55 protein-coding genes and 1 pseudogene (1 of these 56 running past the window's edge) are annotated in these 55,541 nt (G+C 67.3%); 29 read left to right on the top strand and 27 right to left on the bottom strand.

Annotated features, from left to right (window positions below):
• Positions 1–341, bottom strand: partial view of a DNA adenine methylase gene (locus tag GORHZ_RS04165; protein ID WP_245551341.1) — the start only. 742 nt of this gene lie to the left of the window's left edge; the window shows 341 of its 1,083 coding nt (coding positions 1–341); its start codon is at positions 339–341; the stop codon falls past the left edge of the window.
• 80 nt (positions 342–421) lie between these two features.
• On the opposite strand from GORHZ_RS04165, the gene GORHZ_RS04160 reads away from it, so the two are divergent.
• On the top strand, positions 422–847 hold the full coding sequence (locus GORHZ_RS04160; RefSeq protein WP_040530113.1) for an HIT family protein: 426 nt from the start codon (positions 422–424) through the stop codon (positions 845–847).
• A gap of 96 nt (positions 848–943) precedes the next feature.
• Positions 944–1,330 carry a DUF2834 domain-containing protein gene (locus GORHZ_RS04155; RefSeq protein ID WP_006330628.1) on the top strand — a complete coding sequence of 129 codons (387 nt, stop codon included), beginning with the start codon at positions 944–946 and terminating at the stop codon, positions 1,328–1,330.
• Here the strand turns inward: GORHZ_RS04155 and GORHZ_RS04150 are convergent.
• Positions 1,311–3,434 (bottom strand): RecQ family ATP-dependent DNA helicase, encoded by a 2,124-nt coding sequence (locus GORHZ_RS04150; protein WP_006330619.1) that lies wholly within the window; start codon positions 3,432–3,434, stop codon positions 1,311–1,313. The two genes, GORHZ_RS04155 and GORHZ_RS04150, sit on opposite strands and share 20 nt — an antisense overlap.
• 147 nt (positions 3,435–3,581) lie before the next feature.
• Here GORHZ_RS04150 and GORHZ_RS04145 point away from each other — a divergent pair, with 147 nt between their 5' ends.
• The 3 genes from GORHZ_RS04145 (at position 3,582) to GORHZ_RS04135 (ending at position 8,256) form a co-directional block, all read left to right on the top strand.
• Positions 3,582–4,865, top strand: coding sequence for a bifunctional glycosyltransferase family 2/GtrA family protein (locus GORHZ_RS04145; RefSeq protein WP_040530110.1), 1,284 nt, complete (start codon positions 3,582–3,584; stop codon positions 4,863–4,865).
• Positions 4,862–6,952 (top strand): glycosyltransferase family 39 protein, encoded by a 2,091-nt coding sequence (locus tag GORHZ_RS04140; protein WP_006330617.1) that lies wholly within the window; start codon positions 4,862–4,864, stop codon positions 6,950–6,952. Before GORHZ_RS04145 ends, GORHZ_RS04140 begins: the two co-directional genes overlap by 4 nt.
• Positions 6,953–7,041: 89 nt before the next feature.
• Positions 7,042–8,256 (top strand): low temperature requirement protein A, encoded by a 1,215-nt coding sequence (locus tag GORHZ_RS04135; RefSeq protein WP_051998753.1) that lies wholly within the window; start codon positions 7,042–7,044, stop codon positions 8,254–8,256.
• Positions 8,257–8,269: 13 nt separating this feature from the next.
• Here the strand turns inward: GORHZ_RS04135 and GORHZ_RS04130 are convergent, their stop codons facing one another.
• On the bottom strand, positions 8,270–9,169 hold the full coding sequence (locus tag GORHZ_RS04130; RefSeq protein WP_006330615.1) for a hypothetical protein: 900 nt from the start codon (positions 9,167–9,169) through the stop codon (positions 8,270–8,272).
• A 142-nt stretch (positions 9,170–9,311) separates the two neighbouring features.
• Here GORHZ_RS04130 and purD point away from each other — a divergent pair, with 142 nt between their 5' ends.
• Positions 9,312–10,565, top strand: coding sequence for a phosphoribosylamine--glycine ligase (purD, locus tag GORHZ_RS04125; RefSeq protein WP_174347134.1), 1,254 nt, complete (start codon positions 9,312–9,314; stop codon positions 10,563–10,565).
• Between the two features lie 12 nt (positions 10,566–10,577).
• Here the strand turns inward: purD and GORHZ_RS04120 are convergent, their stop codons facing one another.
• From GORHZ_RS04120 to GORHZ_RS04095, 7 genes are all read right to left on the bottom strand, one after another.
• The gene (locus GORHZ_RS04120; protein WP_040530106.1) at positions 10,578–11,552 is read right to left on the bottom strand and encodes an alpha/beta hydrolase; all 975 of its coding nucleotides are present in this window, start codon (positions 11,550–11,552) and stop codon (positions 10,578–10,580) included.
• Between the two features lie 84 nt (positions 11,553–11,636).
• Positions 11,637–11,792, bottom strand: coding sequence for a DUF8730 family Cys-rich protein (locus GORHZ_RS32375; protein ID WP_494516556.1), 156 nt, complete (start codon positions 11,790–11,792; stop codon positions 11,637–11,639).
• A gap of 1 nt (position 11,793) precedes the next feature.
• Positions 11,794–12,405 (bottom strand): mycothiol-dependent nitroreductase Rv2466c family protein, encoded by a 612-nt coding sequence (locus GORHZ_RS04115; RefSeq protein ID WP_006330612.1) that lies wholly within the window; start codon positions 12,403–12,405, stop codon positions 11,794–11,796.
• A 14-nt stretch (positions 12,406–12,419) separates the two neighbouring features.
• A complete protein-coding gene (locus tag GORHZ_RS04110) occupies positions 12,420–12,830 on the bottom strand; it encodes a DUF302 domain-containing protein (protein ID WP_006330611.1) in 411 nt (136 codons plus the stop codon).
• A 33-nt stretch (positions 12,831–12,863) separates the two neighbouring features.
• Positions 12,864–13,133 (bottom strand): metal-sensitive transcriptional regulator, encoded by a 270-nt coding sequence (locus GORHZ_RS04105; RefSeq protein ID WP_006330610.1) that lies wholly within the window; start codon positions 13,131–13,133, stop codon positions 12,864–12,866.
• A 68-nt stretch (positions 13,134–13,201) separates the two neighbouring features.
• Entirely contained in the window at positions 13,202–15,355 is a 2,154-nt protein-coding gene (locus GORHZ_RS04100) for an MMPL family transporter (protein WP_006330609.1), read from the bottom strand.
• 111 nt (positions 15,356–15,466) lie between these two features.
• Positions 15,467–16,036, bottom strand: coding sequence for a TetR/AcrR family transcriptional regulator (locus GORHZ_RS04095; RefSeq protein WP_006330607.1), 570 nt, complete (start codon positions 16,034–16,036; stop codon positions 15,467–15,469).
• Between the two features lie 123 nt (positions 16,037–16,159).
• On the opposite strand from GORHZ_RS04095, the gene GORHZ_RS04090 reads away from it, so the two are divergent.
• The gene (locus GORHZ_RS04090) at positions 16,160–17,065 is read left to right on the top strand and encodes an SDR family oxidoreductase (protein ID WP_006330605.1); all 906 of its coding nucleotides are present in this window, start codon (positions 16,160–16,162) and stop codon (positions 17,063–17,065) included.
• 23 nt (positions 17,066–17,088) lie between these two features.
• Here the strand turns inward: GORHZ_RS04090 and GORHZ_RS04085 are convergent, their stop codons facing one another.
• The gene (locus tag GORHZ_RS04085; protein WP_006330604.1) at positions 17,089–17,559 is read right to left on the bottom strand and encodes a nucleoside deaminase; all 471 of its coding nucleotides are present in this window, start codon (positions 17,557–17,559) and stop codon (positions 17,089–17,091) included.
• A gap of 140 nt (positions 17,560–17,699) precedes the next feature.
• On the opposite strand from GORHZ_RS04085, the gene GORHZ_RS04080 reads away from it, so the two are divergent.
• The 3 genes from GORHZ_RS04080 to purB all read left to right on the top strand — a co-directional run bounded on the left by GORHZ_RS04080 (position 17,700) and on the right by purB (position 20,242).
• Positions 17,700–18,296 (top strand): TetR/AcrR family transcriptional regulator, encoded by a 597-nt coding sequence (locus tag GORHZ_RS04080; RefSeq protein WP_006330603.1) that lies wholly within the window; start codon positions 17,700–17,702, stop codon positions 18,294–18,296.
• A 35-nt stretch (positions 18,297–18,331) separates the two neighbouring features.
• The gene (locus GORHZ_RS04075; protein ID WP_245551343.1) at positions 18,332–18,751 is read left to right on the top strand and encodes a hypothetical protein; all 420 of its coding nucleotides are present in this window, start codon (positions 18,332–18,334) and stop codon (positions 18,749–18,751) included.
• 63 nt (positions 18,752–18,814) lie between these two features.
• A complete protein-coding gene (gene purB, locus GORHZ_RS04070; RefSeq protein ID WP_006330601.1) occupies positions 18,815–20,242 on the top strand; it encodes an adenylosuccinate lyase in 1,428 nt (475 codons plus the stop codon).
• Between the two features lie 89 nt (positions 20,243–20,331).
• On the opposite strand, the gene GORHZ_RS04065 is transcribed toward purB, so the two are convergent.
• Positions 20,332–20,622 (bottom strand): Rdx family protein, encoded by a 291-nt coding sequence (locus GORHZ_RS04065; RefSeq protein WP_006330600.1) that lies wholly within the window; start codon positions 20,620–20,622, stop codon positions 20,332–20,334.
• A 35-nt stretch (positions 20,623–20,657) separates the two neighbouring features.
• Here GORHZ_RS04065 and GORHZ_RS04060 point away from each other — a divergent pair, with 35 nt between their 5' ends.
• Both GORHZ_RS04060 and GORHZ_RS04055 read left to right on the top strand, forming a co-directional pair.
• Complete coding sequence (locus tag GORHZ_RS04060; protein WP_006330599.1) at positions 20,658–21,548, top strand: phosphoribosylaminoimidazolesuccinocarboxamide synthase; 891 nt, start codon at positions 20,658–20,660, stop codon at positions 21,546–21,548.
• A 6-nt stretch (positions 21,549–21,554) separates the two neighbouring features.
• Complete coding sequence (locus tag GORHZ_RS04055) at positions 21,555–23,699, top strand: S9 family peptidase (protein ID WP_006330591.1); 2,145 nt, start codon at positions 21,555–21,557, stop codon at positions 23,697–23,699.
• 316 nt (positions 23,700–24,015) lie between these two features.
• Here the strand turns inward: GORHZ_RS04055 and GORHZ_RS04050 are convergent, their stop codons facing one another.
• A complete protein-coding gene (locus GORHZ_RS04050; protein WP_040530103.1) occupies positions 24,016–25,569 on the bottom strand; it encodes a DHA2 family efflux MFS transporter permease subunit in 1,554 nt (517 codons plus the stop codon).
• Positions 25,566–26,126, bottom strand: coding sequence for a MarR family winged helix-turn-helix transcriptional regulator (locus tag GORHZ_RS04045; RefSeq protein WP_006330589.1), 561 nt, complete (start codon positions 26,124–26,126; stop codon positions 25,566–25,568). Before GORHZ_RS04045 ends, GORHZ_RS04050 begins: the two co-directional genes overlap by 4 nt.
• A gap of 142 nt (positions 26,127–26,268) precedes the next feature.
• On the opposite strand from GORHZ_RS04045, the gene GORHZ_RS04040 reads away from it, so the two are divergent.
• The 5 genes from GORHZ_RS04040 to GORHZ_RS04020 all read left to right on the top strand — a co-directional run bounded on the left by GORHZ_RS04040 (position 26,269) and on the right by GORHZ_RS04020 (position 30,004).
• Positions 26,269–26,751, top strand: a complete 483-nt coding sequence (locus tag GORHZ_RS04040) for a glutathione peroxidase (protein ID WP_006330588.1) — start codon at positions 26,269–26,271, stop codon at positions 26,749–26,751.
• Between the two features lie 363 nt (positions 26,752–27,114).
• Positions 27,115–27,354 carry a phosphoribosylformylglycinamidine synthase subunit PurS gene (purS, locus tag GORHZ_RS04035; RefSeq protein WP_006330587.1) on the top strand — a complete coding sequence of 80 codons (240 nt, stop codon included), beginning with the start codon at positions 27,115–27,117 and terminating at the stop codon, positions 27,352–27,354.
• A 9-nt stretch (positions 27,355–27,363) separates the two neighbouring features.
• Complete coding sequence (gene purQ, locus GORHZ_RS04030; protein ID WP_006330586.1) at positions 27,364–28,044, top strand: phosphoribosylformylglycinamidine synthase subunit PurQ; 681 nt, start codon at positions 27,364–27,366, stop codon at positions 28,042–28,044.
• Positions 28,044–28,733, top strand: coding sequence for a hypothetical protein (locus GORHZ_RS04025; protein WP_006330585.1), 690 nt, complete (start codon positions 28,044–28,046; stop codon positions 28,731–28,733). The genes purQ and GORHZ_RS04025 overlap by 1 nt, the downstream gene beginning before the upstream one ends.
• 11 nt (positions 28,734–28,744) lie before the next feature.
• Entirely contained in the window at positions 28,745–30,004 is a 1,260-nt protein-coding gene (locus tag GORHZ_RS04020) for a M18 family aminopeptidase (protein WP_040530165.1), read from the top strand.
• Positions 30,005–30,029: 25 nt separating this feature from the next.
• Here the strand turns inward: GORHZ_RS04020 and GORHZ_RS04015 are convergent, their stop codons facing one another.
• From GORHZ_RS04015 to GORHZ_RS04005, 3 genes are all read right to left on the bottom strand, one after another.
• Positions 30,030–31,343 (bottom strand): hypothetical protein, encoded by a 1,314-nt coding sequence (locus GORHZ_RS04015; protein ID WP_006330583.1) that lies wholly within the window; start codon positions 31,341–31,343, stop codon positions 30,030–30,032.
• Between the two features lie 102 nt (positions 31,344–31,445).
• Positions 31,446–31,766 (bottom strand): YlcI/YnfO family protein, encoded by a 321-nt coding sequence (locus tag GORHZ_RS04010; protein ID WP_006330572.1) that lies wholly within the window; start codon positions 31,764–31,766, stop codon positions 31,446–31,448.
• A 185-nt stretch (positions 31,767–31,951) separates the two neighbouring features.
• On the bottom strand, positions 31,952–32,893 hold the full coding sequence (locus GORHZ_RS04005; protein WP_006330570.1) for a helix-turn-helix transcriptional regulator: 942 nt from the start codon (positions 32,891–32,893) through the stop codon (positions 31,952–31,954).
• Positions 32,894–32,984: 91 nt separating this feature from the next.
• Here GORHZ_RS04005 and GORHZ_RS04000 point away from each other — a divergent pair, with 91 nt between their 5' ends.
• On the top strand, positions 32,985–33,860 hold the full coding sequence (locus tag GORHZ_RS04000; RefSeq protein ID WP_006330568.1) for a Rossmann-fold NAD(P)-binding domain-containing protein: 876 nt from the start codon (positions 32,985–32,987) through the stop codon (positions 33,858–33,860).
• A complete protein-coding gene (locus GORHZ_RS03995) occupies positions 33,857–34,336 on the top strand; it encodes an anthrone oxygenase family protein (RefSeq protein ID WP_006330566.1) in 480 nt (159 codons plus the stop codon). The genes GORHZ_RS04000 and GORHZ_RS03995 overlap by 4 nt, the downstream gene beginning before the upstream one ends.
• 15 nt (positions 34,337–34,351) lie before the next feature.
• On the opposite strand, the gene GORHZ_RS03990 is transcribed toward GORHZ_RS03995, so the two are convergent.
• The gene (locus GORHZ_RS03990) at positions 34,352–35,215 is read right to left on the bottom strand and encodes an NmrA family NAD(P)-binding protein (RefSeq protein WP_006330565.1); all 864 of its coding nucleotides are present in this window, start codon (positions 35,213–35,215) and stop codon (positions 34,352–34,354) included.
• Positions 35,216–35,344: 129 nt separating this feature from the next.
• Between GORHZ_RS03990 and GORHZ_RS03985 the strand changes: the two genes are divergently transcribed.
• On the top strand, positions 35,345–35,791 hold the full coding sequence (locus tag GORHZ_RS03985; RefSeq protein ID WP_006330563.1) for a winged helix-turn-helix transcriptional regulator: 447 nt from the start codon (positions 35,345–35,347) through the stop codon (positions 35,789–35,791).
• Here the strand turns inward: GORHZ_RS03985 and GORHZ_RS03980 are convergent.
• Both GORHZ_RS03980 and GORHZ_RS03975 read right to left on the bottom strand, forming a co-directional pair.
• The gene (locus GORHZ_RS03980; protein WP_006330561.1) at positions 35,788–37,119 is read right to left on the bottom strand and encodes a VOC family protein; all 1,332 of its coding nucleotides are present in this window, start codon (positions 37,117–37,119) and stop codon (positions 35,788–35,790) included. The genes GORHZ_RS03985 and GORHZ_RS03980 overlap by 4 nt on opposite strands.
• Positions 37,116–37,667 carry an RNA polymerase sigma factor gene (locus GORHZ_RS03975; RefSeq protein ID WP_006330559.1) on the bottom strand — a complete coding sequence of 184 codons (552 nt, stop codon included), beginning with the start codon at positions 37,665–37,667 and terminating at the stop codon, positions 37,116–37,118. The genes GORHZ_RS03980 and GORHZ_RS03975 overlap by 4 nt, the downstream gene beginning before the upstream one ends.
• 111 nt (positions 37,668–37,778) lie before the next feature.
• Here GORHZ_RS03975 and GORHZ_RS03970 point away from each other — a divergent pair, with 111 nt between their 5' ends.
• The 3 genes from GORHZ_RS03970 (at position 37,779) to GORHZ_RS03960 (ending at position 42,344) form a co-directional block, all read left to right on the top strand.
• A complete protein-coding gene (locus tag GORHZ_RS03970; RefSeq protein ID WP_040530098.1) occupies positions 37,779–38,540 on the top strand; it encodes a VOC family protein in 762 nt (253 codons plus the stop codon).
• Between the two features lie 231 nt (positions 38,541–38,771).
• Complete coding sequence (locus tag GORHZ_RS03965) at positions 38,772–41,318, top strand: ATP-dependent Clp protease ATP-binding subunit (RefSeq protein WP_006330555.1); 2,547 nt, start codon at positions 38,772–38,774, stop codon at positions 41,316–41,318.
• A gap of 180 nt (positions 41,319–41,498) precedes the next feature.
• The gene (locus tag GORHZ_RS03960; RefSeq protein WP_006330553.1) at positions 41,499–42,344 is read left to right on the top strand and encodes an enoyl-CoA hydratase-related protein; all 846 of its coding nucleotides are present in this window, start codon (positions 41,499–41,501) and stop codon (positions 42,342–42,344) included.
• A 21-nt stretch (positions 42,345–42,365) separates the two neighbouring features.
• On the opposite strand, the gene GORHZ_RS03955 is transcribed toward GORHZ_RS03960, so the two are convergent.
• Together GORHZ_RS03955 and GORHZ_RS03950 are read right to left on the bottom strand one after the other, a co-directional pair.
• A complete protein-coding gene (locus GORHZ_RS03955; protein WP_006330552.1) occupies positions 42,366–43,028 on the bottom strand; it encodes a DUF305 domain-containing protein in 663 nt (220 codons plus the stop codon).
• Positions 43,025–44,522 (bottom strand): annotated as a pseudogene (locus GORHZ_RS03950) (LVIVD repeat-containing protein). The gene GORHZ_RS03955 and the pseudogene GORHZ_RS03950 overlap by 4 nt, the downstream one beginning before the upstream one ends.
• Before the next feature lie 284 nt (positions 44,523–44,806).
• Between GORHZ_RS03950 and GORHZ_RS03945 the strand changes: the two are divergent.
• On the top strand, positions 44,807–45,715 hold the full coding sequence (locus GORHZ_RS03945) for an SGNH/GDSL hydrolase family protein (protein WP_006330550.1): 909 nt from the start codon (positions 44,807–44,809) through the stop codon (positions 45,713–45,715).
• Between the two features lie 88 nt (positions 45,716–45,803).
• Here the strand turns inward: GORHZ_RS03945 and GORHZ_RS03940 are convergent, their stop codons facing one another.
• From GORHZ_RS03940 to GORHZ_RS03930, 3 genes are all read right to left on the bottom strand, one after another.
• Positions 45,804–47,276, bottom strand: coding sequence for an acyltransferase (locus tag GORHZ_RS03940; RefSeq protein WP_006330549.1), 1,473 nt, complete (start codon positions 47,274–47,276; stop codon positions 45,804–45,806).
• Between the two features lie 79 nt (positions 47,277–47,355).
• A complete protein-coding gene (locus GORHZ_RS03935) occupies positions 47,356–48,645 on the bottom strand; it encodes an MFS transporter (RefSeq protein WP_006330548.1) in 1,290 nt (429 codons plus the stop codon).
• A 43-nt stretch (positions 48,646–48,688) separates the two neighbouring features.
• A complete protein-coding gene (locus GORHZ_RS03930; protein ID WP_006330547.1) occupies positions 48,689–49,279 on the bottom strand; it encodes a TIGR03086 family metal-binding protein in 591 nt (196 codons plus the stop codon).
• 88 nt (positions 49,280–49,367) lie between these two features.
• On the opposite strand from GORHZ_RS03930, the gene GORHZ_RS03925 reads away from it, so the two are divergent.
• The gene (locus tag GORHZ_RS03925) at positions 49,368–50,315 is read left to right on the top strand and encodes a helix-turn-helix transcriptional regulator (protein WP_006330546.1); all 948 of its coding nucleotides are present in this window, start codon (positions 49,368–49,370) and stop codon (positions 50,313–50,315) included.
• Here the strand turns inward: GORHZ_RS03925 and GORHZ_RS03920 are convergent.
• On the bottom strand, positions 50,260–51,282 hold the full coding sequence (locus tag GORHZ_RS03920) for a LacI family DNA-binding transcriptional regulator (protein ID WP_006330545.1): 1,023 nt from the start codon (positions 51,280–51,282) through the stop codon (positions 50,260–50,262). The genes GORHZ_RS03925 and GORHZ_RS03920 overlap by 56 nt on opposite strands.
• A gap of 162 nt (positions 51,283–51,444) precedes the next feature.
• Between GORHZ_RS03920 and GORHZ_RS03915 the strand changes: the two genes are divergently transcribed.
• From GORHZ_RS03915 to GORHZ_RS03905, 3 genes are read left to right on the top strand one after another with little or no spacing between them, the layout of a single operon-like run.
• Positions 51,445–52,626 carry a Gfo/Idh/MocA family protein gene (locus GORHZ_RS03915; RefSeq protein WP_006330543.1) on the top strand — a complete coding sequence of 394 codons (1,182 nt, stop codon included), beginning with the start codon at positions 51,445–51,447 and terminating at the stop codon, positions 52,624–52,626.
• A 36-nt stretch (positions 52,627–52,662) separates the two neighbouring features.
• The gene (locus tag GORHZ_RS03910; RefSeq protein WP_006330541.1) at positions 52,663–53,661 is read left to right on the top strand and encodes a sugar phosphate isomerase/epimerase family protein; all 999 of its coding nucleotides are present in this window, start codon (positions 52,663–52,665) and stop codon (positions 53,659–53,661) included.
• 27 nt (positions 53,662–53,688) lie between these two features.
• Positions 53,689–54,564: a sugar phosphate isomerase/epimerase family protein gene (locus tag GORHZ_RS03905; RefSeq protein WP_006330534.1), complete on the top strand. Its 876-nt coding sequence runs from the start codon at positions 53,689–53,691 to the stop codon at positions 54,562–54,564.
• Positions 54,565–54,604: 40 nt separating this feature from the next.
• Here the strand turns inward: GORHZ_RS03905 and GORHZ_RS03900 are convergent, their stop codons facing one another.
• Positions 54,605–55,045 carry a DUF1330 domain-containing protein gene (locus tag GORHZ_RS03900; RefSeq protein WP_006330532.1) on the bottom strand — a complete coding sequence of 147 codons (441 nt, stop codon included), beginning with the start codon at positions 55,043–55,045 and terminating at the stop codon, positions 54,605–54,607.
• An 18-nt stretch (positions 55,046–55,063) separates the two neighbouring features.
• On the opposite strand from GORHZ_RS03900, the gene GORHZ_RS03895 reads away from it, so the two are divergent.
• Complete coding sequence (locus GORHZ_RS03895; protein ID WP_006330530.1) at positions 55,064–55,534, top strand: MaoC/PaaZ C-terminal domain-containing protein; 471 nt, start codon at positions 55,064–55,066, stop codon at positions 55,532–55,534.
• The last annotated feature ends 7 nt before the right edge of the window (positions 55,535–55,541 follow it).

Here is a 55,541-nt window from a genome sequence, read left to right as displayed (position 1 = left end):
ATGAAATCGCGGTCATCGGCCGGCGGTCCGCAGATCTCGTCGACGAGTTCGGGTTCGAGCCGGATGCTCGAATTGGCGACGGTGGCCCGGGTGATGATGTGCGGGAAGGTCAGGAAGTCGTTGCTCAATACCCGGAACCCCTGCGCCTTGAGCAGGTAGGACACCACACCCGACCCGGAGAACGCGTCGACAGCGGTCCCACCTCCGATCTCGGCGAAGGTGCGCTCGAGATGCGGGAGTAGCCGGTACTTCGAACCCATGTAGCGCAGCCGGGGGAACCGCTGGGCGGTGGCGACGACATCCGTCGAACCCACGGTGCGGGTGAACTCCGATCGACTCACAGGGAAAAGGATGTCATGGCGCCCCGACAGCCCGGCGACAACACGTCGGGTGCCGACCCCGATACCCCTAGACTGTGCCCATGGCATCGGTCTTCACCATGATCATCAACGGAGAACTGCCCGGACGGTTCGTGTGGCGCGACGGTCAGGCGGTCGCGTTCCTCACCATCAACCCCGTGACCCCCGGTCACGTACTCGTGGTGCCCCGCAAGGAGGTCGACCACTGGGAGCAGATGGATACCGCGTCGTTCACCCACCTCACCGACGTTGCCCAGAAGGTGGGCCGCGCGGTCAAGGAGGCGTTCGGTGCACCGCGGATGGGCATGCTGATCGCCGGTCTCGAGGTGCCACACGTGCACATCCACGTGTTCCCGGCGCTTTCCCTGGAGACCTTCGACCTCGCACTCGCCGACAAGAATCCCGATCCCGCCGACCTCGACGCCGCCGCCGACAAGATCCGGCAGGCGCTGATCGACACCGGCTACCGCGAATACGTCGCCGACTGATCCACCGACTGCCCGGCACCCCAGACCGATCGGCAACGCCGACCATCGACACCAGATGAATTGGATGAATTGGCGTGCACACCGAGGAGGAGCGCGGTGACCACTCCAGAGTCCGCGAACCCTTGGCGGCGGCGCGCACTCATCGTCGTCTTCCTGGCGGCGTTCGTGAACCAGAACGCCATCGCGGTGCCCTACATCCGACGCAACGGCTGGCGATCCGTGGGCGACTTCTTCGGCGGCGACATCGTCAAGACGACACCGGGCCGATTCGCGATGGTCGACCTCACCTACGTCGTCGTCGGCTTCCACGTCTGGGCGTTCGCGGAGGCGAGACGACTCGGCATCCTGCGCTGGTGGGCGGCGTCGGTGGTGCTCACCTTCAGTGTCGGGATCGCCACCGCCATACCGTTCTTCCTGCTGGTCCGGGACAGGTTCGGGGCCGAGATCGACCGAGATGGTGGACCTACACCGTCCGGTGGATGAGTAGCGGCATGACCGCGGTCGCCCCGGCCTCCCGCAGCGAAGCGGCGGCCAGCGTGATCGGCCAGCCGGAACCGTTCTCGTCGACGACGAGCAGCACCGACTGTCCGGTCACGTCGGGGACCTCGCCGAGGTGATCGCGCCAGTAGAGCGCCTCGGTGGCACCCGTCGCGTCCCGGCCCGGGCCGTCGCCCATCTTCACCGGGAACGTCAGTCCCGGACGGCGGCCCACCGTGCACAGATGTTCGGTGACCTCGTCCGCCAGCACCGTCCCGGTCAGTCGCAGCGATACGATCACGTCCGGCCGCAGCCCCGCATCGCGTACCCATGCCGACAGGGTCGCGACCGCGGCGTCGCCGAGGTCGGTCAGCGCCTGGTGATCGCCGCGCCGCGCGTCGGCGAGCAGGTCGGTCCACTCCGGCGCGTCGGCGTGCGCGAGGACCCGGCCCGGTTCGGCGGCGAGGCCGGCGGGGATTCGGCCGCGGGTGCCGAATGCGCCGCCGGGCCACATCTTTCGCGGCTCGAGCAGCAGCGCCGAGCGGCGTAGCGAACCGGTGATCGTGCGGACGGTCGCCGACGACACGTCCGCCGACAGTGGTTCGGTGAGCCGGCCCCGACACACCGAACACCGGCCGCAGGCAGCCGCGGCCGGGTCGTCGAGCGACGATGTGAGCAGCTGCATCAGGCACTCCCGGCCGGCGACGTAGGAGCGCATGATGTCGGCCTCCCGACGACGGACCGCCAGCACACCGTCGTAGTGTTCCGCGTCGTAGGACCATGGTTTCCCGGTCGCCTCCCAGCCGTCGGGGCCCCGATCGGTCACCCCGTCCACCGCGAGCTGCTTGAGCATCAGCTCGACCCGTCCCCGCCGGTACCCGGTCGATGACTCCAACTGCGGCACCGACATCGGGCCGTCGGCGTCGCCGAGCGTGTCGAGCAGCCTCCGCATCCGGTCCGGGTCGGGGATGGTCGCGGTGGCGAAGTGTTCCCAGATGGCGTCGTCGGTGGCCGAGGCGAGCAGCATCACCACCGCGTCGTCGAGGGCGCGGCCGGCGCGACCCACCTGCTGGTAGTAGGAGACCGGCGAGGGCGGGGAGCCGACGTGTACGACGAACCCGAGATCGGGTTTGTCATACCCCATGCCGAGCGCGGAGGTGGCGACCAGTGCCTTGACCTCGTTGCGCAGCAACGCATTCTCGAGCCGGTGGCGGTCCTCACCGTCGAGCTGCCCGGTGTAGGCGGCGACCGCGCACTCGTCGCCGTGCACCGCTCGGATCGCATCCACGAGGCGGTCGGCGTCGGCGACGGTGAGTACGTAGATGATCCCCGACCCGGGCAGACTCGGCAGGTACTGCGCCACCCAGGCATACCGCTCGATCGGCGACAACCCATCGATCACGTTGAGATGCAAGGACTTCCGCGCGAGCGGACCGCGCAGCACGAGGGTGTGCGCACCGAGCTGCGCGGCGACGTCGTCGGTGACCCGGGCGTTCGCGGTGGCCGTCGTGGCGAGCACCGGAGTGTCCGGGTTCAGCCGCTGCAGCACGTCGGAGACCCGTCGATAGTCGGGCCGGAAGTCGTGACCCCAATCGGAGATCGAATGTGCCTCGTCGATGACCAACAGGCCCAGCTGCCCGGCCAGCGCGTCGAGCACGCGGCGACCGAACCCCGGGTTGGCGAGCCGTTCCGGGGAGACCAGCAACACGTCGAGGTCACCGGCCCGCAGCTGTGATTCGATCGCCGACCACTCGTCGACGTTCGACGAGTTGAGGGTGGCCGCCTGCAGCCCGGCGCGCTGCGCCGCGCCCACCTGGTCGCGCATCAGCGACAGTAGCGGCGACACGATCAGCGTGGGACCGCCCTGCCCCGAGGGCTGCGCGGTGGCTGCTGTGCCGGCGCGGATGATCGCGGTGGCCGCCCAGTAGACCGCCGATTTGCCCCAGCCGGTCGCCTGCACCACCAGGACGCGGGCGGCCGGTGCCAGCAGCGCTGACACCGCGGTGAGCTGGTCGTCTCGTAGACGCGCGCCGGCACCGGCGAGACTTTCGATCACGCGCGTGGCGGCGTCGTGCTGCGGTGCGGACAGCTGGGCGGGCGATGACGACATGGCTCCGAATCTATCGGCCCGCTCCGACACCGTTCCCCGGGTGCCCACCGGACCCTGCGACATCCCCGCCACGCTGGGCAAACGCTCACAGGAAGCTGACAGCTTCGACGCAGAGTGGGCGTAGCTTGGCCGTCGATAGTCGTAGACATGACAGCGCAAGCACTCCCGACGACCGGCTCGACGGCGGTGATCGTGGCCGACAGTTCGGTGTCGGCTCCGGTCCTCGACATCGTCGTTCCGGTGTACAACGAAGAGATCGACGTGGCGGGTTCGGTGCGCCGCCTGCACGAGCACCTGCGGGCGTGTGTCCCGTATCCGTCGCGGATCACCGTGGCCGACAACGCGAGCACCGACGCCACCCTGGCGATCGCCGCCGGCCTCGTCGACGAGATCGACGGTCTGCGGGTGGTGCATCTCGACCAGAAGGGGCGGGGACGTGCGCTGAACGCGGTCTGGCGGGCCAGCGACGCCGAGATCGTCGCCTATTGCGACGTCGACCTCTCGACCGATCTCAACGCGTTGATGCCGTTGATCGCGCCGCTGATCTCCGGGCACTCCGACATCGCGATCGGCACCCGTCTGGCGCGGTCGTCGCGGGTGGTGCGCGGACCCAAGCGCGAGTTCATCTCCCGCTCCTACAACCTGATCCTCAAGACGACGATGCGCGCAAAGTTCTCCGACGCGCAGTGCGGGTTCAAGGCGATGCGCACCGACATCGCGCGGCAGGTGCTGCCGTATGTGGAGGACACTGGCTGGTTCTTCGACACCGAGCTGCTGGTGTTGGCCGAGCGGATCGGGTTGCGCATCGCCGAGGTGCCGGTCGACTGGGTCGACGACCCGAACAGTACCGTCGACATCGTCGCGACCGCGACCGCCGATCTGAAGGGCTGCGCCCGCGTCGGGTACGCGTTGGCGACCGGACGGCTGCCCATCGCCGAGCTGCGCTCGACCATCGGCCGCGACCGGGCACCGGGGCCGCAGCTCGACGGTGTGCCCCACGGGCTGATCGGTCAGTTGGCGCGGTTCGCCGTGGTGGGCGTGGCCTCCACCATCGCCTACGCGGTGCTCTACCTGATGCTGCACGCGGTGCTGGGTGCGCAGGTGTCGAACTTCGTGGCGCTGGCGATCACCGCGGTGCTCAACACCGCCGCCAACCGACGGTTCAGCTTCGGCATCTCCGGTCGCGAGGGTGCGGTACGCCATCAGCTGTTCGGCCTCGGCGTGTTCGTCTTCGGCTGGGCGGTCACCGCCGGTTCGCTGGTGCTGCTGCACTCTGTCGCCCCCGATGCCACCAAACACGTCGAACTCGCCGTTCTCGTCGTCGCCAACCTGGTCGCCACCATGACCCGCTTCATCGGACTGCGCTGGGTGTTCCGCGGGCACCTGCACCGCACGCCCGCGCAGCCGACGATCGAAGGGGCCGCCGAATGAGTACGGTCATCGACCGACCCGGTACCGCCGCCGTTCCGCCCGACGCACCCGCGTCCGGGCGGAACGCCCGTGTGTGGCACCCGGTCTCGCTCGCTGCTCTGTTGGTCGGCACCGGCATCCTGTACCTGGTCAACCTGTCGGCCAACGGCTGGGCCAACTCCTTCTACTCCGCGGCGATCCAGGCCGGCTCGCAGTCGTGGAAGGCGTGGTTCTTCGGGTCGTCGGATATGGCCAACTCCATCACCGTCGACAAACCCCCGATGTCTCTGTGGATTCCGGCGCTCTCGGTGCGGGTGTTCGGTCTCAACTCGTGGGCCATCCTGGTGCCGCAGGCACTCATGGGTGTCGCGGCGGTCGCGCTGCTCTACCTGATCACCAAGAAATACTTCGGGCACTGGGCCGGCATCCTCGCGGGGGCGACCCTGGCGGTCACCCCGGTCGCCGCGCTGATGTTCCGGTTCAACAACCCCGACGCGCTGCTGGTCCTGCTGATGGTCGCCGCCGTCTGGGCGACGCTCAAGGCCATCGAGGACGGTCGCCTGCGCTGGATGATCCTGACCGGCGTGTTCGTCGGTTTCGGTTTCCTCACCAAGCAGCTGCAGGTGATGCTCGTTGTGCCGCCGCTGGCGATCACCTACCTCGCCTTCGGGCAGCACACCTGGGTCAAGCGGATCGGTCATCTGTTCGCCGCGCTGGGGGCGCTCATCGTCAGCGCCGGCTGGTGGATTCTGGCGGTCGAGCTGTGGCCGGCATCGTCGCGCCCGTGGATCGGCGGGTCGCAGAACAACTCGATCCTCGAACTCACCCTCGGCTACAACGGTTTCGGTCGCCTCAACGGCAACGAAACGGGCAGTGTGGTGCCCGGAGGTGCGCGCGGTTACGGCGCGCCCGGCGGATACCTCGGCGCCGACGGCGGGTTCGGCGGTGGTCCCGGTGGCCGTCCGGGTGGCGGTGGCGGTATGTGGGGCCAGACCGGCCTGCTGCGCATGTTCGAGCCGGCCCAGGGCGGGCAGATCGCCTGGCTGATCCCGACCGCGCTCATCGTCGGGATCGCCGCGCTGGTCATCATCGGGAAGGCCCCGCGCACCGATCTGCGCCGCCCCTACCTGGCGGTCTGGGGCCTGTGGCTGCTGGTCACCATGGGTGTGTTCAGCTTCATGGCCGGCATCTTCCACAGCTACTACACGATGGCGCTGGCGCCCGCGGTGGCGGCGGTGGCCGTCGGCGGCGGGGCGGTCTGCTGGTCGGCGCGTGACCGGCTGTGGGTGCGGATCGTGCTCGCCGCCGGTGTCTGGATCGCGGCGATCTGGGGCTTCGCGTTGCTGGCCCGTTCACCCGATTTCGTGCCGTGGCTGCGGCCGATGGTGCTCATCGTCGGGATCGTCGGCGGCCTCGTGATGCTCGTGGCGCACCGGCCGTACCTGTCGGTGCTGGCTCTGGTCACCGCGGTCGCGGCCGCGCTCGCCGGGCCGGTGGCCTACACCCTCTACACCGTCGGCCAGTCAACCCAGGGGTCGATCGTCAGTGCCGGACCGCGCGTCAGCGGGGAATTCGGTCCCGGTGGCGGGCGGGATCCGGGTGGCATGCGCGGCGGTATACCGGGCGCACCAGCCGGCACGCAGATGGCCGGCCCCGGTGGGACGGCGATGCCGGGCGGCGTGCCGAACGCGGCTGGCTTCGCCGGACCCGGCGCCGAGGGCGGCATGGGAGGTGGACCGGGCGGGCTCTTGTCGGGTTCACGTCCGAGTGCCGAACTCGTCGCGATGTTGCAGGCCGACGCCGACAACTACACGTGGGTGGCAGCCGCGGTCGGATCGAATCATGCATCGGGCTTCCAGCTCGAATCCGGCTACTCGGTGATGCCGATCGGCGGGTTCAACGGCACCGATCCGTCGCCGACGCTCGATGAGTTCAAGAAGCTGGTGGAGGAGAACAAGATCCACTACTTCATCGGCGGTGGCCGCGGCTTCGGCAACTCCGACGGGTCGCGGCCGTCCGCGCAGATCGCCGCGTGGGTGCAGGAGAACTTCACCGCGCAGACGGTCGGCGGGACGACGATCTACGATCTGACCGCGCCCACCGGATGAATCGGCCGGCGGTCTGATCCGCGCGTCACGGAGCCGAACGCCTTAGAGTTTCGCCTGTGACGACCAGGATCGGACACCCGCTGCGACGGATGACCGGTCGCGACCCGCACCAGGAGGGGCGGGTCGCGACCAGTCTCGAACTGTTCTACGACCTCGTCTTCGTCGTCGCATTCGCGGCGGCCGCCGCGCAGCTCGCCCATCAACTCGCCGAGAGTCACTACCAGGCAGCGATCTTCGGGTACCTGCTCTGTACCTTCGCCGCGATCTGGGCGTGGATCAACTTCGCGTGGTTCGCGTCGGCCTTCGACACCGACGACTGGTTCTTCCGGCTCGTCACCCTGGTCCAGATGATCGGTGTCGCGATCATCGCGCTCGGCATCCCACAGGTCTTCGACTCGTTGGGTCACGACGAGCATGTCGACAACCACGTCCTCGTGATCGGCTACATCGTCATGCGCGTCGGAATGGTCGCGCAGTGGCTGCGTGCCGCGGCACAGAGCGAGCGGTATCGCGGGGCTTGCCTGATCTACGCGGGGATGACGCTGGTCGCCCAGATCGGTTGGATCGCGGTGCTGATCGCCGATATGGCGCCGCTCGCCACACTGCTCGCGATGATCGCGTGCATTGCGGTCGAGTTCGCCGGGCCGTTCATCGCCGAACGGTCCACCGGGGGCACGCCGTGGCACGCCCATCACATCGCCGAGCGCTACGGGCTGCTCACCATTGTCACGTTGGGTGAGGGTGTCGTCGGAACGGTCGCGGTGCTGGGTGCGATCGTCGAGGTCGAGGGCTGGTCGGTACAGACCGCCGTTCTCGGATTGGCGTCGATGGGCGTCACCTTCGCGATGTGGTGGATGTATTTCATTGTGCCGGTGGGCTATGCGCTGCACGCCCATCGGGAGAAGAGCTTCGGGTGGGGATATGGCCACATCGTCATCTTCATGGCCGCGGCCGGCGTCGGTGCCGGTCTGCACGTCGCGGCGCTCTATTTCGAGCACGAGGTGCACGTCGGGGCCGGGGCGGTCGTCGCGACGGTCGCGGTGCCGCTCGGCGTCTACTGCCTCGGGTTGCTCGCGATGTACGACTATCTACTGCCGTTCGACCCGCTGAGCCTGCTGCTCGGACTCGGCGCCGCCGCACTGCTGGTCGCGGCGGTCTGGCTCGCCGCCGTGGGGATATCGGTGATCGTCGCCATCGTCGTCGCGACCTTGGCGCCGGTGCTGATCGTGGTGCTCGACGAAATCTTCGGTGTGGCGCGGAAGGCGCGTGCGCTGGCGTCGATCGGTGTGGAGGTCGACTACTGAGTGGGCGGCGCGTTCAGAGCGGGGCGACGCTCTGCGACGGCGGGATCATGCAGCGCCGGTCGTCGATGTTCCACAGCTCGACCGTCTGCACGATCCAGAAGAGCGCAAACTCGAATAGCAATGCGGCCTCCACGAAAAGGATCGCGTACGGCCAGCGGGCCCACAGGTGCAGCACCACCACCAGGGCCGCGGTCAGGATCATCGCGATCGCGATCACGCCGTAGATGATCGAGTACTTGTTGCGCCAGGTCCCGTACTGCTTGGCGGCGAGGTAGGCGTTGCAGGCGACGACGACACCGATGAGGACGAACATGGTGACCGCGGCGATGCCGTGTGCGTAGCGGGCGAAGAAGTCCGGGAAGAAGTACATGACGAACACGGTGATCGCGATGACACCGCCGATCACCCGCGCCACATTGCCCAGCGGCGTCCACGGCTCGACCGTGCGGGTCAGCCGGCCCACCACGATCTGCCCGATGAGCGCCACCACCGTGACGATGAACAGGGCGGCGATCGAGGTGCGGATGGCGGCGTCGCTGAGCCCGGCCTCGAATCCGTAGGGTTCGCAGGCAGACCCGGGCTCGCCGGGCCGGGCGGTCGGCACGAACGCGACGATGAGCGCGAGGAACCCGGCGGTGTCGAGCAGCACGTCCTCGGTGTCGGAGTTGCCTTTGTAGGCGATGAGGCAGGCGCCGAGCGCGCACACCATGCCGAGTAACACGGCGTGGATCGCGGTGAAGTAGTAGGCGCTGATCGAGGTCTGGAAGCACCAGTCGTGCCGGCCGGCGTCGAGGAGGATGCCCACCCCGAGCATGAGGACCAGCATGACCATGCCCAGCCGCAGGGTGCGATAGGTGCCCAGGGCGTTGTTCAGCTGGGGCATGCGCTGCGGTGACTGCGTCGGTGCTGTCATGGTCGGCTCCTCGGCCTCACTCTAGGCCCACCATCGGTACTTCCCCCGACATTCCGATCGCTCTCCGGTTGCAGAAAGGGGACGATCGGGCTTCTGGGGGAGGAACGGGCAGAGCCACGACCTGCCCACTAGAGTCGTCACCGTGCGCGTACTCGTGATCGGCTCGGGCGGCCGCGAACATGCCCTGCTCATCGGACTATCGAAGGACCCGTCGGTCACCGAACTCCACGTCGGACCGGGCAACGCGGGAACCTCGACGATCGCCACCAACCATCCCGTCGACGTCGCGTCGCCGACGGCGGTCGTCGACCTGGCGCGGCGGGTCGAGGCCGACCTGGTCGTCATCGGACCCGAGGTGCCGCTGGTCCTCGGCGTCGCCGATGCGCTGCGGGAGGCGGGGTTCGCGACGTTCGGTCCGGACGCGGCCGCCGCGCAGATCGAGGGGTCGAAGGCCTTCGCCAAGGACGTGATGGCGGCGGCGGGCGTTCGCACCGCGCACAGCGAGATCGTCGACAACCCCGCCAAACTCGACGCCGCCCTGGACCGGTTCGGCCCGACCTGGGTGGTCAAGGACGACGGCCTGGCCGCCGGCAAGGGCGTGGTGGTCACCGAGGATCGGTCCGCGGCCCGCGACCATGCGGCCGAACTGCTCGAGAACGGTCATCCGGTGTTGCTCGAGAGCTTCCTCGACGGCCCGGAGGTGTCGCTGTTCTCGCTGGTCGACGGCGAGGACGTGGTGCCGCTGATCCCCGCACAGGATCACAAACGGGTGGGCGACAACGACTCCGGGCCCAACACCGGCGGCATGGGCGCCTACACCCCGCTGCCGTGGCTGCCCGACGAGGTGACCCGGCAGATCGTCGACGACGTCGTGAAACCCGTCGCGGCGGAACTCGCGAAGCGCGGTACGCCCTTCTCCGGGCTGCTCTATGCCGGCCTCGCGATCGGCAAAGACGGACCCGCCGTCGTCGAATTCAACTGCCGCTTCGGTGACCCGGAAACCCAGGCCGTGCTGGCGCTGCTGAAATCACCACTGGGACAAGCTCTCAACGCGACGGCGACGGGAACCCTCGATCAGCTGCCGCCGCTGGAGTGGTCCGACGGCGCGGCGGTCACGGTGGTGGTCGCCGCCGAGAACTACCCCGGCACCCCGCGGGTCGGGGACGTGATCACCGGCGCCGACGCAGAGGGTGTGTTGCATGCCGGCACGACCCGCAACGCCGACGGTGCGGTCGTGTCGTCGGGCGGACGGGTGCTGGCTGTCGTCGGGACGGGTGCGGATCTCGCGGAGGCGCGCGCGCAGGCCTACGAGCGCATCGCGAAGATCAGGTTGCCCGGCTCCCACCACCGCACCGACATCGGTAAGGCGGCCCTCGACGGCAAGATCAGCATCTGAGCCGACGCGACCTCAGCGGGCGAGGTTGCGTCCGAGGAACTCGACTTGTTCGGGCAGCACGCTGCGCCAGAACCGGTTGGTGTGACCGCCCGCCGAGGTTCCGAACGCGGCCGGCGGGTGCAGTCCGGCCGCCCACTGCCGTGTGTAGGTGAAGAACTGGTCGGATGAACCGATCGAGATGAGGAGCGGGATCTTCGCGAACTCCTCCTGCCGGCCGAACAGCGAATTCGCCTGGTAGTCCTCGTAGGAGTCGAAGGCGCGCGATGGGAAGTTGCGTGGGTCGGCCCATAGCGCCGGCGAGCTGACCGCGATCGCGGCCACCCGCGGAGAACCGAGCAACGCGCCGATCCGCAGTGCGCCGTAGCCGCCCATCGACCAGCCGAAAAGGCCGAGCCGCTCGGTGGAGACGTTCAGCTCGCCGTTCGATGCCAGCATGGGGATGAACTCGTCGAGGACCATTGCCGCACCGTCGGTGCCATCGGCGCGCTGGTGAAAGTAGTTCCGCCCCGCGTCGGCCGCCGCGATCGCGAACGGCGGGTTGCCCGCGTCGACATAACGCTGCAGGACGCTCTGGATGTCCAGTTTCGACGAGAAGATCGACCTCTCGTTGGTGTTGAGTGCATGCAGCACGACGACGACGGGCAGCTGTCCCGACACCCCCGACGGGCGGACGGCGGCCCAGCGCGTCTCGCGGCCGCCCATCTTGGCCGACACGAAACTCCCGGTGACCACTGGAGGACCACCCGGCGACGGAACCGGGCTGGTATCGGAGGGCAGCTCGTCGTCGGCGGCCCGGGTCTCGAGGTTGCGGGGCGCCACCGTGGCCGCCGGTGTCGTCGAGCACGCGGCCAGTCCGCCGGTCAGCGCCGCGCCCATCCCGCCGACCAACAACGAACGACGACTCGCCCGGCCGCTCAAGCGGTCGGGCGAGTCGGTCGCGGTCGAATCATGAACTCCGCGGGTTGATGTGGCCGGATCGGTGCTCATCGGGTAACAGGTTACTGGCGCCTGGCGACATGCTCGAACCGAGCCGGCGCCGCGACACCGAAACCGACGATGCGCCGGTCAGCGTCAGCTCTGTCGGCGGTACACCGAAGCCTGGGATGCCGGGGCATGGCCCGAGCACCATTGGGCCGGGGGGACCGATGCCTTGACGTCATCGACGTGCATTCCGCACCCCGACCACGTCACCTTGTTGCATTCATTGCAGCGAACCGGATAACACATGTCAGAAATTCTCCTGGAGGTTGGGAGGGCCGACCATCGGCCGCTCCATCTGGGCGAAGGCCGGGATTCCGGCCAGGGTCGTGAGGGCGTCGAAGAGCCGGTCGGCCTCCGACGGTGAAGGGATCTCGGTGAGCACCGGACCGAAGAACGCCCGGCCGTCGATCACGATGATCGGCGTGCCCGCGGTGCCCCCGAGTGCCTCCTGGCTCAGGCGATGCGCCTTGCGGACGGCATCGTCGCGGGACGCGTCGTTCATCACGGAGACGAGCGAGGGATCAGACCCGACTTCTACGAGTGCGGATCGGGCGAGCTCGTCGGTGAACTCGAGTCCTTCGGTGTGTAGACGTCGACCAATCGCCATGTACAGATCCTTGACGTCGGATGCATCGGCGGCTGCGGCGAGCAGTCGCCCAGCGCGCCACGAGATTTCCATCCGCGCGGCGCGCTCGGCGTCGAGTTCCTGGCCCTCGTTGAGGACCGCGAGACTCATCTGCTTCCACGCCACCGAGACTCCGCGACGCTCGGCGACCCCGTCCAGCCAGCGTGAAGCCACCCAGGCGAACGGGCACAGTGGATCGACGTTGATCTCCACCGTGTGGGATTGGTCGGACATCGGATACATCAGATTCAGCTCGGCACCGTGGCCGACAGCGCGCTGATCGCGGCCTGCAGCTTCTCCGAGGCCTTGGCCGCGACCTCGGGCAGACCCGGGGCATCGGTGACCGCCACCATGATGTCGGGGTTCATCGCCTCGACGATGACGGTTCCGGCGTTCTCGGCATCGTCGCGGACGACGACGTTGCAGGGCAGCAGCAAACCGATCTGCCGGTCGACGCCGAGGGCGCCGTGGGCCAGCGTCGGGTTGCATGCGCCGAGGATGAGGTAGCGCTCCATGTCCTCGTCGAGCTTCTTCTTCAGCGTGGCCTGCACATCGATCTCGGTGAGCACACCGAAACCCTGTTCGGCCAACGCATCTCGGGTGCGGGTGACCGCCTCGTCGAAGGTGGTCTGCAGAGTGGTGGTGTATCCGAGCTGCATGTTCGGTCCTTTCTCTCCGGTTGTTGCGGTGAATCAGGCGAGCGTCAGGAACAGCTTCTCGAGCTGCTCCTCGGTCATCGGCTCGCCGTTGTCGGTTTCGTCTCCGGTCAGGCACTGCCGCAGGCTGGTGGCCACGATCTTGAATCCGGCGCGATCGAGGGCGCGCGAGACCGCGGCCAACTGGGTGACGACGTCCTTGCAGTCGCGTCCCTGCTCGATCATCGAGATCACTCCCGCGAGCTGTCCGTGTGCGCGTCGCAGCCGGTTGAGCACCACGGTATTGGACTCCTGATCACCTACCATTGTGGTTCTCCTTCCATGATGAAATAGCTGGTCCCAGTATACCCCATGGGGTATCTGATGCGCCCGGATCAGTGGCTGAAGGAGATGTTCGGCAGGATCTTCTTGAGCCATGCCGGGCTCCACCAGGCGCCGTGCCCGGTGATGCGCAGCAGCACGGGCAGCAGGATCAGTCGGATCAGCGTGGCATCCAGCAGGACCGCGACACCCAGGATGATGCCCATCTCCTTCGGCGGCAGCGGGTCGGCCAGCGCGAACGTGAAGAACACGGCGACCATGACCGCGGCGGCGGCGAAGATGATGCGTCCCGAGTAGGCGAGACCATTGATCTGCGCGTGCATCGGGTCCTCGGTGTGCTCGTAGTGCTCCTTGGCGGTCGCCAGCAGGAAGACGGTGTAGTCCATGGCGATGGCGAAGATCATCGCGAAGAAGAACACCGGGCCCCAGCCGTCCAGGAAGCCCTGCGCGTCGAAGCCGAGCAGGCCGGCGCCGTGGCCGTCCTGGAAGATCAGCTTCGCCACACCGAAGGCCGCGGCGGTGGACAGCAGGCTGACCAAAGTACCCAACAGAGCGATCAGCGGGGCCTGCAGCGCGACCAGCAGGAGCAGGAAGCCCAGGGACAAGATCACCGCGACGACGACCGGGAACCAGTCGTTGAGGGCCTGCTGCAGGTCGAGGTTCTCGGCCGGCGCACCGCCGACCAGGGCATCGGCCGGCAGCGTCTCACGCAGGTCGGACAAGATCTGACCCATCTGGTCGTCCGACGGATCCACCGACGGGATCGCGGACATCATGACGTATCCGGAGCCGTCCGGCGCGGTCTGCGGCGGGGTCACCATCGCGATTCCGGTCGACTGTGCGGCGGCTTCGGCGGTGGCGGCGGCGTCGGCCTCGGGCACGACGATCTGCAGTGCGCCGGGAGCGCCCTCACCCATCTGCTCCTGCACCAGCGCATAGCCCTGGCGGACCGGGGCGTCCTCGGGGACGACGTTGATCGACGGCATCGCGACCTTCAGTCCGAACACCGGCAGCGCCAGGAGGATCAGGATGGCCAGCGAGACGATCGCGAACGGCCACGGGTGGCGGTGCAGCAGGTGGCCCCACTTCTCGAACACCGGGGAGTGGTGCTGCTGCTTCTTGGCCCACGGAAGTGAGCCGGCGTTCACCTTCGGTCCCAGTGCGGCCATGACCGCAGGGAGCAGTGTCATCGTGGCGGCGAGGACGAAGATGACGGCGAGCATGATGCCGATGGCCATCGTGCGGACCGCCGGTGCGGGCACCAACAGGACCGCTGACAGACTGACCAGAACCGTCAGCCCCGACAGCAACACGGCTTTGCCCGCGGTGGCCATCGTCTCGATGGTGGCGTGGCGTGGCGTGTCATGCACCATCATCGCGGCGCGGAAGCGCGACACCATGAACAGCGCGTAGTCGATACCGAGCGCGAGGGCGAACATCATGGCGAAGTTCATGGCCCACACCGAGATCGGCGTGACCGCATTCAACAGCACCAGGCCACCGGCGGAGGCGACGAGGCCGGCGATGGTCAGCAGCAGCGGCAGGCCGGCGGCGACCAGCGAGCCGAAGGCGATGACCATGATCGCCAGGGTGATCGGCCAGGAGAACATCTCGGCCTTGATCATGGCCTCGTGGTTGGCCTCGTTGAAATCGCTCCACAGCGCGGATGCGCCGGTGGGATACACGTCGATCCCATTGCCCGACAGGGCCGTCAGTTCTTCCTTGTGATCGTCGACGGCCTTGACCATGTCGTCGGTCGTGCTGTCCTGACCGGCGCCGATCAGCACGATGCCGGTGTGGCCGTCCTGGCTGATCGTCATGCCCGGCTGCGGCGGCACGACCTCGGCGAAACGGTCGTCGGAGCTGGCGATGTCGGTGATCTCGGTGACGACCTGCTGCATCTGCGGGTCGGTGACCTGCAGGTCCTCGGAGTGGATCACGACCTGCACGGCCGCCGACGAGTTGCCGCCGAAGTGTTCCTGGGCCAGTTCGCGGACCTGGACCGATTCCGATCCGTTGGCCTGCCAGCCGGCGCCGGCGAGGGAGTTGAAGACCGATGGGGCCGCTGCGCCCAGCCCGACCACGAGGAGCGCCCAGATGGCGAACACCCAGCGTCGATGGGTTGCGGTCCAGTCGCCCAGTCGGCCGAGCGCACCTAGCTGTTTCTCTTTTTCGGACGAGGCGTCCGTTTCTGTCGTTGTTGTCACGAGTTCCTCTCCGTATACCCAGGGGGGTATCCCTGTATGGCCGCTGACGATACCCTAGGGGGTATCTGGCGGCAAGGCGTTCACGGGCCGTCGGCAGTGTGACTTCGACTACTATTGTCCGGCGACGCGGCGCAGTCGCGTGAGCGATTCGCGAAGGTGGGTGGTGAGGGGCTCTGTGTTGCCGGGGGCGACCCAGCAGGCGAACGCCACCTTGAACACTCCGATCCCCATCTCGGCGGCCAGGCGTGCGGTCGTCTCATCGGACCCTCTGGTCTGCAGGCACCGTGACACCGCTGCGGTGAGCGACGTCATCTTCAGTGACTCTCGTTCCTGGAGTTCGGGATTCGCGCCGATCACCGACTGTCGCTCGCGCGCAAACGGTAATCGAGGGTCATCGAAGAACCGCGCGGCGGCGTGATCGAGGGCTTGGCCGATCGCATCCAGGGGTGGCAGATCGGGTGGGCATGACGCGAGGCTCTCGACGATGGCGTTCTCGAGGCTGTGTCCGCCGTCGAACAGGACCTCTCGCTTGTCGCCGAAGTGGCGGTAGAACGTGCGTTCGGTGACCCCTGCGCGTGCGGCGATGTCGGCCACCGACGTCTCGTCGTAGCCACGTTCGACGAACAGTGCGAGAGCCGCCCCCTGGAGGCGCTCGCGTGATCCCGTCGGCCATCGTCCCACCCGTCGAGAATACGTGATGACAGGACCTGACATCAGGCGTACGGTTGGTGATGTCAGAAGGTGACATCACCACTGACATCACTGCTGCTCGAGGCGTGACAACGCCGAGCGAAGGAGAATCTCATGCGGGTATTCGTAACGGGTGCGTCCGGACATGTGGCGTCGGCGGTCATTCCCGAACTGCTGGCCGCCGGTCACGAGGTCGTCGGGCTCGCCCGGTCCGGCACGTCGGCCGCGGTGGTGGCCGACCTCGGTGCCGAGGTGCGCCGGGGTGATCTCGACGATCTCGACGGTTTGGCCGTCGAAGCTGCAGACGCGGACGGCGTGATCCATCTGGCGTTCAAACACGACCTGATGCAGTCGGGTGACCTCGCGTCCGCCGCCACCGCCGACCTCGCGGCCATCCGGGCCATCGGGGATGCGCTAGCCGGCTCGGGCAAACCGTTGGTCGGTACCTCGGGCACTCTGCTCCTCGCGACGATGGGTATCACCGGCAGAGCCGGTACCGAATCCGACGCCTTCGCGGGCGGCTACCGCATCGACGCCGAGAACGCGATCATCGCTTTGGCCGACCGCGGTGTCCGGTCCTCGGTGCTCCGATTGCCACCGTCGGTGCACAGTGACCTCGACCACCAGGGGTTCGTGCCGGCTTTGATCGGCTTCGCCCGTGACAACGGGTTCGCCGGGTACCCCGGTGATGGCACCAACCGGTGGCCCGCCGTCCACACCCGCGATGCCGCGCATCTGTACCGTCTGGCGCTCGAGTCGGCGCCCGCGGGAACCCGACTGCACGCGGTGGGCGACGAGGCAGTGGAGTTCCGACAGATCGCCGAGGCGATCGGTCAGGGACTCGGCATCCCGGCGACCTCGGTCGGCCCCGACGACGCGCAGGCCGCATTCGGATTCCTCGCCTCGTTCGTCTCGGTCGACAACCCGACGTCCGCGGCGATCACCCGCGAACTGATGGACTGGAAACCGCAGCAGCCAGGACTGATCGAGGACATCGACTCGGGCCACTACTTCGCGTGACGACCTCGCTCGATCTGGTCAGATCACGGCCGCCAGAAGCCGACGTGGACCTCGCGGGCGGCGGGGATGGCGAAAGGCCCGCGCACCGTCGTCGGATGCGCACCACGCGCGAACACCTCCCGACATGGTAGATCGAGGGTCGGATTCTCCGGGTCGGCGCCGGTTATCGACAACAGGTCTGACTCGCTCAGTGCGAACACGACCGTCGAGATCCGCGCCCAGTAAATCGCGCCGGCACACATCGCGCAGGGCTCCGTGCTCGTGTACAGAGTCATCGACTCTCGTTCGTCCGGGCGGAACCGTCGCCCCGCGAGGCGGACCAGATTGGTCTCGGCGTGACCGGTCGGATCGCGATCGGTGGACACGGTGTTCTGTGCCTCCAGCACGATCCCGCCGTCGGCGTCGACGAGCAACGCGCCGAATGGGTGGTCGCCACGGGCCCGGGCGGCCGCGGCGAGTTTGACCGCGCGTTGCAGGAGCGCTATGTCGTCCATGACCGCATCGTCGCACGCGCGGCCCTCGCATGGCGGCACAGAAGATGGCTCGCCGGTGGCGATTCAGGCGAATCCTGCGGTGCCACCACGGCTTTTCCCAAATCGACCCGTGCGGGCAAACCCCCTGGCAGCATGTTTCCATGACTTCGGCGGCGACCCCGAAGGGACTGCGCCGGCGGTCTCGGCTCATCGAGGCCGCTGGAGCATTGTTGCTGGAGGGTGGCTTCGACGCGGTGCGTCATCGGGCCGTCGCCGAGCGTGCCCAATTGCCGCTGGCGTCGACGACCTATTACTTCGGATCGCTCGAGGATCTGATGGCCGAGGCGGCCGCCTGCGTGTACCGCAACGACGAGGACTGCATCGCGGCCCGCCGCGACGCGCTACCCCGACGACGACGCGGAGGGTCGGCCACCGCCGATGCGCTCGCCGAGGTGTTCGTCGGGCCCGACACCACGATCCAGACACTGGCCGCGCGCTATGAGACCATCGCGTTGGCCGCTCGGCACCCGCGCCTGCGTGACGTCGTCATCGATCGGCGGGTGCTGCTCTCGGAGATGCACTCCGAGGTGTTACACAAGTCGTTTCGCAAGGCCGATCCGGTGCACGTCGGACAGCTGATCGCCCTCGAGGACGGCGCGGTCGTCGGTGCGCTCGGCATGCGGCAGGGCACGCCCTACGCCGCGGCCCGGGACGCCCTGCACGAGGTCATCGACGTCCTGGCGCCGCGCGACGGGTGATCGATCAACGGTCGAATGAAGGGGGAGTGTTGACGATGTGGGGAACCGTGGTGGAACGCTGTGTGCGGCGTTTCGTGCTGTCGGTGTCGGTGACCGTCGGGGCGGCCGCGATCCTGACGTTGCCGGCCGGCACTGCGGCCGCGGCACCGGTCGGCCAGGTCGACGCGGGAGTGCCGTTCTCCTCCGTGGTCTACGGCACGGGTTGTCTGTATGACCTGACGGTGCCGGTGAACGCTTCCGGCCAGGTGACGTTCTGGGAGCGGAATGCCGCCGGCGGGCCGGAACAGCTCATCGGGTCGGCGATGGCCGAGGGTGCGATCGCGACCATCCGCTGGGTGCCCCGTCAGATGGGTAGTCGACAGTTGTATGCGAAGCAGGGCGGTGTCACCGGACCGATCGCCGTGGTACCCGTCCATCAGGGCCACGGGTCCGCGTGGGCATGCTGGGCCGTGTGACCTGAGGTCGTGTGTGTCGGGTGGCAGATGTGGTGCGACTGAGGCACGTCCTAGACTGTCCTCGTGCCCAAGCCTGTCATCTCCAACGTCCTGGCCAGCCGGTATGCGTCCGCCGACCTCGCCGAGATCTGGTCGCCGCGCCACAAGATCGTCCTCGAACGCCAGCTGTGGATCGCGGTGCTCAAGGCGCAGCGGGATCTCGGGATCGATGTGCCCGCCACCGCGATCGAGGACTACGAGAAGGTCGTCGACCAGATCGACCTCGACTCCATCGCCGCTCGTGAGCGCGTCACCCGCCACGACGTGAAGGCCCGGATCGAGGAGTTCAACGATCTCGCCGGCCACGAACAGGTCCACAAGGGCATGACCAGCCGCGACCTCACCGAGAACGTGGAGCAGCTGCAGATCCTGCGCTCGCTCGAATACGTACACGCCCACGGGGTCGCGATGCTGGCGCGCATCGTCGAGCGGGCGGCCCAGTACTCCACGGTGGTGATGGCCGGGCGCAGCCACAACGTCGCCGCGCAGGCCACCACACTGGGAAAGCGGTTCGCCAGTGCCGCCGACGAGCTGATGATCGCGCTGACCCGGGTGCGTGAACTCATCGACCGCTATCCGCTGCGCGGCATCAAAGGCCCGATGGGCACTTCCCAGGACATGCTGGACCTGCTCGGCGGTGACGCCGCGAAACTCGCCGACCTCGAGGCCCGCGTCGCCGATCACCTCGGCTTCGCGCGGTCGCTGACCTCGGTCGGCCAGGTGTACCCGCGCTCGCTCGACCATGATGTCGTGTCGTCGCTGGTGCAGCTGGGTGCCGGCCCGTCGTCGTTGGCCCACACCATCCGGCTGATGGCCGGCCACGAACTGGTCACCGAGGGTTTCCAACCCGGGCAGGTGGGCAGCTCGGCGATGCCGCACAAGATGAACACCCGTAGCTGCGAGCGGGTCAACGGGCTGCAGGTCGTGCTGCGCGGGTACAGCTCGATGGCCGCCGAACTCGCCGGAGCGCAGTGGAACGAGGGTGACGTGTTCTGCTCGGTGGTGCGCCGCGTGGCCCTGCCTGACGCGTTCTTCGCCATCGACGGTCTGATGGAGACGTTCCTGACCGTGCTCGCCGAGTTCGGCGCCTACCCGGCGGTGATCGCCAACGAACTCGACCGCTATCTGCCGTTCCTGGCGACCACCAAGGTGCTGATGGCCTCGGTCCGCGCGGGCGTGGGCCGCGAGACCGCGCACGAGGCGATCAAGGAGAACGCGGTCGCCGTCGCACTCGCCATGCGCGAGGAGGGACGCGAACCCGATCTGCTCGATCGTCTGGCCGCCGACGACCGCATCCCGCTCGACCGGGCACAGCTCGACGAGGCGTTGGCCGACAAGAAGGCGTTCGTCGGTGCTGCCGAACAGCAGGTCGCCGACGTCGTCGCGGCCGCAGAAAAGCTCATCGCCCAGTATCCCGACGCCGCCGCCTACAGCCCCGCGCCCATCCTCTGAGCGCGCCTCGGTGATCGGCGCTGCTGAAAACGGCTCCAGCGGCGCCGACCGAGGGGATATCCCCTCGGTCGGTCGTCAGAGGGACAGCTTCAGTCGGAGGTCGCTGAGCTGTCGGCGTGCCCGAGGTTCCAGTCGGGGAGTGCGATGTCGCGGATCAGGCGTTTCAGGGTGACCGCGTCCGGGAATCCGCCGTCACGTTTGCGCTCCCAGACCTGCGTGCCGTCGACGTCGATGTGGAACACGCCGCCCGTGCCGGGCACCAGCGTCACCGAGCCCAGCTCGGTGCCGAAGGTGTTCAGCAACTCGCTCGCCATCCACGACGCCCGGAGCAGCCAGTTGCACTGGGTGCAGTAGGTGATCGTGATCTGCGGGCCGGTCATGCATTGCAGCGTGTCATACCTCTAAGGTCGAAGCCATGCGTCCCGCACTGGATACGTACACCCACCTGGCGTCGGGCAAGGTCCGTGAGATCTACGAGATCGACTCGGACACCCTGTTGCTGGTCGCCTCGGACCGGATATCTGCGTACGACCACATCCTGACCCCGGCCATCCCGGACAAGGGCCGCATCCTCACCGCGATGAGTTTCTTCTGGTTCGACGTGCTCGGGGTGGCCAATCACCTGGCCGGCGGTCCCACCGACGAGCGTATACCGGCCGAAGCGGTCGGGCGGGCCATGGTCGTCCGCAGACTGCCGATGGTCCAGGTCGAATGTGTGGCCCGCGGGTATCTCACCGGCTCCGGACTGATCGACTACCGCGCGACCGGCGCGGTCTGCGGGGTCCGGCTGCCCGAGGGACTCGTGGAGGCGAGCAGGCTGCCCGAGCCGATCTTCACGCCGGCGACAAAAGCCGCCCAAGGGGATCACGACGAGAACATCAGCTTCGAACGCGTTGTCGAGCAGGAAGGCACCGACCTTGCCGAACGCCTGCGCACGGCCACCCTCGACATCTACGGACGCGGTGCATCGCTGGCCGCCGACCGGGGAATCATTTTGGCCGACACCAAGTTCGAGTTCGGCCTCGGCGACGACGGGGAGCTCGTCCTCGCCGACGAGGTGCTGACCCCTGACTCGTCGCGATATTGGGAGGCGGCGACCTACCGGCCCGGCGAAGTGCAGCCGAGCTTCGACAAGCAGATCGTCCGCAATTGGCTGACCGGGCCGGACTCGGGGTGGGACCGGGTGGCCGATGCGCCTCCTCCGGCGCTGCCGGAATACGTGGTGTCCCGGACCCGCGCACGCTATATCGAGGCCTACGAATGGATTTCGCAGAAGTCCTTCGCCGACTGGCCGGATCACGAGTAGTAGGAGATGAATGTGAGTTCCGACGTCAGCGCCCCGGTGGCCAAGCGCGTGCGCAGCGAACGCACCCACCACGGGGACACCTTCGTCGACGAGTACGAATGGTTGCGCGACAAGGACGATCCCGAGGTGATCACCTACCTCGAGGCGCAGAACAAGTTCACCGACGCGCACACGGGGCAACTCGACGGCCTGCGCAAGCAGGTCTTCGCCGAGATCAAGAGCCGCACACAGGAAACCGATATGTCGGTGCCGAGTCGGCGCGGACGGTACTGGTATTACGGCCGCACCGAGGAGGGCAAGCAGTACGGAATCCGCTGCCGTTGCCCGATCGCCTCCGACGACGACTGGACGCCACCGCAGGTGCGGGCAGACTCCCCGCTGCCCGGTGAGGAGATCCTCCTCGACGCCAACGTGGAGGCCGAAGGCCACGACTTCTTCAGTCTCGGCGCCCTGACCGTCAGCGATGACGGGAACTGGCTGGCCTACAGCACCGATGTCATCGGCAACGAACGGTACACACTGCGGTTCAAGAACCTTGCGACCGGCGAACTGCTCGATGAGGAGATCGCCGACACCGCCGGCGGCGCGCTGTGGTCGGCCAACGCCGCGCACGTCTTCTATCAGACCGTCGATGAGGCGTGGCGCCCGGACACGGTGTGGCGCCACGACATCGGCTCCGACACCGACGACGTCAAGGTCTTCCATGAACCCGACGAACGCTACTGGGTCGGGATGGGGTCCACCCGTAGCGACAAGTACCTGGTGATCGGGGTCGGTTCCAAGATCACCTCTGAGGCGTATGTGCTCGCCGCCGACGACCCGACCGGTGAATTCCGCAGTGTCGCACCACGTGTCGAGGGTGTTGAATACAGCGTCGAGCACGTGGTGATCGCCGACGACGACTATTTCGTCATCGTGCACAACGAGGTCCGCGACGGCGTCAAGGCGGAGAACTTCGCCATCGACATCGCGCCGGTCGGCGACCCGACGCAACGTCGCGAACTCATCGCCCATGACCCGGACCTGCGGATCGAGGACCTCGACGCCTTCCGCGACTACCTGGTGCTGTCCTATCGTCGGGCCGCGCTGCCGATGATCGCGATCGCCGACCTCCGCACGATCGACGGGATCCCCGGGCGCGCCGACTTCCACGAGCTCACCTTCGAACAGGAGTTGTGCTCGTTCGGGCTCGGCAGCAATCCCGAATGGGCCGCGCCGCGGCTGCGGATCGGCTACACCAGCTTCGTCGAACCCACCGAGATCTTCGAACTCGATGTCGCCACGGGGGAACGGACCCTGCTCAAGCGTCAGCCCGTCCTCGGTGGGTATGACCCGGCCGACTACGTGCAGTCCCGCGAGTGGGCCACCGCCGCGGACGGCACGCAGATCCCGCTGTCCATCGTCCGGCGCAAGGGAGTCGACGACGACCGGCCCGCGCCACTGCTCCTCTACGGGTACGGGTCCTACGAGACGAGTATCGACCCGTCGTTCTCGGTCTCGCGGCTGTCGATCCTCGACCGCGGCGTGGTGTTCGTCCTCGCGCACATCCGCGGCGGCGGCGAGATGGGCCGGTACTGGTATGAGCACGGCAAGACGCTCACGAAGAAGAACACCTTCACCGACTTTGTCGACGCCGCACGCCACCTCGTTGCCGCCGGCTGGACGACGCCGCGGCAGATGGTGGCCGAGGGCGGGTCGGCCGGCGGGCTGCTGATGGGTGCGGTCGCGAACCTGGCGCCGGAACTGTTCAACGGCATCCTCGCCTCCGTACCGTTCGTCGATGCGCTCACGTCGATCCTCGATCCGTCGTTGCCGCTCACCGTCATCGAATGGGACGAATGGGGCGATCCGCTGCACGATCCCACCGTGTACGCCTACATGAAGTCGTACTCGCCGTACGAGAACGTCGCGGCGAAACCCTACCCGCCGATTCTCGCTCTGACCTCGCTCAACGACACCCGGGTGTTGTTCACCGAGGCGGCGAAATGGGTCGCGCGGTTACAGGAACTGAGCACCTCGGACAACCTCATCCTGCTCAAGACCGAGATGTCCGCCGGCCACGGCGGTGTCAGCGGGCGCTACAAGCAGTGGGAGGAAATCGCCTTCGAGATCGCCTGGATTCTCCAGCAGACCGGCGCCATCACCCGCTGATTCCGCCCGCCGACGGCACCCGAAATCTCGCCGACAGCAACCCGTTTCGCGCCGACGGCAACCCGTTTCGCGCCGACGGCAACCGGTTTCGCGCCGACGGCAACCGGTTTCGCGCCGACGGCACCCGGTTTCTCGTCGGCGGCACCAGGAATCTCGTCGACGGCAACCCGTTTCTCGCCGACGGAACCTCGTTTTGCGTCGACGGCACCCGGAATCGCGCCGACGGCACCCAGGATCCCGCCGACAGCAACCCGTTTCGCGCCGAGGGAACCGCGTTTCGCGCCGAGCTGGGCGCGTCGGGAAGGTTCGGTGGGCGTCAGTGCATGACGATCGGCGCCCGGTCCATATCCTCCTCGATCAACGGCGAGTTGATCTTCTTGCGGGGCAAGAAGAACGCCGGGATCAGCGTCAGCGCGATCAGCACCGTGGCGACGATGAAGGTCGAGCCAAAGGCATTCGCCGCAGCGTCGAAGAACGACGACGGGACCGGGGTGTCCTGCAGTTCGGCCGGCAGACTGTCGGGTGCGGTGTTCGATGCGATGGCCAGCATGCTCTCGGGGGCGCGCGTCAGGTTGGTCGCGAGGATGACCGCGATGACCGCCGAACCGATCGACGACGCGGTCTGCTGGACGACGTTCATCAGAGTCGAGCCGTCGGGCACCTGCGCGTTGGTCAGGGTGGCCAGCGCCGCGGACATAATCGGCATCATCGTCATACCCATGCCGAGACCCTGGACGAACAGCGCACCGCACAAGAGCCAGTACGGGGACTGCGCACCGACGAACACGAACGTGCCCATGCCGAAGAACATCAGCACGATGCCGGCCAGCACGAACTTGCCCGGACCGATCTTGTCGGTCATCCGACCGGCGATCGGCATCGTGATCATGGCGCCGATACCCTGCGGTGCCAGCAACAGGCCGGCCTGCAGGGTGGACTCACCGCGGACACCGATGAAGTATTGCGGGAACAGCAGCGCCGCACCAAAGAACGCAATCATGAACAGCGTCATCGAAACGACCGCGATCGACAGCGTGCGGTTGCGGAACAGCCGCAGATCCAGCAGCGGGTTGTTGCTGCGTAGTGCATGCGCGATGAACCCGACGATCAGCACCGCGCCGATAATGGCCGGGACCAGCACCTTGGCCGAGATGAACGTGCCCGCCTCGCTGCTCGACGACACGCCGTAGAGGAACAGGGCGAGACCGGGGGAGAGCAGGAGCAGGCCGACGAAGTCGATCGACGAGCGGTTGGTCTCGTCGTCGCTGCGCAGGGCGAACCACGAGTAGATGATGGCGACGATGCCGACCGGCACGTTGATCAGGAACACCCAGTGCCACGACGCCTTCTCGATGAGGAGGCCACCGAGGATCGGGCCGGCGATCGGCCCGAGCAGCATCGGGATGCCCAGCACGGCCATGACCGAGCCGACACGTTCGGGCCCGGCCGCCTTGGTCAGGATCATCATGCCGATGGGCATCAACAGACCGCCGCCGAGGCCCTGGATCACGCGGAACGCCACCAGCATGCCGATGCTCGTGGCCAGCGCGCACAGTGCCGAACCGATTGAGAACAACACCAGCGAGGTGAGATAGACCTTTTTGGTGCCGAAACGGGCAGCCGCCCAGCTCGACAGCGGGATGACAGCGGCCAGCGCGAGCGTGTAGCCGGTCATGGTCCACGCCGCACCCGCGGCGTCGGTGTTGAACTCCTGCTGGAAGGTGTTCTGCGCGACCGACACCACGGTGACGTCGAGGATCGACATGATCGCGCCCAGCACGACCACGCCCGCGACGATCAGCACGTGCCGATCGAGTTTGGTGTCCGGCGGCCCGGCATGCGCATGCGCCGGCATTGACGAAGAACTCATGAATCGACTTTCTGTTCGATGTCCGGACGAGAAGAGGTCGGGGTCGGGTCGATGACCCCGACGAAGTAGTCGACGTCGGCGTCGATGATCGGGTTCAGAGCGCTGCAGAGGTCCGCGCGCAGGTTGTCGGGCAGGCCGGCGACGAAGGCACGGACGATTTCCTGCTTGATGCTCAGATGCGAATCCACCATCCGGCGGCCCTCATCGGTGAGGGAGACCCGTTTGACCCGGCGGTCCGCGGTGTCCTCACGACGATCGGCGAGACCGGCGACGACGAGCTTGTCGACGGTCCGTCCGGTCGCCGCCAGTGAGAGGTTCACGTGCTCGGCGATCTCGTTGACCGACATGCATTCGGCGCCGTTCCCGTGCGCGCCGAGTGCGAACATCACGCGCAGCTGCGAGAAGGTCAGTTCGGACGCCGCGAGCGTGTCCATCGTGTGAGTCTTACCCAGGCAGGCGAGCCGGTCGAGGAAGTCGAGCAACGTCCCGCAGGTGGCCTCGACGGACCCCACGGTTACGTCGGTTGGGTCGCCGAGCGACGGCGTGGGCTCGGGCATGCAAAGAAACTAACGCGAATGCAACTATTTCTCTAGCGCAACTATCGGTGAGGTCGGCGATAGCCGGCAAAGGTTTGTGATGGGCGTCATACCGCCGGGGAAGCCTCGCAGCCGGCAGCACCGCTGAGCTAGCGTCGGAGTCGTGAGCAATGTGAAAGCCATCCCCGTCAAGGCCCTCGACGGCACCGACCTCGACCTCGCTGCCTTCGGTGGCCCGTTGCTGGTGGTCAACGTGGCCAGCAAATGCGGCCTGACCCCTCAGTACACCGGACTCGAGGAGATCGCGAAGAACTACCGTGACCGCGGCCTCACCGTGGTCGGCATGCCCTGTAACCAGTTCATGGGCCAGGAGCCCGGTACCGCCGAGGAGATCGCAACCTTCTGCTCGACCTCCTACGGCGTCAGCTTCCCGCTGCTGGAGAAGGCCGACGTCAAGGGCGACGGTCAGCATCCGCTCTACACCGAACTCGCCAAGGCGACCGACGCCGACGGCGAGGCCGGCGAGGTCCAGTGGAACTTCGAGAAGTTCCTCGTCGACGCCAACGGCAACGTCGTCAACCGCTTCCGCCCGCGTACCGAACCGACCGCCCCCGAGGTCATCGGCGCGATCGAAGCGGTCCTCTGACGCAGCGGACACCCGTCGCCGTCACCCACGCGTCGAGCGTCCACACCCATCGTCGATCGTTCGCACTCGTTCGTCGATCATTCGCACTCGTTCGTCGACCGTGCGCACCTCACGTTGATCGTGCGCACCTCATCGTCGACCGTGCTCCCGTGCGCACGCTCGACGATGGGACGTGCACGGTCGACGCGCGTGAGTGCGCACGATCGACGATGAACTGCGCACGGTCGACGCCGGGGGCGGGGGCGGCGCGGCGGCGGTGGATCGTCTTGTGCCGAACACCTGCCGGTCCGAGGCGTATACCGGCACCGGTCACCCGGTAAGCTGATCGCGGAAAACGCACCAGCGAGAACGGAGCAGCAGCCCATGGCGCGAGTGGTGGTCGATGTGATGCCGAAGGCCGAGATCCTCGACCCGCAGGGGCAGGCGATCGTCGGTGCGTTGGGTCGGCTGGGATTCTCCGGCATCGCCGATGTCCGGCAGGGCAAGCGCTTTGAACTCGAGGTCGACGACTCGGTCGACGACGTCGCGCTCGAGCGCATCGCCGAGGAACTCCTCACCAACACGGTGATCGAGAACTACAACGTCTCGCGCATCGCGGACTGAGGGCGGGTCATGACTGCGCGGATCGGCGTCATCACCTTTCCCGGCACCCTCGACGACGTCGACGCGGTGCGTGCGGCCCGGCTCGCGGGCGCCGAGGCGGTGGAACTGTGGCACGGCGACGCCGACCTCAAGGGTGTCGACGCGGTGATCGTGCCCGGCGGCTTCTCTTACGGCGACTACCTGCGCGCCGGCGCGATCGCGCGATTCGCCCCGGTGATGGGGTCGGTCGTCGAAGCCGCCGGCAAGGGAATGCCGGTCCTCGGGATCTGCAACGGTTTCCAGGTCCTCTGCGAGGCAGGCCTACTACCGGGCGCACTCACCCGCAACGAGGGTCTGCACTTCATCTGCCGGGACGAATGGCTCAAGGTCGAGTCCAACACCACCACGTGGACCAGCCGCTTCGAGCGCGGCGCCGAGATCCTCATCCCGCTCAAGTCCGGTGAGGGCCGATTCGTCGCGCCACAGCGCAAACTCGAAGAACTCGAGGGCGAGGGGCACATAGTGTTCACCTACGCCGGCGGCAACCCGAACGGCTCCGCGCTCGATATCGCGGGCATCTCCAGCCCCGACGGCCGCATCGTCGGCCTCATGCCCCATCCCGAACATGCCACCGAGGCGCTGACCGGACCCAGTGACGACGGTCTCGGCCTCTTCTACTCCGTCATAGACTCCGTGCTGGCCTCGGCCTGATGACCTCGCTGATCTGCGCCCTGGTCGGGGTCGCCATGCTCGCCCTGTGCGGGGTGGCGCTGCGGCTGTGGCCGAAGGTCGGACCCATCGCGCCGGTGGTCGCGGGAATGCTCCTCGCTCTTGCCTACGACGCCATCATCGTCGCCGTCGGCCGATTCGTCGGCTTCGGGGACGTACTGCGCGCGCTCAACGTGCCGCGCCTGTGGATCGCCGCGATCGTGCCACCGTTGTTGGTACTTGTCGCCGGATATCTGGTACGGCGGCTCGGGGTCGAACAGGCCAGTGGCCGCAACATCACGCTCGGCGGATATGCGCTGGTCGCGATGCTGATCCTGATCGGAGTCGTCGGAGCCTCACGGGCCGAACTCGTACCCGAGAAAACCGGGGACGCATTGCGCTACGTCGACGATGCGGCGTCTGGCCCTCCGGTGCCTGCGGTCATCACCGTCCTGGCTCTGATCGTCCTGGGAATGGCGGCATTTCGTTACGCCGGGTTCCCGTGGCTGTTCCTCGGTGCCATCATCATGCTGATCACGGGGGCCGCCGCTTTTGCCGTGCTGTGGATCGGCTTCCTCGGCCAACTCGTCTTGATGATGTCGGTCGTCGCGGCGATGGCCGCGGTGGCCGGCTACCGAGTGCCCGTGGTGACGGCCCTGAGAGATATGGGGTCACGAGGAGGTTCGAGGTGAAACGCGGTTCGATGACGACCAGCGCCACGGCGGCCGGGCTCGGCGGCCTCATCGACGCATCGCCGTCGCCGTTCCATGTGTGTGCCACCGTCGCAGGGGAACTGGAGGCGGCCGGCTACACCCGACTGCGCGAAGACCAGGAATGGCCACGCGCGACGGGTCGCAACTACGTGATCCGCGGCGGCTCGATCATCGCCTGGGATGCCGGTGACGGCAACGCCTTCCGGATCGTCGGCGGCCACACCGACAGCCCGAACCTGCGCCTCAAGCAGCGCCCGGACCGGACCTCGGCCGGGGTCGGCATGGTCGCGCTCGAACCCTACGGTGGAGCGTGGCTGAACTCCTGGCTCGACCGCGACCTCGGCCTGTCGGGGCGGCTGGCCTACCGCTCCGGATCGGCGGTCTCCCATGTGCTCGTGCACGTCACCGAGCCGGTGATCCGGGTGCCGCAGTTGGCGATCCACCTGTCCGACGATCGCAAGGGCGTCTCCCCGGATCCGCAACGCCACCTCGACGGGATCTGGTCGCTGGACCCCGACGGCACCGATGTGCTCGATTGGGTGGCCTCCTATGCCGGGATCGATCCCGCGTCGCTGTTGGGTTGGGAACTGATGACCCACGATGTCACGCCGTGTCGTCTCATCGGTGCCGGCGGCGACTTGCTCAGCGCGCCACGCCTCGACAACCAGGGCACCTGCTACGCGGGACTGCGCGCTCTGCTCGACGGCGCGCCGTCGCTGCACACGCGGGTGCTGGCGCTGTTCGACCACGAGGAGGTCGGCAGCGGCTCCGAGCGTGGCGCCGCGTCGGACTTCCTCGCCACCATCGTCGAACGGATCGTGCTGGCGCGTGGCGGTTCTCGCGCGGACTACCTGCAGGCGATGGCGGCGAGCGTGTGTGTGTCCGGGGACATGGCGCACGCAACCCATCCCAACTATCCCGAACGTCACGAACCGTCCCACCGCATCGCCATCAACGGCGGGCCGGTGCTCAAGGTGAACCAGAATCTGCGGTACGCATCGGATGCCGTGGGCGAGGCGATCTTCGCGCTCGCCTGCGACACCGCGGGCGTCCCGATGCAGCGGTACACCCACCGCGCCGACCTGCCGTGCGGGTCGACGATCGGCCCGATCACCGCGGCCCGCACCGGACTGGTCACCATCGACGTCGGGGCACCCCAGTTGGCGATGCACAGCGCCCGGGAGTTGATGGGTGCGGCCGATGTGGCGATGTATTCGGCTGCACTGCAGGCGTTTCTGAGCGGAAACTGACCCGCGGAGGGCCGACCGGGTCCGATCAGTTCGGCCGCAGCACCGTGATCGACGTGCCCTCGTGCAGGACGATGTAGCCGTCGACGGATTCGGCGGTCCCGATCACCGAGCGCGTCCACGCGATGGTCCCGTCGGTGCTGTCGAAGGCGGTGATCTGGTTGGGGTCGGCGAACACCAGGGTGGTGCCCGACGACCCGACGCACGACAGGTGATCGATATTGGCGTCGGGGTCGTCGAGGGCCGGCGGCGCCATCCCTCCGAGGCGTTCGCCGCCGGCGAGGTCGAAGATGGCCCTCGACCGGTCCTTCAGCGCGAAAGCCACCGCGGTGCCGCACGGTTTGGTGTTCGCCTTCGACAGTTCCGGGTCGGTGATCTGCCACAGCGCCTCAGGCCGGGCCGGGTCGCGGATCTCGTAGTGTCCCTGGGTGGCCTGCACCTGGCCGGGCCCGGTTCCGGTCAGCACGGGTAGCGTCGATGGCCCCTCGACGACCCGCAGACTGTCGGAGACCGCGACCGGCGGGGTACGCAAGATGCCATCGGTCACCGCGAAGGTGGCCACCCTCTCGTGGCCGAAATCGTTGTGCTGCACAGTGATACCGGTGTCGAATCCGGTTAGTGCGCATTGTTGGCAGGCGAGCCGGTCGGCGCCGGTGGCCGGGTCGATCACGAACCGCCCACCGTCCGAGGTTTCGATCACCACCACACCATCGGGGAACGTGACGGCCTTTGCCGACGTGGCGAAGGTGCGCGACCAGAGGTCGCGACCCGACGGTTCACGCATGGTGACGCCGTAGCCGGCCTGATCGATGCGCAGGTAGTTTTCGCCGACTCCGATGACCTGTTTGGTGTCGTGCAGATCTGTTGGTGAGGAGGGGGTTCCGGAGTCGTCGACGAGATAGAAGCCGTCGGGCACGCCACCCAGCTTGACCGCGCAGCCGACCTCTCCGATGTCGTTCAGGGCGCAGTCGCCCAGTCCGACGATGACGGGTTGGTCCCAGACGGGTTCGCCGGTTGCCTTGGTCACGAGGAGGAATGCGCGGCCCAGACCGGAGGGGTAGGCGAGCAGCCACCGGTCGCGCCAGGTGTCGGCAACCTCGACGCCGCCGTCGGCGCGGTACCCGGGCAGAGTGTCGCTGGACTGCGTCCACGCGACGGCGGGTTCGTCGCCGTAACCACGCAGCCGTCCGGCGCTGTAGTCGTTCTGTTCCTCGCCCGGGGTGCCGATCGCCAGGACCACACCGACGGTCGCGACCATCGCGGCGATCAGGATCATCACGACCGTGCCGATGCCGAAGGGCACACGCCGAAAGGCGCCGGCGATCGTTGAGCGGGCGGACATGGCCTTCAGTGAATCATGCGGTCGCCCGCCGCGCCGTCGGCGGTGGTCTGGGCTCGGAACGCGGCCGGGCTGATCCCGCGATGGCGTTGGCCGGACCTCCGGTCAGCTCAGCGCCTTGCGGCGAATAGCGGCGAGATCGGTCTCCAACTTGTCCAGCGCGGACTTCAGATCGTCGGCAGGAGCGATCGCCTGGAGCACCAGTGACCGGACCACCGTCGAGACCGGGAGACCGCGTTGCTCGGCGTAGGCAGTCAGCTCATCGAACTCGTCGTCGCGAAAGCGGACTTGAAGATTCCTCGAGCGCGGGTGACCGCGCGTGACCTTCACGCGGGAAGGCAGTGGGGCACCAAGATCACTCGCGGCCTCGCCTTCCTCGGCTGCCATTGCTTCAGCGGCGATCAGGTCCTCGATCCTCTTGCTCATCACCGTCTCCTTCCCGTTCGTCGACGGCCCGTGATGCCATGTGCGCTTCCCATGTGTGCGGCTTCATGAGACCAGTCGACGCGCTCGAACACACGCAAAGTGTAATGCAATGCATTACGAGCGGCACGTGTTGTGGACCTGATGCAGGAGGTTCTTCACAGAATCATGCGGTCGCCCGCCACGCCTTAGGCGGTGGTCTGAGCCCGGAAGGCGGCCGGGCTGATCCCGCGATGGCGTTTGAACGCCGCGCTGAACGCGAACGGGCTGCTGTAGCCGACGCGATGGGCGATGACGGCCAACGACTGGCCGCGGTCGGTGAGGAGGTCGGCGGCCACCGAGAGTCGCCAGTTGGCGAGGTAGGTCATCGGCGGTTCGCCGACGAGATCGGTGAACCGGCGGGCCATCACCGCCCGTGACACGCCTGCCGCGGCCGCGAGCGAACCAACCGTCCACGGCCGGTCGATGCCGTTGTGCAGGAGTCGGAGTGCCTGTCCGACAACGGGGTCGGAGTGGGCGCGGTACCACTGTGCGGCTCGCACCTGCCCGGACTCCATCGACTGGCGCAGTCCGGTGATCAGCAGCAGATCCAGGAGTCGATTCAGTACGGCCTCCTGGGCGGGCGAGTCCCGCACGATCTCGGTGTCCATCAGCGACACCAGCGGGTGATCGTGCATCGGCACCACCGTGAAGCGGTCGAGCGCGTCGAGCAGACGCTGGCTCACCTCGCCGCTCGAATACGTGCCGATGAGCATGATGGCGTCGGCATCTCGTTCCTCCGCGCAGTTGCCCCACGACCGGACGCCGAAGCACATGTCCTCGGCGACACTGTGCGTTCCGGTGGGGTCGTAACAGTCGCCGTGTGCGTCTATGCGAGCCACCCACTCGTGGTCGGGATCGTCGGCGATCGTGTACGGGTGGGTGCCCCGGATCAAGGCCACGTCACCGGGGTCGACGCGGTGTCGGGTGCCGTCGTCGTAGCGCAGCGTGGAGGTGCCCCGCGTGACGGCGACGACGGTGAGCGGCGCGGTGTCCTCGATCCGCACCGACCACGGCGAGGTCATCACCATCCGCAGCATCATCGGTGTCTGGGCACGGGGTCCGTTGAGCAGGCTGCCGAGAGCATCCATGCCGGCCAGTCTAGACGGGCTGAGACGATCGCGTATGAATCTGAGTCATTCACCCATGGATCGTCTCGATCGTGTGGTGTGAACTCAAGTCATGACCGAGAACACAGCACGCACGCACACCGAACACACGCCCACCCCACCCGTCCTCGTCGTCGGGGCCACCGGCAAGACCGGACGACGGGTGGCCGACCTCCTCGCCGGCCGTGGGCATCCCGTCCGGCGGGCGAGCCGATCGAGTACGACGACCTTCGACTGGACCGACCGATCGACCTGGGCGCCCGCGCTCGACGGTGCCGGGCCGGTGTACATCTCCTACCAGCCCGACCTCATCGTTCCTGGCGCCACCGACGATATCGCCGAGTTCGTACGCCTGGCGGAACGCGCCGGGGTCGCCCGTCTCGTCCTGCTGGCCGGGCGAGGCGAGCCCGAGGCGGAGGCGGCCGCCGACCTCGTCCACGCCAGTGACATCGACTCGACGGTGCTGTCGTGCGCCTGGTTCAACCAGAACTTCTCCGAAGGCGGATTCGCGCCCGAGATCGCCGCCGGCTCACTCACCCTGCCTGTTCCCCCGGTCGGAGAACCGTTCGTGGACGCCGACGACATCGCCGAGGTCGCGGTGGCGGCGTTGCTCGACCAGACGGCCGACGGGACGAGCCGGCACGCGCAGCAGACCTACGAGTTGACGGGTCCGCGGCTGCTCACCTTCGCCGATGTCGCCGAGGAGATCGGACGGACCCGCGGTGGGCAGGTCACCTTCACCCGCGTCGATTCGGATGCCTATCGGAACCTGCTGGCACAGTTCGGTGTTCCCGAGCAGGAGACCGATCTGCTGCTCGCGCTCTTCGAGATCCTGTTCGACGGCCGTAATTCACGGGTGTCCGACGACATCGCCCGGGTGCTGCGCCGTCAACCGACTGACTTCACCGAGTTCGCGGAATCCATCGCTCAAGAAGCGGTCTCGCTGTGAATATCCTTCGAGACACGATTCTGGTCCTCGCGGTCACGACCTCCGGTCTGACCGCGGGGCTGCTGGCGGCCTTCGCGTACTCGGTGATACCCGGCCTGCAACGGGCGGGTGCAGCAACCGCGGTGAGTGCGATGCAGCGGATCAACGTCGCAATCCTCAATCCGCTCTTCGCGTTCATCTTCTTCGGCTCGGTGGTGTTCGGGGTCGTGGCCGCAGTGATCTGGTGGGACGATCCGCTGCGGTGGTGGCTCGTCGCGGCGGCCGTGCTCGTGGTGTCCGCCGTGCTCATCACCGTGGTGATCAACGTCCCGCTCAACAACCGGCTCAACGCGGCGGGCGCGGTATCGGACGCCGACGCACCCACGGCCTGGGCGGAGTTCGTCCGACCGTGGGTGCGCTGGAACATCATTCGGGCGGTTGCGGCGTCGACCGGGTTTGTCGTGCCGATCGTGGGATTGCTGCAGACCCGGTCCTGACAACCGAACAGGGTGTCAGGCGCCGGCGAGGCCCGCGCCGATCACCTCGGCGAACGTGGTCGCCGGGCGTCCGAGCAGATCGACGAGGTCGGACGAATCGGAGTCCAGAGCGCCGGCCGCGACTCCCGCATCGGAGTCCGCGAGGACTCCGGCAAAGGCCGCCGGGATGCCGGCCCGGGTGAGTGCGGCTGCGTAGTCCGACTCGGGAAGATCCTGGTAGCGCACCGCCTTGCCACTGACCTCGGCGAAGGCGGCGGCGATGTCGGCGTAGGAAAGATGTTGCGATCCAACCAGTTCGAATACCTCACCGCCTCGTCCGGAGATCAGGGCGGCAGCGGCGGCGTCGGCGTAGTCGGCACGGGCCGCGGGCGCCACCGCTCCGTCGCGGGCGCTGCCGTAAAGCACGCCGCCCTCGATCGCCGCCGGGGCCGACCGCAGGTAATTCTCCGAGTACCAGCCATTGCGCAACAGAATGACCGGGATTCCGCTATCGGCCAGCACCTTCTCGGTCGCGATGTGCTCGGTGGCCAGCGCGAGTGGCGAATTGTCCGCGCGCAGAATGCTGGTGTAGGCGATCAGGCCGACCCCCGCCTTCTGCGCGGCCTCGACGACATTGGTGTGCTGGGACAGGCGCTGCCCGAACTCGTTACCCGAGACCAGCAGCAGCCTGTCGACCCCGGCGAGGGCCTGCTCGAACGCCGACGCGTGGCGGTAATCCGCGACGCGCACCTGCACACCCGCCGCGCGAAGTGCCGCGGCCTTCTCCGCGTTGCGGACGACGGCGACGATGTCGGCCGGCGTTACGCCGCGGGAGATGAGGGCGGTGACGGCGGCGCTGCCGAATCCGCCGGTTGCTCCGGTTACTGCGTAAGTGGTCATGGGTATCTCCTCGTCCCTGTGGCACTCAAGTGCTTCCATCGAGTGCTTCCAACACATCATGCACTTACTATTCGTATGGTGCAATGGTGACAGTAACCACATGACGAATGGGTTGCGTAGAATGTCGGCATGTCCACCGCGCAGCCCACGCCGACCTCCCGAAGCGACGAACAGGATCCGTCGCTGGAAGCCGACGTCTTCGCGCGCGGATGTCAGTCGCGCGACATCCTGCAGAACGTCACCAGTCGGTGGGGGCTGCTCGCCCTGGTCGCGCTGAGCGAGGGCGACATGCGGTTCAATGCGCTGCGTCGTCGGGTGGACGGGGTGAGCGAGCGGATGCTGTCGGTGACGCTGCAGGCTCTGGAGCGCGACGGATTCGTCAATCGCACCGTGCTCCAGGCGATCCCGCCTCGTGTGGAGTACTCACTCACCGATTTGGGTGCCGAGGTCGCCACCCGGCTGGCCGGGTTGATCGAGTTCGTCGAAGGCCATGTTCCCGAGGTCAAGGCGTCTCGGGGCACTTACGACGACACACACGAAGGGGACACGCGCACCGGGGACACGCGAAAGCTCTAGAACAGCTGCCCCAGATAGAACTCGGCGCCCTGGTCGTCGGCGCACCGCGCGGTGATCCCATACGGCGCGCGCGACGGCTCATCGATCACCCGACCTCCCGCGGCGCGCACACGGTCGACCGCCGCATCCATGTCGGCGACATTCCACATCGGGATGGTCACCGACCGGTCGGCACCGCCGGCGATTCCGACCTGCGGGTGAACCTCGTCGACCTCCCATCCGTCGTCGATGCGCCCGCCGTGAAACGTCCAGCCGAGCGCGGCGCCGTAGAAATCGCGGAACCGGGCACTCGAGGGAGTGTGCACGGTCAGGTACGACATCTCGCCGACACCCCGCGGGTGCTGGTCGGGGCGTGCTTCACCGGGTGCGGGGACGTGGACGGAGAAGGCGACGCCCTGATCGTCGACCGCGTCGAGGACCGGGACGCCGTCACCGGCCTCGGTGACCTCGCCGGCCTGCCCTCCTGCGGCGAGGATCGCCGCCCGTGCCGCGTCGAAATCGTCGACCGCGAAGACGCAGTAGAGCGTACCCGGCGCGCCGAAGCCGCCTGCGTCGGAGATGCCCAGGCGGTGTCCGAGGTTGGTGACCTGCCGCGTCGCCGGGTCGTACTCCCAGCCGAGTACCGCCCGGTAGAAGCGGGCCGCGCGAGCGACGTCGGGAGTCTGCAACGAAACGTAGACGATGTCGCCCGGCCGGGTGTGTTCCGGGGCAGCAGCATGGGCCTTCGACGGCCCGGTCAGCATCCAGCGATGGCCGAATGGGTCGACGATGGTGGCTCCCCGGGTGCCGTGGGCCTCATAGGGTTCGCGCTGCACGATCGCGCCGCCGCGCCGGGCCGTCGCCAGCGCCGCGTCGGTGTCGTCGACGGGCAGCATCAGACTCACCGACACCGCACCGGGAGCCGGAGCCGAAAGCCCCATGTCGGCGAACTCGTCGGCGAGATATATGGCACCACCCCCGATCTCGAGTTCGGCATGGCCGATGCGCCCGTCATCCATCACGATCGGTTCGCCGCGCAGGCGTGCGCTGAGATGCGCGGCGTACCAGTCGATGGCTGCGCGGGCGTCGGCGATGGTGAGATAGGGGAGGGCGCCCGGTCGTTCGACCGTCGGGGCGGCGGGGGCGCTGGGCGTGTCGATGGTGGTGGTGCTCATGACAACTCCTCGAGGCAGGGTGGCACCGCGCTCGAGCCGGTCCCGCAGGGCGCGGGCGAACTCGTCGTCGGGGGCCACGGGGTCGGACCACCCCGGGGTGTCGGCGGCCCGCAGGACGACGAACGGATCGGGCGGCGTGGCGCGGCCGCGATCGGTGGTGTTGTGCTCGCTCATGCGTGACCTCCTCTCCCGGTGGTGGGTAGGTCGGACCGCGGTTCGGGGTCCGGGTAGGCCGCGCGGAAGGCCCGCTTGGCCCGGGTGAGCAGCGCCTCGGTGGCGCCGACGGTGCGGTCGAGGTGCGCGGCACAGTCGCCGACGGGCAGGTCATCGACGTAGCGGAGCGTCAGCACCGCGCGATGGATCGGTGACATGCGGGCCAGCGTGTAGTGCGCGAGCATCCGGTCTAGGTGTGCGTCCCAGTCGTCCTGGGCCGTCTCCGGGACGTCCTCGACCGGTTCGGGTGTGCGTTGCCTCGCGCGCCAGTGGTCGGCCAGTTTGTGCCGGGCCACTCCGATCAACCACCCGGTGCTGGGTCGGGCGTCGATGTCGCGGCGCACCGTGTCCATTGCGGCGAGAAAGGTCTCGGACGTGAGGTCTTCGGCGACCCGCCGGTCCGAACATCGGCGCAACAGATATCCGTACACCGCCGGCAGCGCATCGTCGTACACCGCCAGCAGCGCCGGTGCTCCGCCCTCGGACGGACCCTGCTGTTCGCCGCTCACATACTCATCGTCGTTCCCGGCCGCGATTTTCCGACGCCCTCGGCAGAAATTTCTGCCGAGCCGGAGCACATGAACCGATGACTCCCAGACCTGTGAGTGGTCTACCCGGGTATGGCTACCGCAACGATCGGCTCCATGCTGCTGTCCAGCGACGACCCCCATGCCCTCGCCCGGTGGTACGCCACCGTGTTCGAGGCGCGGATCGGCACCGTCTCGGACGGGCCCGGCTACGACATCATCGAACTCGACGGCTTCTACATCATGTTCGACAAACGCGACGACGTGTCCGGGCCGAACACCGGGGGCGCGCGAGCGATCCTCAACGTCGAGGTCGACGACCCACTGGCCACGGCCGCCCGCATCGACGCGCTCGGCGCCGAATGGGTCAGCGCGCTCGAGGACAAGGGTGGAGGCACCTACTTCGGCACGGTGAAGGACCCCGACGGCAACTGGCTGCAGATCGTGCGGCTCGCCGACGAGTTCGAGGCCGAGATGAGCGCCAACCCGACCTCGCCGTACAGCGGATTCGCTGTGCGCGACCTCGACGCCGCCGACGCCTTCTACCGAGAGGTCCTCGGCATGCGGGTGCTGCGGTTCCCGGTGGGCGTGCTGGGCATCCGGATCAACCGCGGTACCACGGTGCTCGTCTACCCCAAACCCGACCACGAGCCGGCGACGCACACGATCCTGAACCTTCCCGTCGACGACCTCGAGCGCGCCGTCGACGACCTCGCGGGCCGGGGCGTGGAATTCCTCCGATACGACGGTTTCGACCAGGACGAGCGGGGTATCGCACGGGGAGGCGGACGCGGCCCCGATATCGCCTGGTTCACCGATCCGTCCGGAAACGTCATCGCGGTCCACGCGAAATGATGCGTTCGCTCTCGGCGTAGCGGGGGAGGAACACGGCACCTACGTGGGCGGTTGTACTGCGCAGACCCCCGCCGTGACGGTCACGGAAACGATTCTCGATCGTCGTTAACTGTAGCTGCATTGAAAGCGACCACTAGAGTGGAAGCAGGCTGGTCGTCATACACGACACCGCTGCAGTCGACGCCGCTGTGGTCACCGACGGCCGGGGCGCAAGCAACGTGAGGGAGAACAATGTTCGAACGGTTCACCGACCGCGCTCGACGAGTCGTCGTGCTCGCCCAAGAAGAAGCGCGGATGCTCAACCACAACTACATCGGCACCGAGCACATCCTCCTGGGTTTGATCCACGAGGGTGAGGGTGTCGCCGCCAAGGCGCTCGAGTCGCTCGGGATCTCTCTCGAGGGTGTCCGCAGCCAGGTCGAGGAAATCATCGGCCAGGGTCAGCAGGCACCGTCGGGACACATCCCGTTCACGCCGCGCGCCAAGAAGGTGCTCGAGCTGTCGCTGCGTGAGGCGCTGCAGCTCGGCCACAACTACATCGGCACCGAGCACATCCTCCTCGGCCTGATCCGCGAGGGTGAGGGCGTGGCCGCTCAGGTGCTGGTCAAGCTGGGCGCCGACCTCAACCGGGTCCGTCAGCAGGTCATCCAGCTGCTGTCGGGTTACCAGGGCAAGGAGCCGCAGGAGGCAGGTACCGGCGGTCGCAGCACCGAGTCCGGCACCCCGTCGACCTCGCTGGTGCTCGACCAGTTCGGCAGAAACCTGACCGCCGCCGCGGGCGAGGGCAAACTCGACCCCGTCATCGGCCGCGAGAAGGAGATCGAGCGGGTCATGCAGGTGCTGAGCCGCCGCACCAAGAACAACCCGGTGCTGATCGGCGAGCCCGGCGTCGGCAAGACCGCCGTAGTCGAGGGTCTCGCCCAGGCCATCGTCAACGGCCAGGTGCCCGAGACGCTGAAGGACAAGCAGCTCTACACCCTCGACCTCGGGTCGTTGGTGGCCGGCAGCCGCTACCGCGGTGACTTCGAGGAACGCCTGAAGAAGGTGCTCAAGGAGATCAACACCCGCGGCGACATCATCCTGTTCATCGACGAGCTGCACACGCTGGTCGGAGCGGGTGCCGCCGAGGGTGCGATCGACGCCGCCAGCATCCTCAAGCCGAAGCTGGCCCGCGGCGAACTGCAGACCATCGGTGCCACCACCCTCGACGAGTACCGCAAGTACATCGAGAAGGACGCCGCACTCGAGCGCCGGTTCCAGCCGGTGCAGGTCGGCGAGCCGTCGGTCGAGCACACCATCGAGATCCTCAAGGGTCTGCGCGACCGCTACGAGAGCCACCACCGGGTGTCCATCACCGACGGTGCGCTCGTCGCCGCCGCGACGCTGGCCGACCGCTACATCAACGACCGATTCCTGCCGGACAAGGCGATCGACCTCATCGACGAGGCGGGCGCGCGGATGCGCATCCGCCGGATGACCGCGCCGCCAGACCTGCGGGAATTCGATGACCGGATCGCCGAAGCGCGCAAGGAGAAGGAGTCCGCGATCGACGCGCAGGACTTCGAGAAGGCGGCCCGACTGCGCGACAAGGAGAAGCAGCTCGTCAACGAGCGTGCCGACCGTGAGAAGCAGTGGCGCAGCGGTGACATGGACGTCGTGGCCGAGGTCGACGACGAGCAGATCGCCGAGGTGCTGGGCAACTGGACCGGTATCCCGGTGTTCAAGCTCACCGAGGAGGAGACCACCCGTCTGCTCCGCATGGAGGAGGAACTGCACAAGCGGATCATCGGCCAGGAGGATGCGGTCAAGGCCGTCTCCAAGGCCATCCGCCGCACCCGCGCCGGTCTGAAGGACCCCAAGCGTCCGTCGGGCTCGTTCATCTTCGCCGGCCCGTCCGGCGTCGGTAAGACCGAGCTGTCCAAGGCACTGGCGAACTTCCTGTTCGGCGAGGACGACGCGCTCATCCAGATCGACATGGGCGAGTTCCACGACCGGTTCACCGCGTCGCGGCTGTTCGGTGCCCCTCCCGGCTACGTCGGCTACGAAGAGGGCGGCCAGCTCACCGAGAAGGTGCGCCGCAAGCCGTTCTCGGTGGTGCTGTTCGACGAGATCGAGAAGGCCCACTCGGAGATCTACAACACGCTGCTGCAGGTCCTCGAGGACGGCCGCCTCACCGACGGTCAGGGACGCACGGTCGACTTCAAGAACACCGTGCTGATCTTCACCTCGAACCTCGGTACTTCCGACATCTCCAAGGCCGTGGGACTGGGCTTCACGAAGGGTGACGACTCGACGTCGAACTACGAGCGGATGAAGCTCAAGGTCAACGACGAGCTCAAGAAGCACTTCCGGCCCGAGTTCCTCAACCGTATCGACGACGTCATCGTCTTCCACCAGCTGACGCAGCAGGAGATCATCGAGATGGTCGACCTGATGATCGGCCGGGTCGAGGCGCAGTTGAAGAACAAGGACATGGCGCTCGAGCTCACCGAGAAGGCCAAGAACCTGCTCGCCAGGCGCGGGTTCGACCCGGTGCTCGGTGCCCGGCCGCTGCGTCGCACCATCCAGCGCGAGGTCGAGGACCAGCTGTCGGAGAAGATCCTCTTCAACGAGATTCACGCCGGACAGATCGTGCTGGTCGACGTCGAGGGCTGGGACGGCGAGGACGACGGCGAAAGCGCCAAGTTCACCTTCACCGGCTCGGCCAAGCCGCGCGAGGTGCCCGACGCCCCCGCCGAGCTGACCAAGGCCGGCGACTCCAAGGGCGAGACCGGCTAACCACAACTGAACAACAACGACGGCGGCGTCACCCTCGGGTGGCGCCGCCGTCGTCCTTCTCACCCCTCCTTCCGCTGGTCGAGTGCCGACGAACGTAGTGAGGAGGTGTATCGAGACCACTCCCACGACTCCCACCCCAACCGTCTGAACGCTCGCTCGGTCATCGCGTAGGTTGATCCGGTGACCTCTCTCACCGAACAGACCGACGAAAAGCACATCGTCCTCGAACGCGACGACGAGATCGCGATCATCCGACTCAACCGCCCCGACCGGCTCAACGCCTTCACTTATCAGATGGGGAAGGAGTTGATTGCCGTTTTCGACGAGACCGACGCCGACGACACGATCCGGGCCGTGGTGATCACCGGGACCGGGCGTGCATTCTGCGCGGGTGCCGACCTCGGCGGAGGAGCCACCACCTTCGAACTCGAGCAGGAAGAGCCCGGAGCGGTCCCGCGTGACATGGGTGGCCAGGTCACGCTGCGCATCTTCGCCTCGCTCAAACCCGTCGTCATGGCCATCAACGGTCCGTCGGCCGGCGTGGGTGTCACCATGACGCTGCCCGCCGACGTCCGGGTCGCATCGGAGGACGCCAGGTTCGGCTTCGTCTTCGCCCAGCGGGGGCTGGTTCCGGAGGCCGCGTCGTCGTGGTTCCTGCCGAAACTCGTGGGCTTGCCCACCGCGTTGCAGTGGACGATGGGGGCCAAGATGGTCCCGGTCGCCGAGGCGCACGATCGTGGACTCGTGCAGCAGGTGGTGCCCAAGGACGAGGTGCTCAAGACCGCGATCGCGGTGGCTCGGGAGATGACGTCGGGCACCGCCCCGGTGTCGGTGGCCCTGACCCGGCAGTTGTTATGGCGGATGGCGGGTGCGCCGAGCCCGTGGGTCGCGCACGAGGCGGATTCGAAGGCCATTTACTACCGAGGCACTATGGCCGACGTGGCCGAAGGCGTGACCTCGTTCCTCGAGAAGCGGCCTGCGACGTTCACCGATCGCGTCTCGACGGACCTGCCGCAGATCTTCTGACGCAGACCCGTGTTGGCGGGTTCACGGATGGGGGAGCGGTTGTGCGCCTCGATCACGCAGCAGCATGGTCATTCGGCCGATCTCGTCGCCTTGCTCACCGATCATCGTGAGCGCCATTGCCCTCGTCGTCTCGCTCGCGGTCGGATCGTTGTGCGTGGCCACCGCCATGGTGAGTCCGCCCTCGTGGTGGCGGATCATCAACTGCAGGAACAGGATCTCCGCCGCACGTCCGTGTAGGTTGGCCAGTCTGGTGAGTTCGCCGATGCCGGCCATCCCCTCCATCCGGGGCTCTTCGGAGGTCGATGTCCCCATCGTGCGGTGACCATGTCCGCTCGCGTCGGTCATCCAGGCCATCGGTGTCGATGACGTCAGCGGCGCACCGAACCATAAGAGCATCGCGCGCATCCGAGCCACCTCGGCGGTCTGCGCGGCGACGATCCGGTCTGCCAGACCGCTCACGTCCGGTGCCACGTCCCGGGACAGGGAGCGGCCCATCAGGATCGCCTGATCGTGGTGGACCGACATGTCCTGGGCGAACCCGATGTCGGTCGCGCTGGGGTTGTGTGAGCGGTCGGCGGATGTCCGATGGTCCTGCCATGCGGCGCCGAGGACCCCGCCGATGGTCAACGCCGCGGTGACAGCCACGACGACGCCGAGTGCAGCGATCACGCGACGCGCGGTCACGTCGTCCCCAGTGTGGATTCCTGGTCGGCCGGTGGCGTGTAGACCCGCGGGCTGAGTGCGAGCGCATAGAACCCGCCGTCGGAACACGTGGTCCAGATCTGGTTGCCGTGGAACTCCGGTGGGGAGAAACACCAGTCGGTCGCCATGTCACCGCCCACGATCATCCCGGTCCGCGGTCCGCGGACCGATCGCCTGATCGAGGCGCACCTTGCCGTTGAGCACCGACATCCCGAAACTCAGGAACTCGACGGCCGGCGCACCGGATATCGATGCGAGGACGTGGGCGGAATTGGGCAGGTCGACGATCGTGGCGCCTTTCTGCGCCGGTGGGTTGTAGTACGCGATCTCGGAGATCTTGTGCGGGTCGCGGATGTCGAAGACACGGATGCCCGACGACTCCCATGAACAGGCCAGTGCCGTCGGGTTGTGGGGTCGATCCGCCGAACAATAATGCGGATTGCTGTTGAATACGCTGCCGCCCATCGAGGAGCGCAGGTTGGTGTCGAGGTTCTCCGGGAGATTGATCTCTAGTTTGATCTGCGACACGTACCGCGGGCGGTTCGGCTTCGTGACGTCGAACACCTTGACACCACCGGAACCGAGTTCGTCGGCGGTCAGGATGTAGGGGTTGCCGCCGTAGGTCACCGGGATCGTGTGCTGGTTGACCTGCCCGTCGGGCCAGAGATAGGCCGCCACGTGCGGCACCCGGGGGTAGGGCTTGCGTTTCTGGATGTCGCTGATGTCGAGGACGGTGATGCCGGCAGCGTTCGACAGGTACATCCGGTTCCCGTTGGGTGAGATGCCGAACCCGTGCCCGAGGACACTGTGCAGACCCTGCCAGATCACCGTCGGTGCGGCCGGATTCGAGATGTCTATGGCGCTCAGATGGCCCGGAAAGATGCCCGATGCCCAGTAGGTCCGCCCATCGGGGGAGAAACCCCCCTCGTGGGAGTCGAATGGCAACGGAGTCTTGGTTCCGGCACCACGGTTGAGCAGTCGCGGATGTTCGCAGTCGGAGATGTCGTAAACGGAGAAGAATCCGCCGCCCCACAGCAGTGGCACCGAGGTGGCGGCCAGCAACTTGCGTTTGTGGTTGACCTTCAACGTCTCCCACGTGCCGCCGCGCATCGCCGGCTCGTCGAGTGATCCGGCGACCCGGGGTCTACGCGGGTTCGAGACGTCCACGACCTGTACACCGGGTTGCGGGACCAGGTTGGTGCCCGGGAACAGACTGCCGGTGTAGCTGCAGTGATCGAAGGTGACCGACACGATGCCGCCACCGGCGCCGCGGACGTTGCCGAGCTTGGTGATGTTGCAGCGGTAGCCGAGACGGCTCCGGCCGGAGTTGCGGTCCTCGGCGCTGACGTCGCCCTGTAGGCCGGGTTCGGGCAGTGAACCGGGACCGCAGACAGCCTTGGGGACCGACGTCTCCGATATGTCCGGGTAGTAATGGGTCGTTGCTTCGGCGGGAACGGCGCCGAGCGTGGCGACCATGACCGTGGCGGTTGCCACGGTAGTTGCCAGGACGGTCTTGCGGACCATCCGCGGGCTGTCTGGGCGGCCTATACCCCGATGATGTGACATACCCGCTCCCCCCAGAGTCTTGCGGTCTTGGTTGGACGTCGACCCTAGTCGGTCAGGCGACCCAGTTCGGCGGTTCGAAGAACTTGGTTCTCCGGGAGAAGAAATGCAATTTCAAGACGTGTGCCGCATCGCATGTCCGCGCGGGTCAGCGTGCCCGTCCAGACGGGCGCGTGGGCGTGTGTGAAACTGTGCCAATGCGTCGACCGCTGCTGTCCCGGATCGCGACAATCGTCGTCGCAGCGGCCGCGGTTGCCGCCGTCGTGATTCCGGGGACCGCGGCGACCGAGGTGGTCGCCCCGCCGGCGCGGGCGCTCGGCTCGTCGCATATCGACGTCTGGATCAAACCCGGCCGGAAGTATGTGGCGCTGGGGAGCTCGTATGCCGCGGGCCCGGGCGCGGCACCCATCGCCGACGTGCGGTGCTTCCGCACCACCGACGACTACCCGCATCGGGTGGCCGCGGCCCACCGCATGCGGCTGACCGACGTGACCTGTTCGGGTGCCACCACCGCGAACATCCTGAACACACCTCAGCGCCCGTTCGCCGACCGGCCGCAGATCGACGCGGTCACCCCCGACACCGACCTGGTGACGATCACCACCGGCGGCAACGACATCGACTACATCGGTCGCCTTCTCAGCTGGAGCTGCGCCAATGTGAGGGCCCGGTTCACACACCTGCGTCGCTGTCTGCACCGTCGCGCGGCACCTCCCGCGCCCATGCCCGCCGACTACGCCGCGGTGGAACGCTCGATGGTCGAGCTGATCGCGGCCGTCCGGCTGCGCGCACCCCACGCGGAGATCCTCCTCGTCGATTACACGCCGGTGCTCGACGCGCGGGCGACCCGGTGTCCGTTGGTGCCGTTGACGCCGCAGCAGGCCACGCAGACCGTCCGGATCTTCGACGGGCTCACGATCGCCACCGCCCGCGCAGCGCGGGTGAGCGGGGTCCGACTGATCAGCGCGTCGCGGGCCGGTGCCGCGCACGCCGCGTGTTCACCCGATCCGTGGGTCCGTGGGCTCCAGTTCCCCGTGGCGTATCACCCGAACCGGCGTGGACGCGAAGCGGTCGCCCAACTCGTGCTCAGCGCGCTGCGCGGCTGACCGTCTGAAGATCACCACGGAGAGCGTCTGAAGTGAGCTCCGCGATGCGGAACTCACTTCAGACGATCGGCCCGCCTCGGCGAAGAGATCAGACCGGGATCTCGGTGTAGAGGTTGTGGCCGCGGTTGGCCCACTGATGCCGGAACACGACTGCGGCGGAGACGATCAGCAGCGCGCCCGTCGCGGCGACGAGTGTCCCGGCCTGCATGGTGAACACGCCGCGCAGGACGAGACCCAGGAGCACCGCCGCGACGCCGACCACAGCAGATCGGACTGGGTTCTGCGAGCGCCAGTCGATCCGGTTGCGGCCGGTCGTGATGAGGCTGATCGGGCTACGGCGCAGCACCTCGACGATGAACACCGTCAGCGCCACCGTGGCGATGAAGCTGACGGTGATCAGCAGTCCCGGCGGGAGGTCGATGTACTTGTGGATCGTCGGCTCTAGCGCGGCGAGCGCCAGCGCATGAGCGAGGTAGATGCCGAAGGAACGGTCCGCCGCGGTCCGCATCACCGTGTCGGTGACCGAACCGGCTCGCCGACGGTCCTGCCACATCGTGCCGAGCACATAGAGGATCAGGATGATCGCGATGTAGGCGAACGAGTTGTGCAGCATGAAGACGTTGGTGGCGCGGAAGATGCTCTCGCCGGACTCGACGTCATGCGTGTAGTAGACCAGCGTCGCCGTGATGGTCACCGCGCCGGCGGCCAGGATCGCCCACCGCCACCGCACCATGAAGCCCTGGAAGGCCTCGTAGTGCATGGCGGCGACGCATCCGGCGAGCACGAAGAACTGGTACGGGATGATGGTGACGACCAGGTGACTCCACACTTCGCCTTGCAGGCCGTGTCTGAAGAAGGGCAGCGGTGGGCGCACCATCAGGTACATCATCAGCGCCTGGAACGCGCCGCTGACCGCGAGTAGGTAGCGATGGCGGCCCCATGTCCGTTTCAGCAGCCACAGCACGCCGGGGAAGACCGCGTAGATCTGCATGCTCACGGACAGGAAGTACAGGTGATACCAGGCGTTGCCGGTGATGAGGTCGTACGCGATGCTCTTGAGCGCAAGGGTCATGTCGCCGGTGGTGGCGAAGATCCCCTGCAGCGCGTCGACACCGCCCGTCTCGTAGCGCCCGTAGACCCAGTAGAACAGGCTCCACACGAGGAACGGCAGACCGATCAGCTTGTAGCGCCGCCGCCAGAAGGTGCGTGCCCGCAGATCGCGGTGCCGGTACTGATAGGTCAGGACGAACCCGGTGAGCGCGAAGAAGGAGTAGCGGGTATAGCGCAGCAGGAGCCCGACACCACCGGCCGCGACGTTCACCTGGGTGGCGATCCCCAGGATCACGTGGTCGAGGATGACTCCGGCGAACGTGACCAACCGCACGAGGTCGATCTGGTAGAGATGTTTGTCACGGCGAGGTTTGGGTGGCGTCGGATCCGCGGGGTCCGGCGTCGCAGACGCGCCCGTTTCGTCCGGATCGCCGGATTTTTGGGCGGCCGTCGCGGGTTGCTCGGTAACGATTGTCGCCCTCCTGACCTCGGTCGGCGCCACCGTGATCATTCTGTGACAACCGAACACTCGCGGTGAGAGTACTCCACCTTCCTGGAAATCACGTCCTCGCACACGGCCGACGAAGGACTCAATTGGGCGACGACGCGCTCTCGTCGCCGGCCTGGTGCCGCCAGATCGCCACCCCGAGCATTGCGGCTGCGAAGCAGGCGGCCGCCCCGACGCCGAGCCCGACCCGGGCACCGGCCGCCTCGCAGATCACGCCGATGATCGGCCCGCCGATGGGTGTCGAGCCCATGAACGCGACCGACCACAGGGACATCACGCGCCCACGCATTCGGGGATCGGCATTGAGCTGGAGGGTCGCGTTGCCGGTTGAGAGGAACGACACACTCAGCCAGCCGACGAAGAACAGCGCGCCAAGCGCGACCGGTAGCGTCGGGGCGGCGGCGGTGATCGCGATCGTGACGCCGAACCCGGCGGCGGCAACGGTGAGCGGTCGCACACCGGTGGTGCCGCGGGCGGCGATGATCAGGCCGCCCACCACGGCACCGAGGCCCATCGACGACGTCATGAAGCCGAGCGCCTCCGGGCCGCCGTCGAAGGTCTCTTTCGCCGCCGCCGGCAGCGACACCGGAAACTCATAGGCGAGCGTGCCGACCAACGCCATCATCACGAGCGGAACCCACAGGGCCGGGATGCCGGCCACGTACCGCAGGCCCTCACGGAACTGCCCCCTGGCTCGGGCGACGGGTTCCTCACGCGCGATGGTCGCGGTGTTCATCGCCAGCAGCGACACGACCACCGCAACAAAACTGATCGCGTTGATCGCGAAACACCAGCCGGCGCCCACCGCGGCGAGGATGACACCGGCGACACCCGGCCCGATCGCGCGGGCGGCATTGACCATCACCGAGTTGAGCGTCACCGCGTTGCGGATCAGGTCTATGCCGACGATCTGGTGAATGAATGCCTGCCGCGACGGCAGTTCGAAGGCGTTGTTGAGGCCGAGCAGGACAGCCAGGGTGCCGATCTGCCAGACCTGTACCCACCCGCCCAGCGTGAGAACGGCGAGCGCGCCGGCCAAGAGCCCCATCACGGTCTGCAGGGTGATCATCAGCCGCCGGCGGTCGACACGGTCGGCGACGACGCCGGCGTACGGCCCGAGAATCAGCACCGGCAGTGTCTGCAGTGCGACGATGGCGCCGAGCGTCGTGGCGGAGCCGCTCAGGACGAGCACCAGCCACGCCTGGGCGGTCATCTGCATCCAGGTGCCGGTCAGCGACACCGCCTGGCCTGTGAAGAACAGCCGGTAATTCGGGTTGCGCAGCGATGCGAATACGCCGGTCGGAGGTAATTCGGCGGCCGGTGACTGCCGATTACCCGAGTCGGCTACCTCGGGTAATCGGTCGTCGGTCATCGAGAGACATCGTATGCCCGTCGTGAGGCCAGCTTGTCGCGGGTCAGCTCACCCAGGGGGCGGAGTCGCGGCCACTCCAGTTGGCGAGGCGTTCGGTGGGACCCGCCTCGGGTCGCGGTTCCACGACAGCAGCGAACGGCACCTCGGAGTCGGCGCGGATCTCGGCCGGGATGAATCGGCGTGCGATCGTGAGCACGGGTTCGACGATCGCCGGGTCCGCCTCGGCCGCCTGTCCGGTCGCGACTGCGAGGTCCCAGCCGTGTACCAGGGTCTCGTTGACGTAGCCCCACAGGGCGCCGGCGCCGGGTACCTCGCCCCACGGCACCTTCACCATCGCCGCGAGCTTGGTGTCGTCGGCCCAGATCTTCTGCGCACGGGCGACGAGGTCCGCGTAGCCGGTGGCGTCGTGGGTATCGGCGATCCGTGGGACCGCGAAGACGTCGGTGCCCTCACCGAGCGCGACGGCCCGAGCGGCGGTCGCGATCAGGTGACCGGCAAGGGTGCGGACGTCGAACTCGTCGCACGGCGTGGGCGCGTCGAGTTGGTCATCGGTCACGCCGGCCAGGAGGTGGGTGGCCCACGCGGTGGCGGCGGCGTAGGCGGGGCGCGGATCGGCGATCGTGGCGGTCGTCATGGTCGTTTCCTTTCGGTGTGGCTGTCGGAATCCAGTCAAACGCAAAATCACGACATCTACTGTCATGATTTTGAGAGAAGATCTTCGTATGCGTGCCGAACGCCTACTCGCTGTGCTGATGTTGTTGAAGAAGCATGACCGGATGACCGCGGCCGCCATGGCCGACAAACTCGGCGTCTCCGAGCGAACGATTCTGCGGGACATCGACGCGCTTTCGTTGTCGGGAGTCCCGGTCTATGCCGAGCGCGGCCGGAACGGCGGATTCGCCCTCCTACCCGGCTACCGCACCGACCTGACCGGGCTCACCCTCGACGAGGCCACATCGCTGCTGGCCGGCACGGGCCGGTTGGATTCGCCGGCCTTTGCCGCCGCGATGCGCAAGGTGGCGGCGGCGATGCCGGAGGCCTATCGGTCACGTGCGGTCCGGGCTGCGGCACGCGTCCTGGTGCGACCCGAAGGATTCGTGAGGTCACCCGAGAAACTCGATGCTCTCGCACCGGTCCAGCAGGCCGTTTTCGACGGACGGCGGATTCGCCTGGTCTATCGACGACCCGGTGCGGAACCGGGTGGGCGGACCCTCGATCCGGTCGGGCTCGTCGTCGCCGGAGATGTCTGGTATCTGGTGGCGAATTCCCAAGGTGTGGAACGGATCTACCGAGTATCCCGTATGTCGGATGTCGAGGTTCTCGACGAACCGGCGCAGCGGGATGACGAGGTGGATCTCGAACAGGCGTGGGCACGCCACCGCGCGGCCTTCCGTGCTTCCTTCGAATCGATCGATGTGGTGATCGACTGTGCTGCAAAGGATGTCGACCGCTTCCTCGCACTCGCCGCCGACGGGGGCGCCGATGGGGATATCGACGACGGTGGGGTTCGGGTACGGCTCCGGTTTGCGGATCGACAACACGCTACCCGTGTCCTCTGGATGGCGTGCCTGGAAAGCGACTACGTCATGGTCGAACCGGATTGGCTTCGGGAGATCATGCGGACGAGAGCAATGTCGATCGCGGAGGCGCCGTTGTCGCCCGGACGATGAGTTCCGGAACAAGCGTCGACGACACCCGTTCCGTTCGGGCCCGGTCGAGCCGCCCGACGACCGCCTCGATCGCCCGTTCGGCCTGCGCCTTGGGTTGCTGGCTGACAGTGGTCAGATCGACGTGGCTCAGTCGCGCGAGGACGCTGTCGTCGTAGCCGGTCACCGACACGTCGCCGGGAACCTCGACGCCGGCGCGGCGCAGGACGTCGAGGACACCGACCGCGAGGCGATCGTTGGCGCACACGACGGCGGTCGGCAACTCGCCGGCGAGAATCGTGTGCCCGGCACGCATGCCGGACTCCTCGGTGAAGTCGCCGGCGTCGACGACGTTCCCGTCAGTCGTCAAACCATGGCGTCGCATCGCGCGCAGGAACCCATTGCGCCGGTCGGCTGCGATGACGCCGGGTCCGGCCGCGACATGCACGATCCGGTGGTGCCCGAGACCGACCAGATAGTCGACGACACCGGCGATGCCCTTGCCGTCGTTGGTTCGTACGACATCCACCGACCCTGCGCTGATGCGGCGCCCGATCACGACCGTGGGCAGCCGTTCCCCGAGCTCCGAGATCGCCTTCGTCTCGAGCTCGGGGCCGAGGAGAAGCATTCCCTCGCAACGGAAATCGATCAGTGTCTCGATGACCCGCTGTTCATCGTGGGTGGGGGTCACCGCTCCGAGAACGACCTCATAACCGGCGAGATCGGCTGCGGCGACGATGCTTTCGACGATCTCCGCGTGGAAGGCGTTGCCGATCTCCACGGCGACACCGATCAGGTGAGACCGGCGCGCGGTCATCAGCGCCGCCGCGCGGTTCATCCGATAACCCAGATCCTCCGCAGCCTGCAAGACCTCGCGTCGCGTGTCCTCCCCGACGCCGGGAGCCTTGCGGAAGACCAATGACACCGTCGCCTTGGACACGCCGACCTTGTCCGCGACATCCTGCATGGTCGGGCGGGATGGTTTGGTCACCCGTGGTTCCTTTCCGAATCGGCGGTTGCCCGCCAGGGGCTTGACAGACGCTGTGACTGCGCTCATAGTACATGGCACTAGACCGGTTTAGTAGACCGGGAAAGTAACCGAGAACGATCACGCCGGACATCCCGCCGGCCCGAGCCACGAGGAACACGCTCAGTGACCGAGAAGACGATCGGAGTCGCCGTCATCGGCGGCGGAATGGCAGGACGCGCACACGCCGCGGGCTACCGGATGGCGAGCACGCTGTTCGGTACCGACCGGCCCGACGTGCGCCTGGTCGCGATCGCGGATGCCAATGCCGCGGTCGCCGACGACACCGCCAAGCGATACGGGTACGACCGCGCCGAATACGACTGGAAGGCCATCGCAGACGCACCCGACATCGATGCGGTGAGCGTCGTCGTCGCCAACCACCTGCACCGCGAGATGGTCGAGGGACTGCTGGCCGCCGGCAAGCACGTGCTCTGCGAGAAGCCGCTGGCGGGCTCGCTGGCCGACGCCGAGGCGATGGTAGAAGCCGCCGCAGCCGCGGAGAACAGCGTCGCCGCCGTCGGCTACACCTACCGTCGCTCACCGGCCGTCGAGCAGATCCGCCGCGAACTGGCCGCCGGCACCATCGGCGACCTGGTCCACTTCAACGGCCACTACTGGTGCGACTACGCCCTCGACCCGACCTCCCCGATCACCTGGCGCTACCGCGGCGGCCCGGGCACCGGCGCACTCGCCGACGTCGGCAGCCACCTCATCGACCTGTCGGAGTACATCTGCGGCCCGATCACCGAGATCTCCGGCGCCCGCTTCCACACCGTGATCACCGAGCGCCCGGTCCCGATCGGCACCACCTACGGACACACCAAGGGTGCGGTCAGCGACGAGAAGGCACCGGTGGAGAACGAGGACGTCGCCACCTTCACCGCCACCTTCGGCACCGGCGCGGCCGGCACCTTCTCCGCCTCACGCGTCGCCCACAGCCTGCCCGACGGTCTGGGCTTCGAGATGTTCGGCACCGGCGGTTCGGCCTCGTGGGAGCTCGCCCGCATCGCCGAGTTCCACCTCGCCAACGACGATGTGCGCTCGGCGGTCAACGGTCCGCGCCGTGTGACCATCGGACCCGAGCACCCCTACATCCAGGGTGGCCTGCCGATGGATGCCGGCGGTGTCGGACACGGCAAGGCCGAGTTGTTCGCCTATCAGTCTCGGGCGTTCCTCGATCAGATCGCCGGCATCGACGTCCTCGGACCGCTGCCCGGATTCGACGTCGGCCTGCACAGCATGGGCGTCGTCGCCGCCATCGCCGAATCCGCCGCCAATGGCGGAGCCACCGTCAAGGTCGCCTGACCAACCCGCTCATCACCAAGAAAGGCACACATCATCATGAAGCTCGGCGTCTACACCGCAATCCTGCACGACAAGCCGCTGCGTGAGGCTCTGGAGATCATCGGCTCCCTGGGTCTGACCGGCGCGGAGATCAACGCGGGTGGCTTCCTGCCCACCCCGCACCTGCCCGTCGACGACCTCCTGTCGGGCGCGGTCACCGCGGCGGACTACCTCGCCAATTTCGACGGCACCGGGGTGTCGATCGCCGGCCTCAACTGCAACGGCAACCCACTGCATCCCGACCCCGAGGTGGGCCCCGAGGATGCCGAGGACCTGCGCAAGGCGATCCGCGTCGCGGGTCTGCTCGGCGTGGACCGGGTCGTGACGATGTCCGGTCTGCCGCAGGCGCATCCGGGCGGCCAGTGGCCGGCGTGGCATGTGAACACCTGGGACTCGGGCTATCTCGACTCTCTCGATTACCAGTGGGATGAGGTGGCGGTGCCGTTCTGGACCGAGATCGACGCGTTGGCCCGGGAGAACGGGGTGAAGGTCGCCATCGAGATGCATCCGCAGAACCTGGTGTTCAACCCGCCGACGCTCAAGCGGCTCGTCGAGAAGGTCGGCGCCACCCACGTGGGCGCGGAGATGGATCCGTCGCACCTGTTCTGGCAGGGCATCGACCCGGTTGCGGCCATCGAATGGCTGGGCCCGTTGGTCTTCCACGCTGCGGCCAAGGACACCCGGATCAACGAGAACTGCAAGATCTACGGCGTCCTCGATGAGCGGTTCACCCGAATCCCGTTGTCGGAAAACCCCACCGGGCTCGGTGGAAAGCATGTGGTGAACAAGTGGCCGGAGGACTCGGCGTGGGACTTCGTCGCCGTGGGTCGTGGCCATGATGTCGGTTTCTGGGCTCGTTTCCTGCAGGCGCTGGAGAAGGTCGACCCGAACATGTGGGTCAACATCGAGCACGAGGACGTCGAGTTCGGTCCGATCGAAGGTCTGCAGGTCGCGGCCGAAAACCTGAAGTCCGCCAACTCCGCCCTGGTCCACTGAGCCGGACCTCACAAGAAGGGAAGAGCGATGAAAATCGCACTGGACCCCACCCCGTTTCACCACAGTCACGACCTGCTGGAGTTTCCGGCTCTGGTCGCCGACCTCGGCTACGAGTACCTCCAGCTGACGCCGCATCGGGACTTCATCCCGTTCTTCAACCACCCTCGCGCCGACGACGATCTGGTCGCCCGGTTCCGCAAGGCGTGCGCTGACGCGGGGGTGCAGATCGCCTCGGTGTTGCCCGTGCTGCGGTGGTCGGGACCGGACGAGGATGCGCGAGAAGCGGCGGTCCGCAACTGGAAACGCGTCATCCAGATCACCGTCGACCTCGGCGTGAACGTGATCAACACCGAGTTCTCCGGTCGCCCGGAACGCCCGGAGGAATCCGAACGGGCCTTCTTCCGGTCCATGGAGGAGTTGCTGCCGATCATCGAAAGCGAGGGCATCGACGTCCGGATCGACCCGCACCCCGACGATTTCGTGGAGGACGGGCTCGAGGCGATCCGCATCATCCGCGGGGTGAACTCACCCAACATCGGCATGGTGTACGTCGCCTGCCACACCTTCCACATGGGTGGCAACATGGCCGAGATCATGGCGGCGGCCGGCGACAAGCTGCGGCTGGTGCACGTCGCCGACACCATGGACCACCACCGCTCGCACGGTTTACGCTACATCACCAATCCGCCGGGCAACCCGGTCCGGGTGCATCAGCACCTCAAGATCGGCGATGGTGATGTGGACTGGGACGAGTTCTTCGGCGGACTGGCTGGACTCGGCTTCTACGACCGCGACGACACGGTCATGGTGTCGTCGGTGTTCGCCGAGGACGAGAACGCCCACGAGGTCTCGCGCTACCAGTTGGCGACGATGAACAGCTACGTCGAGAAATACCGGGCGTAGCACCTGCGGACCAGCGTCTGACCTCCGGACCACCCGGAGGTCAGACGCTGGTTGCTATCAGTCGCGCATCGGCCAGCGCAGCGGTGCGGTGTCGCGACAGCGACTGGTACTCGGGGGCCTTCACCATGTCGACGAATGCGGCCGGGTTCGGGTAGCGGACGATCAGAATGGAATCCCACTCTTCGTCCGCGGGGCCGATCACCGTCGGACCGCACTGCCCGTGGGAGATCACCTGAGCGCCGGCCGCCCGCAGATGTGGCATCGCTCCTTCGGTGTAGATCCGGTAGGCCTCGGCGCCGGTGATCGGCTCGACCGGTGTGAGGTCCTCGGCACCCGAATAGTCCGCCACCTCGCGATACCGGAGCAGATTGAGCATCGTCACCGGCTCGTCCGGCGGCAACGCCGACAGCTGTGCGAACTGTCCGCGGCGCGGATCGACGGTGCAACGGTCGTCGGGAGGAAGGCCGGAATCAGTGCTCATGATGCGAATTGTAGGCACATGGTTACCCTGGCCTGCGTGCACGTTGAGCCCACAGTCGTCTTTGCCGAGGATCTCCGGGTCGGTCACGAGTACCAGCTCGGTGCCCACACCGTCACCGAGGCCGAACTCCTGGATTTCGCCCGACAGTGGGACCCGCAGGGGTTCCACGTCGACGCCGAGATCGCGGCGGCGGGCGCGTTCGGTGGGTTGATCGCGAGCGGGATCCACACAATCGCGGTCTTTCAGCGGCTGGCGGTGCGCGACGTCTTCGACGCCTGGAGCGTGATCGCGGGGCGCCGACTGGTCGAAGTCGCGTTCTTGCACCCCGTCCGGCCCGACGACACCCTCACCGGGTCCATGGTCATCGACGACATCGTCTTCGACGACCGGGCACGGGCCCTGGTCACCGGCACCGCGATCATGGTCAATCAGAAGAACCGGCCGGTCCTGCGGACCGTCGTCGAACTCTTCGTCCGGTCCCGTTCCTGAGAGGTTC

Source organism: Gordonia rhizosphera NBRC 16068 (genome assembly GCF_000298195.1).
Classification (GTDB): domain Bacteria; phylum Actinomycetota; class Actinomycetes; order Mycobacteriales; family Mycobacteriaceae; genus Gordonia; species Gordonia rhizosphera.
Note: the sequence above shows the minus strand (reverse complement) of the source record. Positions and strands in the feature narration are given on the sequence as shown.

Excerpts from the sequence above, each read along its gene's own strand:
- GORHZ_RS04080 (WP_006330603.1), top strand. The coding sequence starts at position 17,700 with ATGACTTCGGCGGCGACCCCGAAGGGACTGCGCCGGCGGTCTCGGCTC.
- GORHZ_RS04050 (WP_040530103.1), bottom strand. The coding sequence starts at position 25,569 with ATGAGTTCTTCGTCAATGCCGGCGCATGCGCATGCCGGGCCGCCGGAC.
- GORHZ_RS04075 (WP_245551343.1), top strand. The coding sequence starts at position 18,332 with ATGTGGGGAACCGTGGTGGAACGCTGTGTGCGGCGTTTCGTGCTGTCG.
- GORHZ_RS04115 (WP_006330612.1), bottom strand. The coding sequence starts at position 12,405 with ATGTCCGACCAATCCCACACGGTGGAGATCAACGTCGATCCACTGTGC.
- GORHZ_RS04060 (WP_006330599.1), top strand. The coding sequence starts at position 20,658 with ATGCGTCCCGCACTGGATACGTACACCCACCTGGCGTCGGGCAAGGTC.
- GORHZ_RS04145 (WP_040530110.1), top strand. The coding sequence starts at position 3,582 with ATGACAGCGCAAGCACTCCCGACGACCGGCTCGACGGCGGTGATCGTG.
- GORHZ_RS04010 (WP_006330572.1), bottom strand. The coding sequence starts at position 31,766 with ATGAGCAAGAGGATCGAGGACCTGATCGCCGCTGAAGCAATGGCAGCC.
- GORHZ_RS04085 (WP_006330604.1), bottom strand. The coding sequence starts at position 17,559 with ATGGACGACATAGCGCTCCTGCAACGCGCGGTCAAACTCGCCGCGGCC.
- GORHZ_RS04105 (WP_006330610.1), bottom strand. The coding sequence starts at position 13,133 with ATGGTAGGTGATCAGGAGTCCAATACCGTGGTGCTCAACCGGCTGCGA.
- GORHZ_RS04000 (WP_006330568.1), top strand. The coding sequence starts at position 32,985 with ATGACCGAGAACACAGCACGCACGCACACCGAACACACGCCCACCCCA.
- purQ (WP_006330586.1), top strand. The coding sequence starts at position 27,364 with ATGACTGCGCGGATCGGCGTCATCACCTTTCCCGGCACCCTCGACGAC.
- GORHZ_RS03970 (WP_040530098.1), top strand. The coding sequence starts at position 37,779 with ATGGCTACCGCAACGATCGGCTCCATGCTGCTGTCCAGCGACGACCCC.
- GORHZ_RS04150 (WP_006330619.1), bottom strand. The coding sequence starts at position 3,434 with ATGTCGTCATCGCCCGCCCAGCTGTCCGCACCGCAGCACGACGCCGCC.
- GORHZ_RS03985 (WP_006330563.1), top strand. The coding sequence starts at position 35,345 with ATGTCCACCGCGCAGCCCACGCCGACCTCCCGAAGCGACGAACAGGAT.
- GORHZ_RS04045 (WP_006330589.1), bottom strand. The coding sequence starts at position 26,126 with ATGCCCGAGCCCACGCCGTCGCTCGGCGACCCAACCGACGTAACCGTG.
- GORHZ_RS03940 (WP_006330549.1), bottom strand. The coding sequence starts at position 47,276 with ATGATCACGGTGGCGCCGACCGAGGTCAGGAGGGCGACAATCGTTACC.
- GORHZ_RS03945 (WP_006330550.1), top strand. The coding sequence starts at position 44,807 with ATGCGTCGACCGCTGCTGTCCCGGATCGCGACAATCGTCGTCGCAGCG.
- GORHZ_RS04020 (WP_040530165.1), top strand. The coding sequence starts at position 28,745 with ATGACGACCAGCGCCACGGCGGCCGGGCTCGGCGGCCTCATCGACGCA.
- GORHZ_RS04025 (WP_006330585.1), top strand. The coding sequence starts at position 28,044 with ATGACCTCGCTGATCTGCGCCCTGGTCGGGGTCGCCATGCTCGCCCTG.
- GORHZ_RS04140 (WP_006330617.1), top strand. The coding sequence starts at position 4,862 with ATGAGTACGGTCATCGACCGACCCGGTACCGCCGCCGTTCCGCCCGAC.
- GORHZ_RS03930 (WP_006330547.1), bottom strand. The coding sequence starts at position 49,279 with ATGACGACCGCCACGATCGCCGATCCGCGCCCCGCCTACGCCGCCGCC.
- GORHZ_RS03980 (WP_006330561.1), bottom strand. The coding sequence starts at position 37,119 with ATGAGCGAGCACAACACCACCGATCGCGGCCGCGCCACGCCGCCCGAT.
- GORHZ_RS04160 (WP_040530113.1), top strand. The coding sequence starts at position 422 with ATGGCATCGGTCTTCACCATGATCATCAACGGAGAACTGCCCGGACGG.
- GORHZ_RS04110 (WP_006330611.1), bottom strand. The coding sequence starts at position 12,830 with ATGCAGCTCGGATACACCACCACTCTGCAGACCACCTTCGACGAGGCG.
- GORHZ_RS03895 (WP_006330530.1), top strand. The coding sequence starts at position 55,064 with ATGGTTACCCTGGCCTGCGTGCACGTTGAGCCCACAGTCGTCTTTGCC.
- GORHZ_RS04055 (WP_006330591.1), top strand. The coding sequence starts at position 21,555 with ATGAATGTGAGTTCCGACGTCAGCGCCCCGGTGGCCAAGCGCGTGCGC.
- GORHZ_RS04120 (WP_040530106.1), bottom strand. The coding sequence starts at position 11,552 with ATGAGCACCGATCCGGCCACATCAACCCGCGGAGTTCATGATTCGACC.
- purS (WP_006330587.1), top strand. The coding sequence starts at position 27,115 with ATGGCGCGAGTGGTGGTCGATGTGATGCCGAAGGCCGAGATCCTCGAC.
- GORHZ_RS04005 (WP_006330570.1), bottom strand. The coding sequence starts at position 32,893 with ATGGATGCTCTCGGCAGCCTGCTCAACGGACCCCGTGCCCAGACACCG.
- GORHZ_RS32375 (WP_494516556.1), bottom strand. The coding sequence starts at position 11,792 with ATGTGTTATCCGGTTCGCTGCAATGAATGCAACAAGGTGACGTGGTCG.
- GORHZ_RS03935 (WP_006330548.1), bottom strand. The coding sequence starts at position 48,645 with ATGACCGACGACCGATTACCCGAGGTAGCCGACTCGGGTAATCGGCAG.
- GORHZ_RS03990 (WP_006330565.1), bottom strand. The coding sequence starts at position 35,215 with ATGACCACTTACGCAGTAACCGGAGCAACCGGCGGATTCGGCAGCGCC.
- GORHZ_RS03965 (WP_006330555.1), top strand. The coding sequence starts at position 38,772 with ATGTTCGAACGGTTCACCGACCGCGCTCGACGAGTCGTCGTGCTCGCC.
- GORHZ_RS04130 (WP_006330615.1), bottom strand. The coding sequence starts at position 9,169 with ATGACAGCACCGACGCAGTCACCGCAGCGCATGCCCCAGCTGAACAAC.
- GORHZ_RS04015 (WP_006330583.1), bottom strand. The coding sequence starts at position 31,343 with ATGTCCGCCCGCTCAACGATCGCCGGCGCCTTTCGGCGTGTGCCCTTC.
- GORHZ_RS04090 (WP_006330605.1), top strand. The coding sequence starts at position 16,160 with ATGCGGGTATTCGTAACGGGTGCGTCCGGACATGTGGCGTCGGCGGTC.
- GORHZ_RS04065 (WP_006330600.1), bottom strand. The coding sequence starts at position 20,622 with ATGACCGGCCCGCAGATCACGATCACCTACTGCACCCAGTGCAACTGG.
- GORHZ_RS03905 (WP_006330534.1), top strand. The coding sequence starts at position 53,689 with ATGAAAATCGCACTGGACCCCACCCCGTTTCACCACAGTCACGACCTG.
- GORHZ_RS03900 (WP_006330532.1), bottom strand. The coding sequence starts at position 55,045 with ATGAGCACTGATTCCGGCCTTCCTCCCGACGACCGTTGCACCGTCGAT.
- GORHZ_RS03910 (WP_006330541.1), top strand. The coding sequence starts at position 52,663 with ATGAAGCTCGGCGTCTACACCGCAATCCTGCACGACAAGCCGCTGCGT.
- GORHZ_RS04135 (WP_051998753.1), top strand. The coding sequence starts at position 7,042 with ATGACCGGTCGCGACCCGCACCAGGAGGGGCGGGTCGCGACCAGTCTC.
- GORHZ_RS03925 (WP_006330546.1), top strand. The coding sequence starts at position 49,368 with ATGCGTGCCGAACGCCTACTCGCTGTGCTGATGTTGTTGAAGAAGCAT.